We start from the raw sequence: 57,109 nt of genomic DNA on the forward strand, positions 1-57,109 counted from the left end.
AAGCGGATATCCGCACCGTGGTCGACACGGCGCGTCTCCGGCCCGGCACCAACGCCTTTCAGGTCATTCTCCAGACCGTCAGCGCCTGACCAGCCTCCAAATGGCCTGGGTAATTACAACCTGCCGAGCTCAAAGCTCCTCATCAAAGTCGTGCTGCCATCGGCAATACCTTCGATCATCACGGGCATGCGGCTTGCGGCCGCCTATTCCTTCCTGATGCTTGTGGTGTCGAAAATGATCGGCGAGACAGCGGTCTCGGCGACCTGATCGTCAACGCACAATATTGATGTGCATTCATCTGCTCTACATGGGTGTGATCGTGCTCGCCCAGGTGGTTGTTTTGAGCAATTGGGGCTCGTTGACTTGGAACGACGCCTGACATCCTGGAAAACGGCTTCAAATTCGCGACTGACGACCCTTCTAAAGGGTGTCACGGTCAACCCCGATTTTTTTGGCCTGCGACGCCCAGTTTTGACCGGGAATGGCGCGCCCGACACGATTCGAACGGGTGGCCTCCACCTTCGGAGGGCAACGGTCCATCTACGCAGCCAGACGGGGAATGGCCCCTCGACCAAGAGCAGGAATCGGGTTTTGCATGCCGTGGTAACCACTCTGCAGCCGGCCGAGCTGCGCCAGCCTCCCCTCACTTACCCTCCTAAGGTGCGCACCAGGCTAAGGGCGCTGATTGCAGGGGCTTGAAGGTGACCTGTGGGGCAGAGCTTCACCACAAGATGACCGGTGTCCGCCGCAACCAGGTGTCTGCCGTCAGTTGGTCGACAACGAACCGAGCGACATCGGCGCGAGCTATCTTGCCACCGTTGACGCCCGCGAGGTCGGTGACGGCCCTGACGCTGCCACGACTTGGTCCATCGGTGAGCATCGCGGGTCGGACCACGACCCAGTCGAGTGAAGTGGCGCGGATCGCAGCTTCCTGGCGGTTCTTGTCCTTGTAAGCCGGGCCGAGCAACAAAGGCTGGAAGAGCCGATCGAACACGAAGCCGCCGTGGCCGCGACTGTCCCCGACTCCGAGGGCGGAGATGCAGACCAGGCGGCGCACGCCGCCGCGCGTCATCTCCGCGACCAGCGCGCGTGTCGCCTCAGTCAGCAGGTTGACCTCGCGGAAGCCAATGCCGGTACCCAAAGCGCTGACGACGGCATCACAGCCGTCCAATGAGCGCCCGAGGATGTTCTCATTGCAGGCGTCACCCTCGATCAATACTGCTCCCGGCAGATCAGCGCGCGCCATCGAGCGAACCAGCGCCACGACGGAATGACCTTTCACCACAGCGTCGCGGACGATCAGCCGTCCGGTTCCGCCCGTTGCTCCCAAAACAAAAACCTTCATGTTTAACCTCGATCGCTTTTGGTGTTCGCCGCAGTTCACATCGACCGGGCTGTTTCAAACTCTCTCTGCCGGGATGGCGTGGTACATCAGCTGACGGTTGCGCCCTCAGGACGGCCGGCCGCGACGCATTCATTCAAAATCAGATGCGAATTTCTGCGAGCGGGCTCGAAGTCGCATCCCATCGCTGATCCGCGGACCTACGCCTTGGCGGCCTTTTGGGCCGCCGCGAAGACATCGTGGGGGGACGTCGTGCCGGCGACGCGCTCCGTACCCTCGACCCCGAGATCCATCCAGCCCGCGTTGACGGCCTCAAACATCGCTTCGGCCGGTCCGGTCTGGCCCTTCGGAATGCCGAGCCGCTCGAACGATGCCGGCCACTCGGCCCGCGGGACGGCAAAGGCTTTGACGTCGAGCTTCATGACTTCACCCAATTGCGCAGCGACTTCGTCCGAGCTGACCATCGAACCGAGTTCGATGATCCGATGCCCCGACCAAGCCGGCCCGCTCAGAAGCGTTGCGACCTCGGCGCCAATGTCGGTGGTCGCGACCATGGTCGATTTCCGATTTGTCGGGTTGTAGTAGACGGGCAGCGTGCCGCCCTTGGCGACGTGCAAGCCGTAAAGGAAGTTTTCGAAGAACCCGCCGGCGCGCACGAAGGCGATTGGCGATGCCAAGTCATGCAAGCCTTGCTCCAGTAGCGCCAGCGCCGTGATCATCCCCAGCCCGCTGCTTCTGTTCGCCCCCATCGACGAGAGCGCGACGACCCGCGGCGGTGGCGCTTTGGTGAACGCCTCGACATAGTTCGCGATCACGCCCCTGGCTTCCTTGAAGTCGGGCGAGGGAGCCTAGACAGCCGGCAGCATGACAAACGCACCGTCGACGCCCTCAAGCGCGCGCTCGATGGCCACCGTGTCGTTCCAGTCGCCGTCGACCAGTTCGACACCTCGGTCCGCCCAGCTTGCCGCCTTCGCGCGGTCGCGGACCAGAGCGCGCACCGTCCTGCCATGCGCCAGCAAATGCCTTGCCGTCGCGCCGCCCACGTTTCCCGTGACTCCCATGACTAAAAACATGTGTTTACTCCTGATGTGGGGCGGACACCGCCCCTGTTGGTTTCAGCGGATGAGCGGCAGAAGGGCCCGGATACGGGCGTCGCGCGCGTAGAGCCCGCCCCATGTCAGCGCGCCCAGAACCAAGGAAATGAGTTCCGGCGGCGATCCCAGCTCCCCGATGCGGAGATGGGCGCAGATGGCGCCGCCCAGAAAACCGGTCACCAGGATCGCGCCCAGGACGGCGGTGGCCGGCAGGGCGTAAAGGAGGGCGCAGGCGAGGACGATCGGACCCACGATACGGGTCACGTCCATCGCGAACCCTGTCTCCTGCAGCATGCTCGCGATCTGCGTCGGCGCGAAAACCTGAATGGTCCCGTCTGCCGCCAGGGCGACAACGACAACGGCACTCATGATCCGGCCAGCCCAAGGGGCGGGGTTCAAGGTCATGGTTTCCGGCGCCCGATGAAGGTTCATGGTTTCAGACATTTGGCGTCCTCTGAGGCGGTCACTTCTCTTGAGGCCCCTACTTACTGTTTCTCCTGGAGGTGATAAATGCTGATGTATTGAACGCACTGTTCTTTCGTAGAAGAACAATGGCCAGGGGGCGACAATGCAGAACCTCGAACCCATCCTCATCTTCATAACGGTCGCGGACATGGAGAGCTTCACCCGCGCGGCCGATAGCCTGGGCATCCAGAAAGGAAGGGCCTCGACGGCCGTCCGGAAGCTGGAAGACGACCTCGGTGTCCGGCTCCTGCACCGGACGACGCGCAGCATGCAGCTGACGGAGGACGGACGCGCCTTCCGCGCCCGTGCTCGCGATCTGCTGGCTGAAGTCGATGACCTACACGCGATGTTCGCCGGCGACCGCGTGGCGCTTCGAGGGCGTCTACGAGTCGATTTGCCGACCGAGGTGGCGCGCACAACGATCGTGCCTGCGCTGCCGGATTTCCTGGCGGCTCACCCCGCGTTGGAGCTGGAGGTGTCGAGCACGGATCGGCAGGTCGATCTGGTTCAAGAGGGATTCGACTGTGTCTTGCGGCTTGGCCCCATCAAGGACGAGACGCTGGTGGCCCGCCCGCTTGGCAAGCTGCGCATGGTCAATGCTGCCAGTCCCGCTTATCTGGCGCGCCATGGCGTCCCTCGATCGCTGGACGATCTCCAGCGTCAGGACCATCGGACAATTCACTTTTCGACAATGCTGGGCGCAAGGCCCATCGGATGGGAATATCCGGACGCCGACGGCTACGCGACGCTTCAATTGCCTGGTGCATTGCATGTTAATAGCGCCCAGACCTACGAAGCCGCTGCCCTCGCCGGCCTTGGCCTGATTCAGGCCCCACTCATGGGGATAGGCCGATACCTAGAGAGCGGCGCGCTGGTGGAGGTCGTCCCCGAACTTCGTCGCCGGGCGCTAGACGTGTCCCTCGTCGTAGCGCATCGACGAAATCTGTCACGCCGAGTGCGCGCCTTTATGAAATGGACCGAAGATGTGCTGACGCCGTCTTTGGAATAGCGAAACGAACATAACTGTTCTGATATCGAAATAAACATTCCGAAATTATATCTGCCGATCGGCAGTCTGGCGGTCGATGGTGGACGTCGCGTGAAGGTTCGGATGGAACCTCATGCAGCGAGCCTGGGAACCAACCGCTCAATCAATCGCAAAAATCGGGTGTTGCGAGCCCCCACAACAGAATGGTCGTCAGAGGCCGGTCCTGAGCGTTGCGTCTACCACCGAGAGGACGTTTTCAGTTGCGCGGGCAGGATGTGAACTTACCCGGCGAGCATCCAGTATCGGATCTGGAACCGCTTTGGCGGCGGCAAGGCGGTAGTCGCTGCCATCCAAGCGGCCTTGGAACCGGCCTCATCGGCACGCCAGAGCACGCCCAAGCCGCACCCAGCTTTCGCTGAACTGCTTACATAGTGCTTACATTTTTTTTATAGCCAGAATGTAATCGCCAAAAGCGAAGGGCCGCCTTGCGGCGGCCCTGTCATAACGCTCTGATTTCCCTAAGGAAATTTGGAGCGGGCGAAGGGATTCGAACCCTCGACCCCAACCTTGGCAAGGTTGTGCTCTACCCCTGAGCTACACCCGCATCCATCACCGCCAAGCGGTGTGGAGGGTTCATAACGGATCCGGGGGAGATTGCAACCGTGGTCTCGCAAAAATCGGCAGGCGGCGACCGCGCAGGCTTGATCGTGACGGCTTGGCTCTCATGGGGTCGCCTTGAACGTGGCTGCGCAGTGCGCGTCATCGGCGGCCATACACACTCCCGAATAGGGTCTTGCGACCTGTGCGGCGGCGTCCATGATCCGACCATTGCCGATACATCAAGATGTGGCAGGATCGATTTCGCCTTGAGAAAGCAAGATCGAGCGTGGCCTGTGGCCCGCAAGGCTGTTAGAGCGCTCGCGAACCGATGTCGGTTCGATATCGGAGATCTCGATGATACGGCAGGGCGCCGGCGTGCAGGTGATGCCGCTGTGCTGCGTGGGACTGTCAGTCCTCTGTTTCCAGTTCGGGGCCGCGCTGGTGATGCCGCTTTTCGCCCTGGTGGGGCCGCAGGGAGCCTCGACGTTGCGATTGGGGCTTGCGGCCTGCGTGCTGAATGCCGTGGTGCGGCCCTGGCGCGTTCCGCTACGGCAGAGCGCGGCGCTTTGGACCATCGGCTACGGGCTTGGCCTCGCCGGCCTCAACCTGTTCTTCTACCTGGCGCTCCGCACGCTGCCGCTCGGGCTGACCGTGGCGGTCGAATTCCTGGGACCGCTGAGCCTGGCTGTCCTCTCGTCGCGACGCCGGATCGACCTTCTCTGGGCGGCCCTCGCCGGCGGCGGCATGCTGTGTTTGCTGCCGGTCGGCGGCTTCGGGCCGGCGCTCGATCCGGCGGGCCTCGGCTTCGCGATATTGTCGGCCTTGAGCTGGATCGCCTATATCCTGTGCGGTCAGCGGGCCGGCGGTGCCGGTTTCGGATCTCGCACGGTGGCGCTTGGCGTGACGGTGGCAGCCCTGGTCGTGTTGCCCTTCGGACTCGCCCATGCGGGCCGGGACATGCTGCGCGGCGACGTGCTGCCCCTGGCGCTGGCCGTGGCCTTGGTGTCCGGCTGTGTGCCCTATGGGCTCGAAATGGTAGCCCTGAACCGGCTCCCGACCCGCGTCTTCGGCATTCTCATGAGCCTGGAACCGGCGGCCGGCGCGTTGTTCGGCTTTCTGATGCTCGGCCAACACCTGACCGCCCCGCAATTGTCCGCCATCGCGGCCGTGATGGCGGCCTCGGCGGGGTCGAGCCTGACGAGCGGATCGGGTGCCGTGGCGCAATCCTGACGGGACGATCGGACTTATGACGCAGATCTCCAACCCCAGGGGCCTCGCGGCCGAGCTGGTCGATGCCGAGGCGCCGATGCGGCCGGAGCCGCCGGCGGCCACGCACGGCCTGCGTCGATTCAGCCTCGCCGTCAGCCTGGTTCTGGTGGCTTTCAATCTGCGCCCCTTGTTCTCGAGTCTTTCGGTGTTGCTGCCGGAAGTGCGGCAAGCCACCGCCGCCTCTCCGGCCATGGCCAGTCTGCTGACCACGACCCCGGTGCTCTGCCTCGGTCTGTTCGCGGCCGCGGCGCCGCGGGCCGCGCAGCGTTTCGGCGCCGAACGCACGATCCTGGCCCTTCTGCTCGTCCTGGCGGCCGGGACGGCATTGCGGGGCTGGGGCACGCTGCCGGCCTTGCTGATCGGTTCCATCCTGGCCGGAGGCGCCATCGCGGTCGTCAACGTCCTGCTGCCCGGTCTCGTGAAACGCGACTTTCCCGACCGCGTCGCCACCCTGACGGCCTTCTACACGATGGCGCTCTCCGCCGGCGCGGCGGTCGCGGCCGGCGCCACGGTTCCGGTCGAGCGTTGGCTCGGCGTCTCCTGGACGGCCGCCCTCGGGATGTGGAGCCTCCCGGCGCTGGCGGTGGCGCTGCTCTGGCTTCCCCAGGCCCTCGGCCCGAAGCCGGCGTCGCGACCGCGGGCCGAGACGGCCGGATCGTTGCTGAAGCAGCCGCTCGCCTGGCAGGTGACCGGACTGATGGGGCTGCAATCTGCTCTCGCCTATTGCGTGTTCGGCTGGCTCGCGCCGCTGCTGCGCGCCCGCGGGCTCGATGCGACGACCGCCGGCTACGCCGTGTCATTTTCCGTCATCGTGCAGACAGTGGCGTGCCTGGGTGCGCCGGGCCTTGCCACGCGGGGCCGCAACCAGAGCCTCATCTCCGGGCTGCTTGCGGGATCCGCCGTCATCGGCTTCGTGGGTTGCCTGCTCGCACCTCTGTCGACGGTCTGGATCTGGGCCGCGTTCCAGGGCCTGGGACAGGGTGGCCTCATCGCGGTCGCGCTGACCGTGATCGTGCTCCGCTCGCCGGATGCGCTGACGGCGGCGCGCATGTCGAGCATGGCGCAGAGCGTCGGCTATACGATGGCGGCCTTCGGGCCCCTCGCCATGGGGCTGATCTTCACCTCGACGGGACGTCCGGTCGACACGCTCTGGCTCGTGATTCCGCTCGGGCTCGGGGTCGCGCTCGCCGGCTGGGGCGCGGGACGGGACAAAGTGCTTCGGTCTCGATAAACAAGCTCCGCCCCAAACAGGTCCCGCGACCGCGTTCTCCCGCTCTTCAGGACAGCACCGATGCTCGTCGATCTGACCCATGTGTTTCGCGAAAACATGCCAGGCTTCCGCCTGCGGAACGAGAGTGGCGAGCTGGTGGAATTCTCCGCGAGGATCAGGCCCTTCCTCACCCACGCGCAATCCGCGCCGAACTACGACAACAAGGCGTCGTTCGAAATCTCCGAGGTGCAGTTCCAGACGTCGATCGGCACCTATATGGACTCGCCGCGCCATCGCTTTCCCGACAAAGGCGACATCGCCACCCTCGCGCTGCCCCGGCTGGTGCTCGAAGGGGTCGTCATCGACGCCCGGCACGCCGAGCCCTCCCAGGGCCTGACACTCGCCGACGTGACGTTGCCCGAAACCCTCAAAGGCAAGGCCGTACTGGTCAATTTCGGATGGGATCGGTTCTGGGGCCAGGACACCTATTATCAGGTGCCCTATCTTGCGCGGGACGTCCTGGAACGTCTGAGAGCCGAGGGCATCGGATTGTTCGGCGTTGACACCATCAACGCCGACTGCATCACCGATCCTGAGCGGCCAGCCCATAGCTGGCTGCTTGCCGACGATATCCTGATCGTCGAGAATTTGACGGGCTTGCATCTGTTGCACGGCCGGTCGTTTCGCTTCTTCTCGATTCCGATCCCGATCGAAGGGGCCGTCGCGTTTCCGGTGCGCGCCTTCGCCGAGCTGCGCGAGAGCTGATCGACCGCCCGAGCATCAAGGTCGCACCCCGTCCTCCAAACCTTGCCGTCCGCACCTCTCCTCCCTAGAACAAAGTGGAAACACAGGGATGACATGGCGCGACTGGATCTCCGCGGAAAGCTCGCCGTCTTGGCCGATGCCGCGAAATATGACGCTTCCTGCGCGTCGAGCGGCTCGACGAAACGGGGGTCGGCGGGCGAAACCAAGGGGATCGGTTCGATCACCGGCGCCGGAATCTGCCATTCCTACACGCCGGACGGGCGCTGCATCTCGCTCCTGAAGATCCTCCTCACTAACCATTGCGTCTACGATTGCCTCTATTGCGTGAACCGCGTGTCCAGCAATGTCGCGCGGGCGCGGTTTACGCCCGAGGAGGTCGTGACGATCACGCTCGACTTCTACAAGCGCAACTATATCGAAGGGCTGTTCCTGTCGTCCGGCATCATTCGATCGCCGAATTACACGATGGAACAGCTGGTCCAGGTGGCCCGGCTGCTGCGGGAGACCCACCATTACCGCGGCTACATCCACCTCAAGACGATCCCGGATGCGGATCCGTGCCTGATCGAACAGGCCGGCCTCTATGCCGACCGTCTCTCCATCAATGTGGAGTTGCCGCGCGAACAATCGCTGACCAAGCTCGCGCCGCAGAAACAGGCCGGGTCGATCCGCAAGGCTATGGGTGGGCTACGGGTGCGGCTGGAGGAAGCCGAGGACGAGCGCAAGCGGATGCGGCATGCCAGACGCTTCGCGCCCGCCGGCCAAAGCACCCAGATGATCGTGGGGGCCGACGGAGAAAGCGACCGCGACATCATCCGGTCCAGCGTCTCGCTCTACAGCGGCTATAAGCTGAAGCGGGTCTATTACTCGGCCTACAGCCCCATTCCAGGGTCGAGCCAGGATCTGCCGGCCAAAAAGCCGCCGCTGATCCGCGAGCACCGGCTCTATCAGGCCGACTGGCTCTACCGGTTCTATGAATTCAGCGTCGACGATGTGCTGGCGGCTACCACCGACGGCATGCTCGATCTCGACCTCGACCCCAAGCTCGCCTGGGCCCTGAAGCACAGAACCTTGTTTCCCATCGACGTCAACACGGCCCCGCGCGAGCATCTGCTCCGCGTGCCGGGGCTCGGCGTGAAGAGCGTCGACAAGATCCTGCGGGTTCGTCGCCTGGCCGCGCTGCGCTTCGCCGACATGGCCAAGCTGAGCCGGTCGATGAAGACCCTGCAGGATTTCGTCGCCCTGCCGGATTGGCACCCCGGCAAGGCGCTCGACCGGGCCACGCCGGCCGATTTCCTGCCGGCCGCGCAAAAGCAACTCAGCCTGTTCTGAAAGGCCCGAAACCTCTGTTTCGTCATTGCGAGCGGAGCGAAGCAATCCAGCGCCCCGCGCAGAGGATCTGGATTGCCGCGTCGCTTTGCTCCTCGCAATGACGACGGATCCGAGGAGTTTCACGTCATGCCGGTCGTCACGCTCGCCACACCCGATGATTTCGCCGGCTGGCGCGACCAGGCGCGGGCGCTGGCCCAGGCGCGCGTGCCGCTCGATCAGGTGGTGTGGCAGGTGGCCGGCGAGAGCGCGGATCTGCTTGAGGCGGCAGTGACGGAAACTCTTCCACCATCCGACTCCTCGCGTGAATTGCGGGTGCCGCGCCGCTTCGTTGAACTGGCGGAACTCGCGGTCTGCCATCGCGACGCCGACCGGTTCGCGCTGCTCTACCGCATGTTGTGCCGCATCCAGGACATCCCCAAGCTGATGGAGATCGCGACCGACGACGATGTCTATCGGCTCGACCGCATGGCCCGCGCGGTGCGGCGCGACCTGCACAAGATGACGGCCTTCGTGCGCTTCAAGGAGGTCCAAAGCGAGACCGGGCCCGTCTATCTCGCCTGGTTCGAGCCGGACCACCACATCGTCGATCGGGCCACGAGCTTCTTCGTCAATCGCTTCGCCACCATGCGCTGGACCATCATCACGCCGGAGCGCAGCGTGTCGTGGGATCTCCAGGCCCTAACGATGGGGCCCGGCGGCCACCGGCAGGACGTGCCGGAGGAGGATGCGACGGACGACGTCTGGCGCACCTATTACGCCAACATCTTCAACCCGGCGCGTTTGCACATCGACGCCATGAAGCGCGAGATGCCGGTCAAATATTGGAAGAACCTGCCGGAGAGCCGCCTCATCGCGCCCCTCATCCGTTCCGCTGGCCAAAAGGAAGCCGCCATGATCGCCAAAGCCCAGGAGGACGCCCCGAAACGCGCCGCGATCATCAGTCGGCGGTTGGAGGAGGAACGCGACTCCATCGTGATCGACGCGGCCGATCCGCTCGGGCGCCTGCGGCAGGAGGCGGCGGCGTGCCAGCGCTGCCCGCTCTACCAGGACGCGACCCAGACGGTGTTCGGCGAGGGGTTGCCGACGGCCGACCTCGTGTTCGTCGGCGAGCAGCCGGGCGATAAGGAGGATCTCGCCGGTCATCCCTTCGTGGGTCCGGCCGGCGCCATGTTCGACCGGGCGCTCGACGATGCCGGCATCGACCGCCGCCGCGCCTATGTGACCAATGCGGTCAAACACTTCAAATTCGAGCCGCGCGGCAAACGCCGCATCCACAAGAAGCCGGGGATCGCTGAGATCAACGCCTGCCGGCACTGGATCGAGAGCGAGATGGAGGTGCTCAAGCCGCGGCTGACCATCGCGCTCGGCGCCACCGCGATCCGCAGCCTCACCGGCCAGAGCGCCTCGGTCCTAGCCTCACGCGGGCAGGTGCTGAGCTCGTCCTTCGCCGGGCCGGTCTTCGTCACCGTGCATCCCTCGTTCCTGCTGCGCTTGCCGGACGAGCAGTCGCAGAAGATCGAATATGGCCGGTTCGTGGATGATCTGAAGGCCGCGCGGGAGCTCGCGGCCCGGCAGGCGGAGGGCGCGCGACCATAATCTGTTCACCGAAGCGCGGTCGTCTCCTGGCCCGAGAGGTCGCGGCAAGCGCGGCCTCAGAGCACGTACGAGGTCCGCAACGGCGGCTGCTGGTCTATTCGGCCGCGTGCTCGGGCCTACCCTTGCGCTTGGTGCTGGCGAGCTCGTCAAGCTGCTTTTCGCTCATCGACGTCTCCATCTGTTTGGAGGCGCCTCTGAGCTTGTTTCTGGGTGTCTCGCCGCGCTTGGCCGATAGGGCGGCGCCGGCGGCCTTCTGCTGGGCGGCGGATTTGGCGGGCATGGCGATCTCCTCTTGCTGGTGGAGAAACGTCGAAGACCGGCGGGAGGTTCGCTTCGCGCTTGGCCAAGCGGGCGGCGGCGATAGCGCCCACCGCGTTCATGGTTTAACTTACCCTGGCGAGAGCCGTGCAAAGGAAATTCAGGGTGATCAGTCTACCGGCCGACTTGTGGGAGCAAATCGCTCAATCGAGCTGGGCTGCAATCTGTGTTTTCGACACGAGTTTTCGACTGATCGCCTTCAACAAGGCGCACAACGACGAGTTCTTTCGGGTCAACGGGTATTACACCAAGATCGGGGATGTCTTTCCCGATCTCTTCGTGCCCGAGCAGGCGAAGGTCATGCGCGCCCAGATGGCGCGCGCCTTGACGGGCGAGATCTTCAGCGTGGTGGAAGAATTCGGCAATCCGGTGATCGGCCATCCCTGCTGGGAGATATCCTACGCTCCGATCCGTGATGCTGACGGGACGATCGTCGGCGCGTTTCATGTCGCCCTCGACGTGGGTCCACGACTTCGGGCGGAAGCGGCCCTGTCGGCAACCAAGACTCTCGAGGAACAGGTCGCCGCCAGCACCAAGGAGCTACGCGAAAATCGCGCCCGCCTCCACTCGATCTTCGAAACCAGCCTGGGCTTTCAGGCGCTGCTGACGAAGAATGGCGTCCTGATCGACGCCAACGCCGCCTTCCTCGAGGCGATTGGTCAGCCTTTGCGGTCTGTCGTCGGCGCGACGTTCTGGGAGACGCCTTGGTTCTCCAAGACGCCAAGCATTGGGGAGGTCGTCCGCGCTGCGGCCATGAGCGCGGCAGAAGGAGCGATCGTCCGCCAGGAGATCCAGGTCGACCTGCCCGTGGGCGGTCTGCGATGGTTCGACTTCGCCATGCGGCCGATCCGCGACGAGGCCGCCGACGTCGTCGCTTTGGCGGCCGAAGCTGTCGAGACGACGGAACGCCGCCATGCCGAAGAGGCCCTGCGCCAATCGCAGAAGATGGAAGCGGTTGGTCAACTGACTGGTGGCATCGCCCACGACTTCAACAATCTCCTGATGGCGATCAGTGGCAATCTGCAACTGGCGAAGCGCAGGACCGACGACGGCCACCCGGCGCGCCGATATCTCGACAACGCCAGTCTGGCGGTCGACACCGGCGCCAAGCTGACCAGCCAACTCCTGGCTTTTTCAAGGACCCAAAAGCTCGACATCAGTCGAGTGGAACTGGATCCGGTTCTCAGGCACGCCCGGGATCTGGTGAGCACGGCGCTCGGCCCGAACATCGATGTCCAGCTGCGCTTGGATGCGGAAGGGCTCTGGACAATGACCGACGCGGACCAATTGCGGCTGGCGATCTTGAACCTGGCGCTGAACAGCCGGGACGCCATGCCCGAGGGAGGCTCGCTCGTTCTGGCCAGCGGTTCGGGGCGGGGCCGACTGAAGCCCGACGGGCCGGAGGCCGACTATCTTTGGGTTCGTGTCGTCGACACTGGTTGCGGCATGCCCGCCGACGTGGTCAGCAAGGCGTTCGACCCCTTCTTCACCACCAAACCGCGCGGCCAAGGGACAGGCCTTGGCCTGGCTCAGGTCTATGGGTTTGCGTTGCAGTCCAACGGTGACCTGCGCGTTTCAAGCAGCGTCGGCGCCGGCACGACCATCGAGATACTGCTGCCGCGGGTCGAGGCCTTGACCTCGGCGGCGGCCTCGCCGGGAGAGTCCCGGATCGCGCCGCTGAAAGCCGGCGACGGTCGGCTGCTGCTGGTGATCGATGACGATCACAGCGTCCGCTCCGTCATGGTCGACGCCCTCGAGGCGATCGGCTTCAAGGTTGTCGAAGCGGCCAGCGGCGAGGAGGGTCTTCGGCTGCTTGAGCAGATCCGGCCGGACGCCGCCATCATCGACTTTGTCATGCCCGGCATGAACGGCGCCGAGGTCGGCCGGCGTGTGCAGTCGATGCGGCCCGGGCTGCCCATCGTGTTTGTGAGCGGCTATTTCGACACCATCGCGCTCGACGGCATCAGCGGCGCTGTCGTGCTCCGCAAGCCCTTCGATGTGGACGGCTTGAACCGGACCGTCCGTGAATTGATCCACTAGCGCCGGTCCCTCCTTTCGGGGTGGATCGACCCACGCCCGCGATGCAGCCGCGCTTTCGTCCTTCTTCCTCGAACGGACCAAGGATTTCGGATCCCACGCCCGAGCCGCGGTCTTGACACAAATCTGCGAAGCCAGATAAACCGAACGGTATATACACCATTCGGTTTACACATGAGAGATCCGTTAAACGCAAAATTCGCGGCTCTCGCTGATCCGACTCGGCGCGCCATGTTGGCCCGCCTTGCATCGGGCGAACTGACCTTGGCCGATCTTGCGAAGCCATTGGAGATGACGGTTCCCGCAGTCGCGAAGCACTTGGCCGTGCTGGAGCGCGCCGGCTTCGTGACACGCAGCAGACCTAGCAAGTCGGTGGCTCGGCCCGCCAAGCTTCAGGTTGCTGCCCTTTCAGATATCGCGGACTGGATCGAGAAATGTCGAGTGCATTGGGAAGGGAGTTTCGATCGTTTGGCCGCGTATCTGGAGACACCGGAGGCGAAGGGATCCGAGGATGGTTGACCGCGACGCGCCGCCACCCTTGATCATAACCCGGGACTTCAACGCTCCGCGTGAATTGGTCTGGCGAGCATGGACACAACCGGACGCGATCATCCGGTGGCACGGCCCAAAGTTCTATCCAGCCGCCGAAGTTCGCGCGGACGTGCGTGTGGGAGGAGCTTGGCGCGCTTGCCTCAAGTCGGGCAACGCTGAAGATGTGGTCCTCTGGCAGTCGGGACGATATCTCGTCATAACGCCGCCTGAACGCCTGGAATTCACCTTCGCCTGGGAAACTCCGAACCACGAAGATGGCCCCGGCGTCGAAACCCACGTCACCGTTCGCCTTGAAGAATTGTCGAACGGAGGCACTCGGATGCATTTTAGCCAGACCGGGTTTCTGTCGACAAAGAGTGCGGTGAGCCATTCCGCTGGCTGGAATGGCACATTCGACAGACTAGCGAAATTTCTTCTCGACGGCATGGCCAGTCAGCCGCCCGAGATATTGCCGGCTCAAACTCTTACTCGGGTCGGCTCAGCATCGGATGGAGGTCCCGCGTGGGCAAAGTGCGCGTAAGAGGTTTTGCTGTCTCCACCGACGGTTTCGGAGCCGGCCCGGACCAGGGTCTGGAGCATCCGTTGGGCAAAGGAGGCGCGCAACTGCACAACTGGTTCTACCCGACCCGGGCCTTTCGATCGATGATCGGGCAAGACGGCGGGACGGACGACCGCTTCGCCAACGCCGCGATGGAAGGCTTCGGCGCCTTCATTCTCGGCCGCAATATGTTCGGGCCGGCCGGCGACGATTGGGGTGGGCCCGACTGGAAGGGCTGGTGGGGCGAAAATCCGCCGTACCACGCGCCGACCTTCATCCTCACCCATCACGTCCGGGCGCCCATCGAGATGGAGGGCGGGACGACCTTTCATTTCATCACCGATGGGATCGAGTCGGCGCTCGCGCAGGCCAAGGCCGCCGCGGGCGAACTGGACGTGAAGATCGGCGGCGGCGTTTCGACGGTCCGCCAGTACCTTCTCGCACGCGCAATCGACGAGATGCATCTCGCGATGTCGCCGACCTTTCTCGGCCGCGGTGAATCCCTCTTCGAAGGTATCGACCTGCCAGCCCTCGGATATCGTGTGACGGAGGTGGTCCCGACCGAGTTGGCGACCCATCTCGTGCTGACGCGCTGACCCGTGTCGCCGCGGGTGACGCCGAGACGAGGCTGAATATGTGAACGCCGGCCCAATCGACGAGTTCTCGATCGCGCTGTCTGATGGCGGAGACCCCACGATTGGCCCGTGCGGGTCATGGGCAGAAAATTAGAGGCTCGTCGGCAATCATCGCAGCCCTCGGGGCGACTGGTCCCCTTGTCGGCTGGGTGATCGATGCTGCTGTCGGTGCGACTGGATGTTGAAACCGTCCGACTTTGGCACATCCAGCTTCTGGAGCGCCTGTCGCACCGGCCCGGACTCCAGATCCTGGTCGAGCCGGCTTTGGGCCGGCCCGTGCCGCCCGGCATCGGCCGGCTGCTGCGGCTGGAACAGGCTCTGCACGGCTTGTCAGGCACCGGGCTGTTGTCGCCGGTTCCGCGCGCGCGCCTCGATGCGTTCGAACAGCAGGGCGCCGCCACGTCCGACCTCATTCTCGATCTTTGCGGCGGCAGCGACGATACCCGAGGCCGGGTGTGGCGCTTGCTCTACGACGGCGCGCCCGGCGAGGCCGGCCTTCTCAACGCCATCCTGCGCACCGGCTCACCGGTGGCGGAGATCCGCGAAGGGGAGGCAGTGGTCGCAGCGGGGCGGCTTGGAACCGAACGGCAGGGCGTTCTGCTCGCAACCTGCGAGGATGCGCTGGCCCGGACCATCACGCTCATCGAAGGTGCGATCGCGGGCGCCACACTCCGGCTGCCCGAGTGGGATCGCGCGGGTTCGGGAGAAACGCCACGCCTCTCGAATCCCGATCTTGCCTGGATCGCCGCCAGATCCCTGAGCTGGCGCGCGATCCGGCGTCTCCATCGCGTCCTCTATCAGGCGCCGCACTGGCGCGTCGGCTGGCGTCGTGTCGTGGGGCCAGACCTCCTCGACCTGCGGCGGCATCCGGAGGAGGGGTGGCGCGACTTGCCGGACGACCGGCTGCGCTTTTACGCGGATCCGTTTCCCATCGTTCGGAACGGCCAACTCACGCTGTTCGTCGAGGAATATCCGCACGCCACAGGCAAAGGCATCATCTCGGCCGTCGCGTTCGGTCCCGACGGGCCGCTTGGGGTCCCCGAACCGGTGCTCGAACTCCCCTACCATCTCTCCTATCCGTTCGTGTTCGAACAGGACGGCGAGGTCTGGATGGTCCCCGAGAGCTGCGCGGCCGGGACGATCGACCTCTTCCGGGCGACGCGATTTCCGGGCGGCTGGGTCAAGGACCGGACGCTTGTCTGGGGCGTGACGGCCAGCGATGCCACGCTCCACGAGGTGGCCGGGCGCTGGTGGCTGTTCGCGACCGTGAAGGACGGCGGCTCCTATTCGGACGCGCTCCACCTCTGGTCGGCCCCGGACTTCGGGGGACCGTTCACGCCCCATGCGGGCAACCCCGTGTTGATCGACAGCGCCAGCGCCCGGCCGGCCGGGCGCATGGTCGAGCGCGCCGGGGTGCTCTACCGTCCGGTGCAGGATTGCCGCGCGAGCTATGGCGCGGCACTGGGGCTGGCGCGCGTGACCCGCCTCGACGACCAAGGGTTCGACCAGAGCGTGGAGACGGTGCTGACAGCCGGCCCGAAATGGCCGGGGCGCCGCCTGCACACGCTGAACAGCGCCGGCGGGTTCGAGTTCATCGATGGCTCCGGACGGGCGCGGCGCCCGTTATGGCCGCGTCGAAGCCTGGTCACGTCAGGTTGAAGAGCCCGTGCGACCGCGAGGGATCGCAGCCCCACGACCACTTCGCGCAACCCCGCAGCGCGGTCGCAACGGTGTCGCGGAGGTCGATGCCAAATGGCCGCGGCTCCCACGACCGGTTCCGCGAGGCGCGACCTTGCCGAGTGCGGCCGCGCTCGATAGACCGCCTCGCACCCGTAACGATCATCAGGACTGTGATGACGCGATTGCTTGCCATTCCGATGCTGGCCGGCCTGACCACCATCGCAACCGCAACGGCCGGGGAAGCTGGACCGCTGTCGCTGCAAAGCTTCTTTCAGGGTCCGCTCACAGCCAGGGGAACGGTCGAAAACTTGCGTGACGGCACCAAGCGCGATTTCGTCATCGAGATGGTGGCGTCATGGACAGGTCCAAACGGCACTTTGGTCGAGGATGTCGCCTATTCCGACGGCGAGCGCGAGCGCAAGGTGTGGCACTTCGAGAAGGTCGGCGACGGCCGTTTCGTCGGTCGCCGTGAGGATGTCGCCGAGGATGCCGAGGTGACCGAGGACCGCGAAGGCGTCCACATGGTCTACAAGGCGAAGACGCGGGTGCCGCCGGGCCTGAGCCTGAACTTGTCGTTCGACGATCGGCTGACGCCTGTGTCGCCGGGCCACGTGGTGGTGCGGAGCAACGTGACCTATCTGTTTGTCGATGCCGCCAAGATCGACATGGAAATCGTCAAGAAAGTCGCTCCACCGGCGAAACCGTCAGGCAAAGCGCCGTAGTTTCTTCATGGAACTGCGCCACTTTGGGCGCTGCCATCTCATCTCACGGGAGGAATCATGTTGATTCGACAGCGTCGGGGCTGGGACCTGCCAGAGCTTTCGGCCACGCCCGAATCCGTTTTCCTCAATCGCCGATCTGTTTTGGCCGCCGGAGCGGCCTTCGCGGGCGGAGCCCTGGGAGCGGGTGTGCGGTTTCCCTCGGCTCGGGCCGAGGGTGCCTCTCTCTATCCTGCCAAACGCAACGAAGCCTACACGCTCGATCGTCCCCTGACGCCGGAAGCCGACAACACCAACTACAACAATTTCTACGAATACGGCACGTCGAAACACGTCGCGAGCGCCGCCGAGGCCTTGAAGCCAGATCCTTGGACCGTGACGATCGACGGTCTCGTCGAGAAGCCACGTCAGGTCGCTTTCGAGGATCTTCTCAAGGCGTTGCCCCTGGAGGAACGTCTATATCGGCATCGTTGCGTCGAAGCGTGGTCGATGACGGTGCCCTGGACGGGATTTCCGCTGAAGGCCTTCGTGGATTACGCGAAACCCCTCGGCTCCGCCAAATACATGCAGTTGCAGACCTTCATGGATCCCAAGATGGCGCCCGGACAGAAGAGCTTCTTCTATCCCTGGCCCTACATCGAGGGCGTCACCATGGCGGAAGCCACGAACGAGCTCGCCTTCATGGTGACGGGCGCCTATGGCAAGCCGCTGCCAAACGTGATGGGCGCACCGTTGCGGTTGGCGCTGCCGTGGAAATATGGCTTCAAATCGGTGAAATCGATCACCAAGATCTCCTTTGTGGAGGAGCGGCCGAAGACGTTCTGGGCGGCGCTCGGTCCCGATGAATATGGCTTCTGGGCCAATGTGAACCCCGCCGTGCCGCATCCGCGCTGGAGCCAGGCTTCGGAAGCGATCCTGGGCACGGATGATCGAAAGCCGACGCTGCTTTACAACGGCTATGCGGCCCAGGTGGCCTCGCTCTATGACGGCATGAAGGGTGAAAACCTGTTCATGTAGGCTGCCCTTCTTGTCTTCAGGGCGAAGGCAACAAAGGCGGTTGCGATCAGCGGCGCGCGCTCTCGCCGGACGACCTCACGCAGTCACAATTGTCAGCCCGAGGCGGCGGTAGGGTTCGACCACCGCGTCGGGCACATCGCTTTCGACCACGAGCGTATCGGCTGCCTGTATCGGCGCGACCAGAAACGGCGAGGCGGCGCCGAGCTTTTCCTGAGAGGCGAGCACGATCGTCTCGGCGGCCTGGCTGATGAGAAGCCGCTTCAGCGCGGCCTCTTCGGCGTCACCGGTGGTGAGGCCGGCCTCCGGGTGGACGCCCGTAACTCCCAAAAAGAACATGTCGGCCCGAATGCCCGTGATCGCCGTGGTGGCGGAAGCCCCCATGGCGACCACTGAATGTTTGAAGAGGCGGCCGCCGATGATCTCCACCGCCACGCACGGGTGCTTGGCCAGCTCCACGGCCACGCTCGGGCTATGGGTGACCACCGTCGCGCGGAGATCGGCCGGCAGATGGCGGGCGACCTGAACGGCGGTCGTTCCGCCGTCGAGAAATACCACTTGTCCGGAACGCACCATCAGGGCCGCCCGTCGGCCGATCGCCGCCTTGCTGTCCGGCGCGACCTGCGTCCGCTGGGTGAAATCCCCCATGGCCGGCGAGGCCGGAAGAGCGCCCCCGTGCACACGTTGCAGCAGCCCTTCGGCCGCGAGTTCGCGGAGATCCCGACGGATCGTGTCTTCCGATAAGCCGAGCTTCCGGCTGACGGTTTTCGCCACGACGCGCTTCTCGCGCTGCAGGACGTCGAGGAGATAGGCCTTCCGTTCCTGCGTCAGCATCGGTCACTCTCATCATGAAGCTGCTTGACATTGCACGAAACTGCACGAAAAACCTAGTTACATGCACGAGGGTGCACTTAAAATCTTGAATGGAGATCTAGGATGACCATTGCCGATCGCATCGAGGTCGAAAGCGTCACGGTATTGGCGGACGACTGGTCGGTGCTCAAGAAGACGGTCCTGCGCTACCGGCGGCGTGATGGGACATGGCAACGGCTCAGCCGGGAGACCTACGACCGGGGCGATGGCGCCGTCATCCTGCTCTACGACCCGGCACGCCGGACCGTGGTGCTGACCCGGCAGTTTCGTTATCCGGCTCTCGTCAACGGCTGGGACGATCTCCTCATCGAGGCCCCGGCCGGATTGCTCGACCGCATCTCCCCTGAAGCGCGGATCGGCCTTGAAGCCGAGGAAGAGACGGGGTTCCGGGTCCGCGACGTCCGCCGGATATTCGAAGCCTTCATGAGCCCGGGTTCAGTGACCGAGAAGCTGTTCTTCTTCGTGGCGCGCTATGAACCGGTGGATCGCGTCGGCCTCGGAGGCGGCAACGCGGAGGAAGGTGAAGACATCGACGTTCTGGAGCTCAGGATTGAAGATGCCTTGGGCATGATCGAAACCGGAGCCATCCGGGATGGCAAGACCATTCTGCTGCTGCAATATGCTGCTCTGCATCTTTTTCCCGGCGAACCGGCCACCCGATGTCCTAGCCAGTCGCTCATCGGCTGAAATTTGGGCATGCAGGATCATTGACGGGTCTTCCCCTGCCGCTTAGGAGCCGATAACCCATTCACGACGCCGTGACCGCTCCTTCTCGGGCGGCCGCCAGGGACACGCGATGCCGATCCGCGCCGCCATCAATCATGTTACCGATTATCGTTACGACAGGCCCATCAATCTCGGGGCCCAGGTGGTTCGACTAAGGCCGGCGCCACACAGCCGGACAGCGATCCCGAGCTATTCGCTGAAGATCGAGCCGGCGGAACATTTCATCAACTGGCAGCAGGACCCGTGCGGCAATTGGCTGGCCCGGCTCGTGTTTCCCGAGAAGGTCACGCGCTTTCGCATCGAAGTCGATTTGACGGCTGACCTCTCCGTCGTCAACCCGTTCGACTTCTTCATCGATCCGACCGCCGAGACCGTGCCGTTCAGTTACGATGCCGAGTCTCGTGACGAGCTCGGCGCCTATCTGACGCCGGAGCCGGCCGGGCCGAAGCTGCAGGAGTTTCTCGCCTCCATCGGACAGGAACCGGTCCGTACGGTCGATTTCCTCGTGGCGCTGAACATCAAGGTTCAGCAACTCGTCAAATATCTCATCCGCATGGAACCGGGCGTGCAGACGCCCGAGGAGACGCTGACGAACCTGTCGGGGTCCTGCCGCGACTCGGCGTGGCTGCTCGTGCAGATCATGCGCCATCTCGGCCTCGCGGCCCGGTTCGTGTCCGGCTATCTCATCCAGCTCAAGGCCGACATCGATCCGATCGAGGGCCCGCTCGGCACGCGCCACGATTTCACCGACCTGCATGCCTGGGCGGAAGTCTATATTCCGGGCGCCGGTTGGATCGGACTTGACGCAACCTCGGGCCTTCTGTGCGGCGAAGGTCACATCCCGCTGGCGGCAACGCCGCATTACAGCTCCGCGGCCCCGATTTCCGGCCTCCTCGACCCCTGCGAGATCGAATTTCATCATTCGATGACGGTCACGCGGGTTGCCGAAGCGCCGCGCATATCCATGCCTTTCTCGGACGAAGCCTGGCAGGCGCTCGATGCGCTCGGCCATCGTATCGACGAGGATCTCATGGCGGGCAACGTCCGGCTGACGATGGGCGGCGAGCCTACCTTCGTGTCGGTCGACGACTTCGAGGGAGCCGAGTGGAACACCGAAGCCATGGGCCCCACCAAGCGCGCCCTTGGTGACGAACTGATCCGCCGCCTGCGCACGGTCTTCGCGCCGGGCGGCTTCCTGCACTATGGCCAGGGCAAGTGGTATCCGGGCGAGATCCTGCCACGCTGGGCCTTCGCGCTCTACTGGCGCAAGGACGGCCAGCCGATCTGGCGCAACCCGGACCTGATCGCGAGCGAGAAGGCATCCCGCAGCGCGACCGTGCGGGATGCCGAAACCTTCCTGGCGGATCTCGCAGGCCGCCTGGGCGTCGACCCGACCTATACGGCGCCGGCCTTCGAGGATCCTGCCCATTGGATCATGAAGGAGAACCAGCTTCCCGGGAATGTCGATGCCGCGGACGCCAAGGTGGGCACGGTGGAACAGCGTGCCCGCATTGCGCGTGTGTTCGAGCGGGGGCTCGGCACGCCGACCGCCTTCGTGCTGCCGGTGCAGCGCTGGTTCGCGGCCGAGCGCCGTTGGGCGAGCGAGAAATGGGAGACGCGGCGTGGCCGCATCTTCCTGATCGCCGGCGACAGCCCGGCCGGCTTCCGCCTGCCTCTCGACCAGCTCGACTACCTGCCGCCCTCCCGCTTCCCCTATTCGGCGCCGCAGGACCCGCTGGAACCGCGCCGGCCGCTGCCGAGCGCCGACCAGTTCTCCGCCCTGGTGGCCCGCAAGGACGAGCCGGAAACCGCACTGCACGCGGAGGCCGCCAAACACGAGGCCGGCGTGCCGCCGCAGGCCCGGTCCTACGACCCCGAAGTGCGCACAGCGCTGGCGGTCGAGCCGCGCGACGGGCTCCTGTGCATCTTCATGCCGCCGGTCGACACGCTTGAGGATTATCTTGAGCTGATCGCCGCGATCGAGGCAACAGCCGAAAACACGGGTCTGGCGATCCACATCGAGGGCTACCCGCCGCCCTTCGACCCGCGCCTGAACGTCATCAAGGTGACGCCCGATCCCGGCGTGATCGAAGTCAACATTCATCCCTCCGCCTCCTGGAAGGAGGCTGTGCATACGACGCGCGAGCTCTATGCCGAGGCCCGCCTCACGCGCCTTGCAGCCGACAAGTTCATGCAGGACGGCCGCCATACCGGCACGGGTGGCGGCAACCATGTGGTGCTCGGTGGCGAGACGCCGGCCGATTCGCCCTTCCTGCGCCGGCCAGACCTCCTCAAGAGCATGCTGATCTATTGGCAGCGACATCCGGCGCTGTCCTACTTCTTCTCCGGCCTCTACATCGGCCCGACGAGCCAGGCGCCCCGCATGGATGAGGCCCGGCACGATGGCCTCTACGAGATGGAGATCGCGCTCGGCCAGGTGCCGGGCCCCTCCGCCCGCAACATCGCCCCCTGGATGGTCGACCGTCTGCTGCGCAACCTTCTGGTCGACGTCACGGGTAACACGCACCGCGCCGAACTCTGCATCGACAAGCTCTATTCGCCGGATTCGGCGACCGGCCGCCTGGGTCTCCTGGAATTCCGCGGCTTCGAGATGCCTCCGGATGCGCGCATGAGCCTGGCCCAGCAGCTGCTGTTGCGCGGGATCGTGGCGTGGCTCTGGCGCGAACCCATCGACGGGCCGCTCGTGCGCTGGGGCACAACGCTGCACGACAAATTCATGCTGCCGCATTGCATCTGGGCGGACTTCAAGGAGGTGCTCGGAGATCTGCGCCAGGCCGGCTATGCGTTCGATTCGAGCTGGTACGAAGCGCAGTGGGAGTTCCGCTTCCCGTTCTACGGCGCGATCCGCCAGGATGACGTGTCGCTCGAATTGCGCGGCGCGCTGGAACCCTGGCATGTGCTGGGCGAGGAAGGCACGATCGGCGGGACGGCCCGCTATGTGGATTCCTCGGTCGAGCGCGTCGAGGTGAAGCTCAGCGGGGCGACGCCCGGCCGGCATATCGTGGCCTGCAACGGCCGCCGCGTGCCGCTGACCCCGACGCGCGAGCGAGGCGGCTTCGTGGGCGGCGTGCGCTTCAAGGCATGGCAGCCGGTCCGCTCCATGCAGCCGCTGGTGCGCGTCAACGCGCCTCTTACCTTCGACATTATCGACACCTGGAACGGCCGCTCGATGGGCGGCTGCACCTACGGGGTCGCGCACCCCGGCGGCCGCAGCTATGCCACGTTCCCGGTCAACGCGCTCGAGGCGGAGACCCGGCGCCTCGCTCGGTTCCAGAATTTCGGCCACACGGGCGGCTCCGTCTTCGTCCCTCCCGAGGAACAGCCCGGCGAGTTCCCGATGACCCTCGATCTCCGACGCCCGCCCGGCCTTTAGCGGATGTGCCGCTGTGCTCAGGGCTGGGCGGGGACACAGCCGCCCCTTGGGCAGGGCGGCTGTGTCATCAAGATCTCTCGCGCCGATCCCAGGATTTTCCTCTCTCCCTTGGAGAGAGGGGCTCGGGGTGAAGCTTGGAAAGCTTCGGATCGGACGTGTCGGAGACACATTCGTGACCCTCATCTCCGGCTCGTTTCCACAAGGGAGAGGGGAGAAGAGGTTCCTCATGCGCCGATGTGTGGATCCGAAAGGGTAACAAGGCGATCGGCCTCACGCCGTTGCGGCGGGATCTAGCCCGTGACTGCGTCGGGCGACTCCAAAACTCGAAATGACCGTCTTGAGCGTATGATCGAGGCCTACGAGCCTCTGCCCGGCGTCCTCGACGAATGCGTGGATCGGGATGGACGGATTCGTCCCCACTGGCGCCGGTTCTTCGAACTTTTCACAGCCCTGCCATCGGCGGAGCTGATGCGGCGCGTGGCCAGCGCGGACCGGCACATGCGCGACACCGGTGTGACTTATCGCACCTATGGCGATGCCGACGACCGGCCCTGGCCGATCAGTCCCGTGCCCCTGCTGATCGATGCGGCGGAATGGAGCACGATCGCGGCCGGCGTCGCCCAGCGGGCCCGCTTGGCCGAAGCGGTTCTGGCCGACGTTTTCGGGCCGAGCCGTCTCGTCCGCGAGGGGCTGCTGCCGGCGGCAGCCGTGGCCGGCAGCCCGGATTTCCTGCATCCCGCGGTTGGGGTGATGCCGACCGGCCATCGCTTTCTCTCGCTCTACGCGGTCGATCTCGGCCGAGGGCCCGACGGACGCTGGTGGGTGTTGGGCGATCGCACCCAGGCACCGTCGGGTGCCGGTTATGCGCTTGAGAACCGGCTCGCTTTGTCGCGCGCCTTCGCCGACCTTTACGGCAGCATGAACATCGAGCGGCTGGCGCCGTTCTTCCAGGCTTTCCGCGACGGCCTCTCGCAACTCGCCGAACGAGTCGAACCGCGCATCTGTCTCTGGACGCCCGGACCCCTCAGCGAAACCTATTTCGAGCATGCCTATCTGGCGCGCTATCTCGGCTTTCTACTCGTGGAGGGCGGCGACCTCGTCGTGCGGGACGAGCAGGTGCATATCCGCACCGTGGCGGGTCTCAAACGGGCCGACGTGTTGCTGCGCAGGGTCGACGCCGATTATGCCGATCCGCTCGAGCTCAATGGCCGTTCCCGTCTCGGCGTCGCGGGTCTGATGGAGGCTGTGCGGGGCGGGCGTGTCGCCATCGCCAATGCGCTGGGCGCCGGGCTCGTCGAAGGTCGGGCCCTGATGAGTTTCCTGCCTCAACTGGCGCAGCCCACGATCGCGGAAGATCTGCTGCTGCCGAGCCTCGCCACGTTCTGGGGGGGCACCAAGGCCGGCCATGAGGCCGCCGTCGAACGGCTCGACACAATGGTGTCCGGGGCTTTCCGGGAGCGTATTCCCGGCCTGGGACTTGATCGGCCGACCCTGGGTGGCGAATTGTCATCGGAACAGCGTGTCCACTTGCGGCGCCTGATGCAGGATCGCGCCATCGACTATGCCGCCCAGGATGTGGCGCGGCTCTCCACCACCCCGGTTTGGGACGGCACGCGCTTCGTACCCCGGCCCTTCGTGCTGCGGGTCTTTGCTGCCGCGACGGCCGACGGATGGCGGGTCATGCCGGGCGGGTTCTGCCGGGTCGCGAGCCGGGCCGACGCCACCGCGATTTCCATGAGCACCGGCGTCCAGTCGGCCGATGTCTGGGTTCTGGCCGACCAACCGGTCGAGAGCGTGACCCTGTTGCCGAGCAGCGGTACGGTCAGGATCCGGCGCCTCCTCGGCAATTTGCCGAGTCGCGCCGCCGATAACCTATTCTGGCTTGGCCGCTATCTTGAGCGGACCGAGGGGACGTTGCGCATCGTGCGGTGCCTGAGCGGCCGGATGATCGAAGCATGCGGGCGCGGACAGGCTGGAGGGTTGACCCTGGCGCTCGGTAAGCTGGTGGATCTCCTGGTCCGGTGGGGTGCCTTGTCACCAGGACCGCCCGGCGGTGCCGCGCGCCTCCAGAGCGCGGTCTACGATCCCGATCGCTTCGGCTCCGCCCTGGCGCTGGCGCGCGAGGTACGACGCACCGCCTCGACGATCCGCGAGCGCCTGTCTGTCGACACCACCCGGCTGATCCACGACCTTGTGACGCATTTGTCCGTGCCGATGGCCGAGCAGGCGAGAGAGGCTGATCTCTTCGAGGGCGCCGACCGCGCGCTCCAGTTGATCGCCGCCATCTCGGGCCTCGGCCAGGAGAACGTCAATCGCGTGGCGGGTTGGCGCTTCCTTGAAATGGGACGACGCATCGAGCGCGCTGTGGCCACCTGCCGCTTCGCTCGCAGCTTCGCCGGGGAACCGGGCCCGGCCGAGAGCCTGGACGTGTTGCTCGATCTCATCGATTCCCAGATCACCTACCGATCGCGCTACCTGATCGGCGTGGCGCTCGCGCCCATTCGCGACATGGCACTGCTCGATCCTTACAATCCGAGGTCGGTGACGTTCCAGATCGACCGCCTGGCGGAGCATCTGGCGGCGCTCCCGGTTCTGCGTGGCGACGGTTTGATCGAGCGCCCCCACAGTCTGGTCCGACAGGTCGCGACCTTTGTGGCGACCACCGATGCCCACAGTGTCGACGGTGCCGTGATCGATCGGATCGAAGGCGACGTCATGGCGCTCAGCGGCGCTATTGCGGACCGCTATTTCCTCCAAGGCGCTTCGGCGGCACGCGCCGACAAATGGACGGGGCTCGGGTGAGATACGCCGTACGCCACGTTACGACCTACCGCTACGGGTCGTCTGTGACCTTCGCGCATTGCACGCTCACGCTGACACCGCGGAGCGGGCAGGGGCAGGTTGTCGAGGACACAGCATTGACGATCACGCCAAGACCGGTGGCCATGGTACGGCACTGGTCGTTTTTCGGTCATGAGGTGGCGACCGTACAGATCGATACCCCGCACCGTGAATTGCGTATTGAAGCCGCCTCCCGGATCAAGGTCGATCGATGCCCGGTGGAATCCGAGGTCATCGGGTCGATCAAGGAGAACTGGACGGAGACCGCGCAGGCAGCCCGGGCTATGCAGAGCCTTGAAGCGGAAGCCCCGAGCCACTTCCTGTTTGCCAGCGCGCTCGTGCCTCTGGCGGATCCTGTCACGACTTATGTCAGGGAGAGCCTCGCTCCCGGCCGATCAGCCTTTGAGGCCGCCGCCGAGATCATGCGGCGCATCTACACGGATTTTCGCTACGCCCCAGAGGCCACCCAAGTTTCCACGCCGCTCCTCGAGGCCTTCGAGCGGCGCCATGGCGTTTGTCAGGATTACGCGCACATCATGATCGCAGGTCTGCGTGGCGTCGGCCTCGCGGCCCGCTATGTGAGCGGATATATCCGCACGATCCCACCCGAAGGCCAACAGCGGCTCGAAGGCGCGGACGCGACCCATGCCTGGATCGACGTCTGGTGCGGTTCGGAACTTGGATGGGTGGGTTTCGATCCCACCAACGCCATTCTGGCGGGCAACGACCATATCGTGCTGGCCACAGGCCGCGACTATGCCGATGTGGCCCCCGTGGGTGGCGTCCTGCTCGGGACGAGCAACCAGGACATCGTCGTCAATGTCGACGTCGTTCCGCTACCCGATGAAACCGACCCCGAAGCCGAGCCCGCAGAACCTGCCGTGAACGAGGAAGTTTAATAGGGCGCGTAGCCGTATCCATAGCCGCCGCCACCGTAAGCATAGGGTGGCGGAGCGTAGCCATAGCCGCCGTAGGCATAGCCAGGCTCGTAATCGTCACGATCATAGGCGTTCGCAGCGGCTGCACCGGCCGCAAGGCCGATCACGCCAAGTGCCGCACCGGCAATTGCCGGGCCTACGTTCGACCGGCCATAATTCCTGTAGTGATGACCGTAATAGTAGCCGCTATGGCCTTTGCGATAGAGATGTCGCACGGTTGCGGCGGAAGCATCCGTCCCGGTGAGGCCGATCATCATTCCGGCAACCGCAAGGCCGATGACGGCCTTGCTCTGAATCCCACGCATCCGAAGTCTCCAAAGTCGGTAGACGCGCTCGAGCGTCTTTCTGCGAATCATACGCAGAGTGCTAAGGTTTGTTCCGTCAAGCCCTTTCAGGCCCGATCGTCAGGTGCCCGTACGACCCTGCGACTGGGGCGGCAAGGCAATCGGCTGAGGTTTTTGATTCTGCTGCGGAGTCTTGTTCATAATGCTCGTCACGGCTGCGTTTTCAAACAGGCTCGATACGCTCGCTTCCTGTGCGATACGGCCGATGGCTTCGCCGATGAGCGGCGCAATCGACATAACGCGCATATTCTTGGCAACCCGGACGGCCTCGGTCGAGCGGATCGAATCCGTCATCACCAATTCCTTGAGGTTCGATCCGGCGATCCGCGCCACGGCACCGCCCGACAGCACGCCATGCGTGCAATAGGCGTGCACGGCTTCCGCGCCCTGTGCGAGCAGCGCGTCGGCGGCGTTGCACAGCGTGCCGCCAGAGTCGACGATATCGTCAACCAGGATGCAGGTCTTGCCGTCCACATCGCCGATGATGTTCATGACCTCTGATTCGCCGGCGCGCTCACGCCGCTTGTCCACGATGGCGAGCGGGGCGCCGATGCGCTTGGCCAGAGCACGAGCCCGGATGACGCCGCCCACGTCGGGCGACACCACCATCACATTGGTGAGATCCATACGCTCCGTGATGTCACGCACCATCACGGGGGCGGCGAAGAGATTATCGGTCGGGATGTCGAAGAAGCCCTGGATCTGGTCAGCATGGAGGTCGACAGTGAGCACGCGATGGGCGCCAGCATGCGTGATGAGGTTCGCCACGAGCTTGGCCGAGATGGGGGTGCGTGGGCCGGCCTTCCGGTCCTGCCGGGCGTAGCCGAAATACGGCAGTACCGCCGTGATGCGCCGGGCCGAAGCGCGACGCAGCGCATCCGTCATGATCAGCAATTCCATTAAGTGATCATTGGTCGGATAGGACGTCGACTGGATGATGAACGTGTCTTCGCCCCGCACGTTCTCCAGGATCTCGACGAAGATCTCCATGTCGGCGAACCGTCGCACCGAACACTTGGTCAGTGGGACGCCGAGATAGGTGGCGATGGCCTCAGCCAGGGGCCCATTGGAATTGCCGGCCAGGATCTTGATGGTTCCTGCCATGCATTGGCCTCCTGCACTTATCGGATGTGGGGCGTTGCGTCGTCTGCAAGCACACCAAATTGCCGCAACGTCCCGCTCTCTTAATGCGACAGTCCGTCAAAGAGAAGGCCGACTTCACAGGAAGCCGGCCGAATCTGAAACGCATGCGTTGATGTGGTTACCCTCAGGCCTGGGCAACTTGCTTCGCCGGGATGCCGGCGGTGGTCATGTGGGTGGTCAGTTCGCCCGACTGAAACATTTCGCGGACAATATCGCAGCCCCCGACGAACTCGCCCTTGACGTAGAGTTGCGGCACCGTCGGCCAGTTCGTGTAATCTTTAACGCCCTGCCGCATGTCCGCACTTTCGAGCACATTCACGCTCTTGTACGGCACCCCGAGATATTCGAGGATTTGGACGACCTGGCTGGAAAAGCCGCATTGCGGAAACTGTGGGGTGCCCTTCATGAAGAGCACCACGTCGTTCGTCTTCACCTCGTTGTCGATCTGCTCGTGCACGCTGGCCATGTTCGAATCCTTCTGAGTGCGGAGGTCAAGGCTCCGTCCCGCCTTCAAATATAAGGTATGCCGCTGGGCTTCGCTACGCCTTACTCTGCCGCTGTCTGCAACGCCAGGGCATGGAGTACGCCGCCCATGTTGCCTTTAAGGGCCGCATAAACGATCTGATGCTGCTGGATCCGGGTCTTGCCCTTGAAGGACGGTGAGACGACGTTCGCCGCGTAATGGTTGCCGTCCCCCGCCAAGTCGCGGATCTCGACCTGGGCGTCGGGAAGGGCTTCCTTGATCATGCGTTCGATCTCGGTGGCGTCCATGGCCATGGCGTCGTCTCTCCGGTCCCGCTCAAAGCTCGCCGCGCATATAGGCGGGGAGGAAGCCTTCGTGCACGGCCTTGAGGTCTGCGACAACTATGGGGGGCTCGCCCGGGAGGGTCAATGTGGTGCCGCCCGTCAGGCCGAGCTTCAGGGCCGGAACGCCGGCGGCGTTCGCGGCAGCCAAGAAGGCTTGCGCATCGTCGCTTGCGATCGTCACGAGGTAGCGCGCCTGATCCTCGCCGAACAGGAACGCGTGCGGCGGCAGTCCGGTCGGCGCAGCCTCGAGGCTCGCCCCGACCCCCGACGGGAAGGTCATCTCGGCCAGCGCCACCGCGAGACCCCCGTCCGAAAGGTCGTGGACAGCCCACACGCGGCCTGACGTGATGGCCGCGCGGACGAAATCGCCGTTGCGCTTTTCCGTCGCGAGATCGACGGGTGGTGGCGCCCCCTCGCGCCGGCCGCAGACGTCCTGCAGATAGGCCGATCGGCCGAGCCAGCCTGTCGTTTCGCCGAGCAGGAGCACGACATCGCCGGCCCGATCGAAGCCGGATTTGGGCAGTTTCGAGACGTCAGCCACAAGGCCGACGCCCCCGATGGTCGGGGTCGGCAGGATGCCTTTGCCGGTGGTCTCGTTGTAGAGCGAGACATTGCCCGACACGATGGGGAAATCGAGCGCACGCCCAGCCTCGCCGATGCCCTGGAGGCAGCCGACGAGCTCACCCATGGCCTCGGGCTTTTCAGGATTGCCGAAGTTGAGATTGTCGGTCAAGGCCTGGGGCAGGGCGCCCATGGCGGTCAGGTTGCGCCACGCTTCGGCCACGGCCTGCCTGCCGCCCTCGACCGGATCGGCCGCGCAATAGCGCGGCGTGACATCGCAGGTGAGCGCCAGGCCCTTAGGGCCGTCGCCGATCCGCACCACAGCGGCATCGGCGCCTGGCCCCGAGACCGTGTTGCCGCCGATCAGGTGGTCATATTGCTCCCATACCCAGCGCTTCGAGCAGCCGTCGGGGGAGCCGATCAGCCTCGTTAGGGCTTCCGTGTTGGAGACAGGCGGCACGACATTGGTGGCCGCGATCACGGGATGCTTCGGCGCCGCGACATGCGGGCGGTCGTAGAGCGGGGCCTCGTCGCCGAGTTCCTTGATGGGCAGATCGGCCTTGACCTCGCCGCCATGTTTGATGACGAAGCGCAGCGTGTCGGTGGTCTTCCCGATGACCGCGAAATCGAGCTCCCACTTGCGGAACACGGCTTCGGCGGCCTCGCGCTTGTCGGGGTGCAGCACCATGAGCATGCGCTCCTGGCTTTCCGACAACATCATCTCGTAGGCGCTCATGCCGGTCTCGCGGCACGGGACCGCGTCGAGGTCGAGTTCGATGCCGAGATTGCCTTTGGCGCCCATCTCGACCGCCGAGGACGTCAACCCGGCCGCGCCCATGTCCTGGATGGCGATGACGGCGCCGGTCTGCATCAGCTCCAGGCAGGCTTCGAGCAGCAGTTTCTCCGCGAAAGGGTCGCCGACCTGCACGGTGGGGCGCTTGCTCAGCGCGTCCTTGTCGAAGGCCGCCGACGCCATGGCGGCGCCACCGATGCCGTCGCGGCCGGTCTTCGAGCCGAGATAGACGATCGGATTGCCGATGCCGGTCGCGATCGAGGTGAAGATGGCATCGGTCTTGGCAATGCCGACCGCCATGGCGTTGACCAGGATGTTTCCGTCGTAGCTCGGGTCGAAGCCGACTTGGCCACCGACCGTCGGAACACCGAAGGAATTGCCATAGCCGCCGATGCCGGCCACGACGCCCGAGACGAGATGGCGGGTCTTGGGGTGATCGGGCGACCCGAAGCGCAGTGCGTTGAGGCAGGCCACCGGCCGCGCCCCCATGGTGAAGACGTCGCGCAGGATGCCGCCGACCCCTGTTGCCGCGCCCTGGTAGGGCTCGATGAAGGAGGGGTGGTTGTGGCTCTCCATCTTGAAGATGCAGGCCAGCCCGTTGCCGATATCGATCACGCCCGCGTTCTCGCCTGGCCCGTGGATCACGTGCGGGCCTTTCGTCGGCAATCCGCGCAGATGCAGCCGCGACGACTTGTACGAACAATGTTCGTTCCACATGGCGGAGACGATGCCGAGTTCGGTCCAGGTCGGCGTGCGGCCGACCAGCGCCACGAACCGCTCCCATTCTTGTGGCTTGAGGCCATGCGCCGCGACGATTTCGGGCGTGATGACGGGATCGGGACGGGTCAAGGGCGCGCTCGAAGATGCGGGGAACGATTAACGTGCGGCTTAGCGGCCGGGCTCCGGCAAGGCAAGCCGGTTTGCCGGACCTGCGCGGTGCAGGCCGGCCTTCAGATTTGATGCCGCCGGGCCGGGAGCGCGGCGCGAAAGCCTCTCCGGACAATCCTGGGCAGGCGGCCGTCGATGGCTGCGAGACCGCAACCGATGAACAGCATGCCAAGCGCCGAACGCCCTGTCGCGACTTCGCCCAGGAAGAGGACGCCCAAAAGCGATGCGCTGATCGGCAACAGGAAGGTCACGAGGAGCAGGTTCGTGGCTCCGGCGACTGCCAGGATCCGGAAGTAGAGAATATAGGCAAGCGCGGTGCTCAGAAGCGCGATCCCCATCAAGGCTGCCCAGGTCGCGGGGCTTGGGACCGGCAAGGTCCAAGGGCGATCGACGACGAGCGCAAGCGGAAGCAGGATCGCGGTGCTGGCCGTGATCTGGCCCGTGGCGACCTTGATCGGCGGCACATGCCGGAAACGTCGGCCGTAGACCCCCGCGAAGGCATAGACGAGCGCAGCGAGAAGGCAGGCCAATTCACCGGCCAGATCGCCGCCGCCGAGTCCCGCAAGAACGCCAGGGCCGATCAACACGGTCACGCCCAGGAAACCGAAGACCACACCGGCGATCTTTCCCCGCGTCATCTTTTCGTCGGTTGTGAGGCAATGGGCTACGACTACGCCGAACACGGGCGTCGTGGCATTGAGCACCGCCGCCAACCCGCTCGAAATGCGGGTTTCACCGAAAACGATCAGGGTGAACGGGATGACGTTGTTGAGAAGCCCCATGCCCAGGAAGGCAAGCCAAAGCCTCGGCTCCGCGGGCATTCGCTCACCGCGCGCCAAGATAACGAGGTGCAACGCGAGTGCCGCCAGTCCCACCCGTCCCAGAACCACCGTGAAGGGCGGCAATTCGGTCACCAAAACCTTAAAGAAGAAAAACGAGCCACCCCACAGTCCCGATAAGGCCAGGAGCAGCGCCCATTCGCGCCCGCCCATCGCTGCCCCTGCCGCTCGATTCGCCATGCATGCCTCCATGGTTCAGTCTTAGGCGGGACCGCGCGAGCCAGCGTCCCGTTTCTTGCGCGGTCATCCGCAAACCCCGCAGTCATGAGTGACTCGCGCGCTCGGGCTTTTAACGTAGCGCGTGCGGCCCCATAACAGGCCTGTGTCTCAGACTCTCTCAATTCCCCTCGTTTTCGACCGCGCCCTGGTGCGCCGCCGGCTCGTGCGTGCCCTCCGGCAATCTGCGCCCGATTTTCTGTTCGAACGTGCCCGAGACGACCTCGTCGACCGGCTGCTGCCCGTACAGCGTCGGTTTGCATCGATCCTCGATGCCGGCTCACCTCGTCCCGAGGCTGCCCTGGCGATTAAACAGCTCTATCCGGATGCCCTCGTGGTTCGAGCCGCACCTGTGGTCGAGGCCGTTGCGGCGGGTCCATGGTCGGGCATTGTCGCCGAGCCGGAGGCGATCCCGTTCGCGACCGAGCGTTTCGATCTTGCCGTGTCGGTCATGGCTCTGCACAGCGTGAACGACCTACCGGGAGCGCTTGTCCAGATCCGCCGCAGTCTGAAGCCGGATGGGTTGTTCCTTGCGGCCCTCCTGGGCGGCCAGACCCTCCAGGAGTTGCGCGCCATCCTGGCCGAAGCCGAGGCCGAATTGTTCGGCGGCGCAAGCCCGCGTGTCGCGCCGTTCACGGATCTCCGCGACCTCGGCCACCTGATGCAGCGCACGGGCTTCGCCCTGCCGGTCACCGATCTCGACCGCGTCACGGTGCGCTACGGGTCGCTCTTCGGCCTCTTGGCCGACCTGCGCCTGATGGGATTGACCAATGCCTTGCTGGCGCGAACGCGCCGGCCGACGAGCCGGCGCTTCTTCCTGCGCGCGGCCGAGATTTACGCGCAACGCCATGCCGACCCTGACGGCCGCCTGCGCGCGACCTTCGACATCGTCTGGCTGTCGGGCTGGGCGCCGCACGAGAGCCAGCAGAAGCCGCTGCGGCCGGGCTCGGCCAAGATGCGTCTGGCCGACGCGCTCGGGGTACAGGAAGGCCGATTCGAACCCAAGGAACCCTGACGGCGAGCACTTGCAGCCTGCGGCGCAATCGGAGATATCCTGACGCGAAAATCACTCTCCCGCGCGTGACAATTCGTCGGTGGATGGTAACCGATGTTCAAATCGAGCCGCCGCGACATTGTGCTTCAGATTGGGGCAGTCCTCATGACCGGTGCGATCTCGGCGGTGCCAGAAGCCGCAGCCAAGCCGAACACAGCCGCTGCGGCCGGCTTCAGATCCGATCCCGTGCCGCGGTTCAATGTTCTGCAGGCGTCAGGTCGGCTCGACGGCGTCCACGGGGTCGTTGCCATGCTGGGCGGCGACGTTGTGTTCGAGCGGTATTTTCCTGGGCAGGATTGGGCTTGGGGACGCGATCTGGGACATGTGGCGTTCGGGCCGGATACGCTGCATGACCTCCGTTCGGTGACCAAAAGCATCGTCGGGCTGCTTTACGGTATCGCTCTTGCCGACAAGCGCGTTCCGCCCATCGATGATGCGATCCTTGACCACTTTCCCGAATACGTGGACCTGAGGATGGATCGAAACCGCTCACGCATCACGATCCGCCATGCGCTGACGATGACGCTCGGCATGAAGTGGGACGAAAGCCTCCCCTATACCGATCCCGCCAACAGCGAGATCGCCATGGAGCGGGCGACTGACCGGTATCGCTTTATTCTCGACCGTCCGATCCTTGGTCAACCTGGGCGAGGATGGATCTACAGCGGGGGTGCAGTTGCGCTGATCGGTAAGCTGATCGAAAAGGGCACGGGCCAGAGCCTGCCTGACTTCGCCGAAAAAGCACTGTTTGCCCCGCTTGGAATCAGCGGCATGGAATGGGCGCGAGGCTCCGACGGTGAAGCCTCCGCCGCATCAGGATTGCGGCTGGCACCGCGATCGGTCGCCCGGATCGGGAGGATGATCCTGTCGGGCGGGATGTGGGATAACCGGTCGGTTTTGCCGAAGCCCTGGCTGGACCAAAGTTTCCAACCAGCCGCGCTGGTCGATATCGGCTGGCCCGGAATGCATTACGGGCATTTGTGGTACCTTGGGGAAGCCCTGATCCACGGCACCACGGGAAGCTACGGCGAACCCTTTGTGGCTGCGTTCGGGAATGGGGGACAGCGCTTGTTCGTTTTTCCGAGCCTTGATTTCGTTCTGTCCATAACAACCGGTAATTACGACAGTCCCGAACAATGGCGGGCGCCGGCGGCGATCTTGTCCGATGTCTTTCTGCCGAGCCTGACGAATGAGTGAATGGACCTGTCAGGTTCGCAATGGCGTCTGCCGACCTGATTGGGCAAAGACGCCCCTAAGCTCTGCAGTGACCTACTGACGGGCAAAAGGAGCCGCGCGATGGAATTTCATGTGTGGCTGGGGTTCGTGGCGGCGGCCGCGCTGCTCGGGGTCGTTCCGGGACCCGGCGTCCTGAGCATCATCGGCTATGCCGTCGGTTCAGGGCGTAGGGTCGCGTTGGCCTCGGTGGCCGGGATGGCGGTGGGCAACGCCAGCGCGATGTCCTTGTCGCTCGCCGGCGTCGGTGCCCTGCTGGCCGCGTCCGCCTTGGCGTTCTCGATCATGAAATGGGCGGGAGCGGTCTATCTCGTCGGCCTGGGTGTGATCACGATCGTCCGCAGTCGAAGCGGCGCCTTCGGTGGGGTCGCGGCTTCGGCACCGATCACCGCACGCGCGGCCTTCATGGGGAACGTCGCGGTCGGGACCTTCCACCCGAAGACGATCGTGTTCTTCGTGGCCTTCGTGCCGCAGTTCATCAGCCCGGATGGAGATTATATCAGCCAGGCTGCGCTTCTGGTCGTGACCTTCGTCGGCGTTGTCGGCGTGACGGACACGATTTACGCCGTGGCTGCCTCCCAGGCCTCGCACCTGCTACGCGGCCCTCGGATGTCGACGTGGTCCCGGCGGGCCGGGGGAGGAGCGCTGATCGCGGCCGGAGTGGCGACCGCCGCGGCGCGCAATTGAGAGCCTAGGTGGGTCGCGCCGCCCCGCGAAGCTCCACCGGCGCATAGTGGAGCGAAACGCTGTCGGCCGTCACGATCGACCCGGTGCTTTCAGCCAGCAGCGAGGCGATCTCGGCATCGCCCCAGCCCTTGCCGCGCAATTGATCGATTTCGTCCGACACCATGGCGATAAACTGCGCCATGGTGAAGTTTTCCGGCGGACGGCCGAGGGCGGTGCGGAGTGCCGTATTGGCCTCCGCGACCTGATCCACCGTGAAAACCACTTCGGCGTCGTCGACCACCATGCGGCTCCGGCTCAGTTCAGCGTCTCTGCCGCGACCTTCGGGCCACCGCGCGAGACACCGACCTTGGCAGGCCTCAGCACGCGGTCACCGATCGCATAGCCGGTCTCCATCACCTGGACGACCGTCCCGGACGGGACGCTCTCGTCCGGCATCTCGAACAGCGCTTCGTGCATGTTGGGATCGAATTTCTTGCCCTGCGGGTCCAGCGGCTTGATGCCGAAGCGGGCAAGCCGCGAGAGGAAATCCTTTTCCGTGAGTTCGACGCCTTCCAACAGCGTCTTCAACGGGCCGGCCGCGCCAACCGCCTCAGCCGGCACGCTGCTGACCGCGCGCCGCAAATTATCGACGACATTCAGCATCTCGCGCGCGAAGTTCGAAACGCCGTAGATCTTGGCGTCGGTCACTTCCTTTTCGGTTCGGCGGCGCATGTTCTCCATATCGGCCATCAGCCGCAACGCCCTGTCCTTCAAGGTCGCATTCTCGGCGTTGAGGTTTTCAAGGACCACGAAGGGATCGGGCTGGGACGCGTCCTGCGTGCCGCCTGCGGTGTTGGCGGCATCCGGGGTCACGGCTTGGTCGTCATTCTGGTCCGGCATGAGCTTTCGCGAGTTGGTGGTTACGTTGCTGCGGCATATCAGCGGTGGACCGTCAAAAATCAAGGCGCCTTTGCGGCTGGGCCGGCGGCCTGGCCGGGGGCGCTCGTCTCGGAACTGGCAAAGACCGTGGTCAGACGCTTGCGGATCGCCTCCTGGCGTGCCGCGTCGGTGATCTTCGCATGGGTCAGGTCCGTCACATAGAATGTATCGACAGCCTTCTCGCCATAGGTCACCACATGGGCCGACACGATATTGAGGCTGAGCGTCGCGATCTCGTTCGTCAGGTCATACAGGAGGCCCGGCCGGTCCATGCCACGGACCTGGAGCATCGTGTGCCGGTTCGAAGCGCTATTGTCGATGATGATGCGGGTTTCCAGCTGGAAGGTCGCATCGCGGCCTTTCGGGGCGCCGCCCTTGGCGGCGATCAGGCTGCCCAGGCGGATCTCGCCGAGCAGCACGCGGCGGATGCTCTTGATGATACGATCGGCGCGCCGTGCCTCGTCTTCGTCGTGGTCGAATGCCCGTGATACGGTGATGGAATCGAGGGCCAGGCCATCGGTCGTCGTGAAAATCTGCGCATCGACGATGTTGGCGCCCGCGACGGCACAGCAACCCGCGACCACGGACATCAGGCGCGGGTGATCGGGCGCCACGATGGTGAATTCGGTTGTCGACCGGAACGGATCGGTCGTCATTTCCCAAGTGAGCGGCGCGGCTTCGCTCGCAACCGAGCGCAGAAGCTCGGCATGCCGGATCTTGCGATCGAGATCGACGCGCAGCCAGTAGGGCGGGTAGTGGCGGTTCATGTAAGCGTCGCGCTCGGCGGCCGGCCAGGCCGCGAGACGGGGACGGAGTTCGTCCTGCGCCATGCGAACGCGCTTCTTGAGATCGATGGTCGACTGGCTGCCCGACAAGGCCGCCTCGGCCTGCATGTAGAGGGAGCGGAGCAACTGCCCTTTCCAGCCGTTCCAGACGCCGGGGCCGACGGCCTTGATGTCGCAAATGGTCAGGATCAGCAGGCAGCGCAGCCGCTCGACCGACCCGACGACATCGACGAACGTGTCGATCGTGCGCCGGTCGGCGAGATCGCGAGTCTGCGCGACATTGGACATCAGGAGATGGTTCTCGACGAGCCAGCAGGCGAGGTCGCGTTCGCTGTCCGTCAGGCCGAGACGCTTGGACAGCCGTCGCGTCATCGCGGCGCCCGCCTTGGAATGGTCCTCGTCCCGACCTTTGGCGACATCGTGAAGAAACACCGCGACGTAGAGTGCCTTACGGTTGGCGACCTTGGGCATGAGGTCGTTGGCCAGCGGATGCTGTTCCACCGCCCGTCCGGCGTCGATCTCGGCCAGGATGCCGACCGCCCGCAGCAGGTGTTCGTCCACCGTATAATGGTGGTACATGTTGAACTGCATCAGCGCGACGATGCGACCGAATTCCGGAATGAAGCGGCCCAACACGCCCGCCTCGTTCATGCGGCGCAGCACGGTCTCGGGGGCGTTGCGGGAGGTCAGGATCTCCATGAAGAGGCGGTTGGCCTCGGGATCCGCTCGCAGCTTCGCGTCCACAAGCTTGAGCGAGAGCGTCACGAGGCGCGTTGCGTCCGGGTGGATCGCGAGCCCGTAATGGTCGGCCACCCAGAAGAGCCGGATGAGGTTGAGCGGGTCGCGGATGAATGCGTCGCGCCGCGCCACCGTCACCCGGTCGAGCTCGACCGCGAAGTCGCGCGTGCCTGCGATTGTGCGGGGACGCCGCAGCAGGCTGCCCATGAAGCGGTCGAGCACGGCCGGCGGCTTGGCCTCCCGCTCCTCGAGCGCGGCGCAGACGATGGCCGTGAGATCTCCCACCGTCTTGGCGATCAGGAAATAATGCTTCATGAAACGTTCGACGGCCGAGAGACCGCCGCGGTTCTTATAGCCGAGCCGTTCGGCGATGAGCCGCTGATAGTCGAAGGACAGTCGCTCCTCCGCCCGCCCCGCCGCGATATGCAACTGGCAGCGTACCCGCCACAGGAATTCTTCGCAGCGGTGGAAGGCGCCGAACTCCTGCGGTGTGAACAGCCCAGCGCCGACGAGCTCCGCCTGATGGCTCACGCGGAAGACATATTTGGCGATCCAGAACAGCGTGTTGAGATCGCGCAGCCCGCCCTTGCCCTCCTTCACGTTGGGCTCGACGAGATAGCGCGAGGCGCCCGCCTTGGCGATGCGGGTTTCCCGCTCGGCGAGTTTCGCGGCCACAAATTCACGCGCCGTCTTGGCCACGATCTCCTTATCGAAGCGGGCCCGGAGCTCCTCGAATAGGGTCTGATCACCCCGCAGGAAGCGCGCTTCCAAGAGCGACGTGCGGATCGTCATGTCGGCCTTGCCCTGCCGCATGCATTCGTCGACCGAACGTGTGGCATGGCCGACCTTCAATTTGAGGTCCCACAGGATGTACAGAATGGCCTCGACCACGCTCTCGCCCCAGGGCGTCTGCTTGTAGGGAAGCAGAAACAGCAGGTCGATGTCCGATCCGGGCGCCAAGGTTCCCCGGCCATAGCCCCCGACCGCGACGACCGCCAGGCGCTCGGCCGCGCTCGGCTTCCGCATCGGAAAGACATACAGCAGGACGTAGTCGTGAATGGCCGCGATGATCTCGTCCTGAAGGCGGGCGAGGCTCTCGGCGCAGGCGAGGCCGCGGCGATTGTGCAGGAATGTTTCGACGATACGAGCCCGGCCTGTGGTGAGGGTCGTGCGGAACAGGTCGACCGCCGCGCGCCGGAATGCGTCGGGGTCGCCGTGCTGCGCTTTGAGGGCCGCGATGTCCGCATCGAGCTGGTCGCGGTCGAGCAGGGCGCGCGGACCCACGACTTTCTCGCGCGGCATCGTCAGAGCGGCAACCTGCATGATGAGTCCCGTCACATCCTTTGCCGACCGGCACAGCGGGCCTGCTTGGCAACCCAAGCATGACCCATCACCCTAATGTAGGGATCTTAACGCCGTGTGCGGGAAGATCGTCTCAAACCTCGGCCAGATCGAGCACGTCGGCCATACTATAAAGCCCGGGCTTGCGACCGCGTGCCCAGAGCGCCGCTCGAACAGCCCCTCGCGCGAAAATGGTGCGGTCCTCGGCGCGATGCGAGAGCTCCAGCCGTTCGCCCGCTGCGGCAAACACCACCGTGTGATCGCCCACCACGCTGCCGCCCCGGAGTGCCGCGAAGCCGATGTCGCCGGGCCGGCGGGGACCGGTATGGCCGTCGCGGACCCGGACCGATCTCTCGTCGAGAGGCACGTTCCGCCCGGCGGCGGCGGCTTCGCCGAGCAGAAGCGCGGTCCCGGAGGGGGCATCCACCTTCATGCGATGATGCATTTCGAGAATTTCGATATCGACATTCTCGCCGAGCGTCTTGGCCACGCGCCTCACCAATCCGGCCAGCAAATTGACGCCGAGACTCATATTGCCGGACCGGACAACGGGCGCGTGCCAGGAGGCGGCCTCCAGGCGCGCCAGATCATCAGGGCCGAACCCGGTGGTGCCGATCACATGCGCGATCCTGGCTTGCGCCGCGAGGCTCGCGAAATTGACGCTGGAGGTGGGGCTCGTGAAGTCGATCACGCCGTCGGTCGCCACGAAGGCGGCCAGCACATCGCTCGTCACGGGGACGCCCATCGGCGGAAGCCCGGCCAGCGTACCCGCATCCTGACCGAGGAGGGGCGAATCGGCCCGCGCCAAAGCGCCCGAGAGCGTGACGCCCTCCGATTCGGCGATGGTCCGGATCAGCATGCGACCCATCCGGCCGGCCGCCCCTGTCACGACGAGCCGCATGTCATTGGTCCCCGCGGTGTTGCTCATGCGTCTCGTCCCAAAAGGCCACCTCCGTTCACGACTCCATCTTCAGCAGTCCGTCGTGCGGCCGCCTCGGCATGGGAGGTGAGGGAGGACGATCTCGATGTCGATCCCGACGTGGACCTCTAACGCGCGCCCGCGTCGACCGGCAAGGCCGCCTCTTCGGGTGTCCTGGCCTCGATCGCGAGGGCGTGAAGGCCGGCGCGCAGCTCTTCGGCCGCGAGCGCATTGATCATGCGGTGTCGGTCCACACGGCTCTTTCCGACGAAGGACGCCGACACCACCTTGACCCTGAAGTGCGTTTCGCCCTCTTGTCGCCATCCCGCATGGCCAGCGTGGTGATGCGATTCGTCAACCACTTCGAGAGATATTGGCCGAAGCCCTTCGGTGAGAATCGCGGATAGTCGGGATCTAGCCGTCATGGTGGTGGTCTCCTCGCATGGCTTGCGCCGGCATGGCTGCCGGTTTTTGTTCATCGGAGCTTCGGGTCTTGCGGCCAAGCCCGTCGTCTCCATAATGGATGGTAATGAATCTCAATTCTCGCCTTTTCGACGGCATCCGCGCCTCTTCCAGCAAGAAGAAGGTTGCGCCGGCCAAGGAGCCGACGCATCCACCCTGCGCTCATCCCGGCTGTCCCAAGCCCGGGAATCATCGTGCTCCCATGGGGCGCGACCGGGAGGGGCAGTTCTTCTGCTTCTGCGTCGACCACGTGCGCGAGTACAACGCGACCTACAATTATTTCGACGGGATGAGCGACGAAGCCGTCGCCAAATACCAGAAGGAAGCGCTCGTCGGTCACCGGCCGACCTGGGACATGGGCGTGAAGAACGGCAGCGGCACACGCGAGGCGGGCGCCGCCCCGCGGGGCGGCGAGGACGCGCTCGGCCTGCATCGGCAGCGTTTCCATCGCGGTGTTCCGGCCTCCGCCCAGCCGCCGCGCTACAGTGCCGCGACCATGAAGTCGCTCTATGCGCTTGAGCTCGACGACACCGCGACGACGGAGATCGTCAAGGTACGCTACAAAGAACTTGTGAAACGCCATCATCCGGATGCCAATGGCGGCGATCGGTCCTCCGAGGAGCGATTGCGCGAGATCATCCGCGCCTATAATTACCTGAAGACCGTAAAGCTCGCGGACGGCCCAGCGGCGGCCCCGGCGGCTCGACGAAAGACCTGACTCACTCAACAGAACCCTCGCGCCTGCCGCCCGTGGTCCGGGACAAGCTGGCAGGCCGGGACGGAGGACTGATGCCCGACGCGCCTACGAAAATCGCCGGTCTGCCCGACCGCTTTGTCTCGGTGCGCGACACCTTCGGGTTCGACTCGGACATGAAGGTTCCGGGCTTCTCGGTCGCCGACGAGCACGTTCCGCCCACCGATCCGGATTATCTGTTCGACCGGGACACCACGCTGGCCATTCTGGCCGGCTTCGCCAAGAACCGCCGCGTGATGATCACCGGCTACCATGGCACCGGCAAGTCGACCCATATCGAGCAGGTGGCGGCGCGGCTGAACTGGCCCTGCATCCGCATCAACCTCGACAGCCACGTGTCGCGCATCGATCTCGTCGGCAAGGATGCGATCGTGCTGCAGGATGGCAAGCAGGTCACCGAGTTCCGCGACGGGATGTTGCCGTGGGCACTGCAGAACAATGTGGCGCTTTGTTTCGACGAATATGACGCGGGCCGGCCCGACGTGATGTTCGTGATCCAGCGCGTGCTTGAGGTGTCGGGGCGGCTGACGCTGCTCGATCAGAAACGGGTCATTACGCCCCATCCGGCCTTCCGCATGTTCGCGACCGCCAATACGGTCGGTCTCGGAGACACATCGGGCCTTTATCACGGCACGCAGCAGATCAACCAGGGTCAGATGGACCGATGGTCGATCGTCGCCACGCTGAACTATCTCCCGCACGACCGTGAGGTCGATATCGTCCAGGCCAAGGTGCGGCATTACAGCGGCAAGGAAGGTCGCGACACGATCAACAAGATGGTGCGGGTCGCCGATCTCACCCGCAACGCCTTCATGTCGGGCGACCTCTCGACCGTGATGAGCCCGCGCACCGTGATCACCTGGGCCGAGAATGCCGAGATCTTCGGCAATGTGGGCTTTGCGTTCCGGCTCACGTTCCTGAACAAGTGCGATGAACTGGAGCGCACGCTGGTGGCCGAGTTCTACCAACGCTGCTTCGGCCAGGAATTGCCGGAAAGCGCCGTCAACGTGGCGTTGAGCTAAGAGCGGAGAAGCGGAGGCGGCGGTGACGCTGGCGGACGATCGAAGAGCGGCCAAGACGCTGAAGTCGGATGAGACAGAGCGTCTCGTCGCCTATGAGGACGATCCATACACCTGGGCGTTGCAGCAAGCCGAATTCCTCCTGAAGGGCCGGCTTGACCTCATCGACGCCGCCAAACTCGCCGACGAGATCGCCGCCTTGGCTCATGACCTCGCCGATAAGCTCCGGTCGGATCTGAGCCGAGTGTTGCAACATCTGCTCAAGTGGGACCACCAGCCGCAAATGCGGACCCGCAGTTGGGCTCTCAGCATCGAGGAACATCGACGGCGCGTGACACAACATCTCGCGGGAGGTTCTGGGCTGCGATCAATCTTGCCGGGGCTCTTGGCCGAGGCATATGTGGACGGCAGGCGCCATGCATTGGACGAGACCGGCTTGCCGCGCGCGGCTCTTCCCACGACCTGCCCCTACACCTGGGATGAGATCATGTCCCGCCCCATCGACTGGCCGGAGCCTTTATGAGCGGACCCACCAACCGCAAGCCCGGTGCCCCGGCCGAGGCCCCGCAGGAACCCTTCAAGCGCGCGGTGGCCGGCTGCATGCGGGCGATGGCGCGCACGCCGCAACTCGAAGTCACCTATGCGGCCGAGCGGCCCGGTGTCACCGGTCATGGCGAGAGTGCACGGGCGCGCTTGCCCGAGCCCCCGCGCAAGCTGTCGCCGCACGAGGCCGCCATCGTGCGCGGCCACTCCGACTCGCTGGCCCTGAAGCTCGCCTGCCATGACGGCAACATTCACCGCCGCCTCGTGCCGGACGCGCTTGGGGCGCGGGCGCTGTTCGAGGCTGTCGAGCAGGTCCGGGTCGAGTCGATCGGGTCGCGCCGCATGGCCGGCGTCGCCACCAATCTCAGCGCGATGCTAGAAGACCGTTATCATCGCGGCAATTACGCCGAGATCACCGACCGAGCCGATGCGCCGCTCGAAGATGCCGTGGCCCTGATGGTGCGCGAGCGGCTGACGGGGCTGAAGCCGCCGGCCGCCGCCCAGAAGATCGTCGACCTCTGGCGCCCCTGGGTCGAGAAAAAGGCGGGATCCGACCTCGACGCTCTCGAAACGATGGTCGAGGACCAGCGCGCCTTCGGACGCTCGATCCACAAGCTTCTGCAAAACCTCGACATGGCCGATCCGTCGTCGCTCGACCGCGACGAGGAGGAGGATCAAGAGTCGGAGGACCAGCCGCAGGACAACCCCGACAACGCCGAGGGCGAAGGCGAAGAGGTCGAAACCGGCGAATCCATGGATATGGAGGGCGCCGACCAAGCCGCCGACGAGATGGACGCGGGCGAGATGGACACGGCCGACTCCCCCACCGGCGAGGCGCCCGACGACGAGGACGATGGCCAGGCCGACGAGGCCGCCGAGGGCAGGCGTCCGCAGCCCGGCCCACCCGAGAAGGCCGGGACCGACTACAAAGCCTTCAGCACCAAGTTCGACGAGACCGTGCAGGCCGAAGACCTGTGCGAGCCGGAGGAGTTGGAACGGTTGCGCTCCTATCTCGACAAGCAATTGTCGAACCTGTCGAGCGTGGTCGGCCGTCTCGCAAATCGGCTGCAGCGTCGTCTCATGGCCCAGCAGAGCCGTGCCTGGGAGTTCGATCTCGAAGAGGGCATGCTCGACCCGGCCCGTCTCGTGCGCGTCGTCATCGATTCGCAGCAGCCGCTCTCGTTCAAGCGGGAAAAGGACACCGATTTCCGTGATACGGTGGTGACCCTGCTGCTCGACAATTCGGGATCGATGCGGGGCAGACCCATCACGGTCGCGGCGACCTGTGCCGATATCCTGGCCCGGACGCTGGAACGCTGCGGCGTCAAGGTCGAGATCCTGGGCTTCACGACCCGCGCCTGGAAGGGCGGCCAGGCCCGCGAGGCATGGCTGCAGTCCGGCAAGCCGCCGACCCCTGGTCGCCTCAACGACCTGCGGCACATCATCTACAAATCCGCCGACGCGCCCTGGCGCCGCGCCCGCCGCAATCTCGGTCTCATGATGCGCGAGGGGCTGCTCAAGGAGAATATCGACGGCGAGGCGCTCGACTGGGCGCACAAGCGCCTGCTCGGCCGCACGGAACAACGTCGTATTCTCATGATGATTTCCGATGGTGCGCCGGTCGACGACTCGACCCTCTCGGTCAATCCGGGCAATTATCTGGAGCGGCACCTCCGGTCGATCATCGAGGAGATCGAGACCCGATCGCCGATCGAGCTGATCGCCATCGGCATTGGCCACGATGTGACCCGCTACTACCGCCGTGCCGTGACGATCGTCGATGCGGAAGAACTCGGGGGCGCCATGACCGAGAAGCTCGCCGAGCTCTTCGACGAGAAGATGCCCACAGGTGCACCCGGCCGACGCCGGGCCGCGTGAACGCCGAAACTGGTTGATCTCGGGACGGGACTGGCGATGATGTCGCCGCCCAAACCACTTTGATTGTCAAAGGAAACGGCAGCGGCCCGGCGGGAACGGAAACAATGGACGAATCGGCCGAAGGCTTCTGGCGCTCCATCGGCATCGTGGCAGCCACGCTGGCTGTGGTTAGTTGGCTTCTCCTGGCCTGGATCTACACTCAGTCCAGCTCCGACGAGCAGGCGCTACGCCAGCAATTGTCGACCATCCAGGCGGATCGCGACGCCGTGACGGGGGAGCTCAACCGGGAGCGTGAGGCCACCGGGGCCCTGGCCGACATCGCGGGCAAACGCGAAGCGGCGGAAAGCGACGCCAAGCGCGCCCAGTCGGCGGCCCAACAGTCCGCCAAAGCCCGCGATGCGGCGGAAGCGCAGCTGGCGGATCTTCGCAGCCAAGCCAAGGCTGCCGCCGATGAGGAAGCCCGTATCAAGAAGTCGATCGCCGATCTGTCGACCCAGCGCGATCGGGTTGCTGGGGAACTCGAGACGGCCCGGCAGCAGAACGACACGTTGAAGCAGGCCTTCGCCAAGGCCTCCGATCAATTGGCCCAGCAGAACAGCCAGTTGGCCGACCTGAACGACAAGGTCCAGAAGGCTCGTGCCGAGACCGTGGCCGAGGACGCCGCCCAGGCCGATCTCAATGCGCGCGTGGCGCAAGCCCAGGAGGACCTCAAGGCCGTGCTTGGCCGGCGGTCTGACGCGGAACAATCGATCGCGCAACTGACGGCGCAAAACACTCAGCTGCGCCAGGCGCAGGCCGACCTCAGCCAGAAGACGGAAGAAGCCCGCAAGCAGCTGGCAGCGACGACGGCGGGATTGGAGGCCGCCACTCGGCAGGCTGCCGATGCCAAGGCGGCGCTCGCGACCTTGAAGACTCAGATCGACAAGGCCGAGCAAGACCGGCAGGCCGCGTCACAGCAGGCGGCTGACTTGCAGACGAAGAATGCTGCGGCGTCTGGCGATCTGACCACCACGAACCGGCAGGTGGCGGAGGCCAAGGCGGCGTTGGAAAGCCTGAAGGCCCAGCAGGACACGGCCGCAAAGGACAAAGCGGCGCTCACCCAGGAGGTGGCAGAGCTGCAACGGCAGAAGTCCGCGGCCGCGGCGACCCTCGCGGCCGCACAGGCCGAGACCGCAAAGGCGCGGGCGGACCTCGCCAGCCTCGATCGTCAGATCGCCGATCGAAAGGCCGCCGAGCCGTCGGCCCCGGCCGTGCCGGCCCCAGCCCCGTGATAGCACAGTGAGCATTGACGCAGGCGTGCAACGAGATGTCATGACGGCCCGGCTTGTCACCGGCTTTCGCAAAAGCTGGTGGCCGAAGCTGCATCGGCGCGGCTTGTTTTTGCTGGGCGGGCTTGCGACTGGCGCGGCAGCCGTCGCGATGGCGATCTTGGCCGACAAGGCGCAGGCGATCTTTTTCTCCGCGTCAAGACACTGGGCTGCCTTCCCGTTTGTTGCCACCCCGGCCGGCTTCGCCTTGGCGGTCTGGCTGACGCGTCGTTTCGCGCCCGGTGCGCAGGGGAGTGGCATTCCGCAGGTCATTGCGGCGCATCATGTCAGGGATCCCCAGTCGCGCGCGCCGCTCGTTTCGATACGGATGGGGCTCGCCAAGATCGGGCTATTGACGTTGGGGCTGCTCTCCGGCGCCTCGGCGGGGCGCGAGGGCCCCACCGTCCAGGTCGGGGCCGCCATCATGGCGGCGCTCGGACGTCTGGAGCCGCACCGCCAGCCCGGCCTGCTCATCGCGGGCTCGGCGGCGGGCGTCGCGGCGGCCTTCAATGCACCGTTGGCCGGCATTGTCTTCGGCATCGAGGAGATGAGCCGCTCCTTCGAGGTGCGGACGAGCGGTCTCGTGGTCGGCACCGTGATCGCGGCGGGCCTGACCTCGCTCGCGATACTGGGGGACTACACCTATTTCGGCACGACAGCCGTCACTCTGCCGTTCGGGCGACTGTGGCTCATGATTCCGGTCGCGGCGGTGATCTGCGGTCTGCTCGGCGGCCTGTTCTCTCGTATTCTGATTGCCTTCGCGCAAGGGTTGCGCGGCGGACCCGGCTTTTGGATCCGGCGATGGCCGGTGGGTTTCGCGGCGCTATGCGGTCTCCTGGTCGCTTTCTGCGGCGTGGCATCGGACGGAACCATTTTCGGCACGGGGTATGAGCAGTCCAAGGAGATCCTTTCGGGTGCCGACCTGCCTTGGCTGTTCGGTCCGGTGAAGCTCATCGCCACCGCCCTGTCCTCGATCAGCGGCATTCCGGGCGGCATCTTCTCGCCTTCGCTGGCCGTGGGCGCTGGCCTTGGCTACGACCTCCATGCCCTCGTGCCTGGATTTCCGGTCGAGGTGCTGGCGATTTTGTGCATGGCAGCCTATCTGGCCGGCGTCGTCCAGGCCCCGATGACATCCTTCGTCATCGTCGGCGAGATGACCGCCAACCATGCGCTCGTCTTTCCCATCATGCTCAGCGCAGTCATCGGTTTCGCGGCCTCACGCCTGGTCTGCCCTGAGGGGGTGTATCATGTGCTGTCCCGGCAGTTCCTGCCGCGCGATCCGGTAAGCGCTGACACCGCCATGCAGGAAGCTCACGATGAGCGGGTGGACGTGGAGGCCGAGGGCTGACGCGGTTAGCCGGCCTTCATTCTGGTCCAGGGCGTAATCGCATCACGCGGCAGCACAGGCATTTTCTCGTAGTCGCCCATCTGTTCACAGAAGATGTGCTCAGCGATCCGCAAGCCCGTCGGCTGGTCAAGGCTGCCCGCGGCAACCGACATGCGTGAGCCGTCGATAGCCTCTATAAACAACTGAGATCCACACTTGCCGCAGAAACCGCGTCGCGACAGTGGCGAGGAGCGATAGTGCTTCGGTTTGCCGGCCAGAAGCAGCAAATCTCCGGCTTTGTATTCGGTCCAGGCCGTGGTCCCGCTGCGCTGGCAGAATACGCAGTGACAGACGATGACGTCTCGGAGAGGGCCCCGTATCTCAAACCGGATCGAGCCGCAAAGGCAGCTTCCAGTGGCGCGGATTTGAGAATGCGGTTCTTTCATATCGATCTCCATTGACCCACAGACTATTAGTTCCTAACTTCTAGAACAATAGTCTTATGGAGGGATCTATGCCTCTTTCCCTTACACGCTGGCTCTTGTCCGAATGGCGCTTGCATCAGGAACGCCAACTCGTGCGCCGATTGCTTCTGCTCGACGATCATCTGCTGAAGGATCTCGGCCTGCGGCGCGAGCAGCTGCAGCCGGACGGTATCCATCAGGTCGATGTTGCCCCTGCGACAGCGGTGTGGCGCGCTCGGCATCAGACGCGGGCCGGAATGACGCGCACTTCGTTGCAGGGGTGTGGCTGAGGATGGACGAGGCTCTGCCGTTCGACGTTGCGGCGCGTTGCCTGGCTGAACTCGGTCACCCGCATCGCTTGCAGATTTTCGAACATCTGGTCAGGGCGGGCGAGACGGGCTGCGCTGTCGGCGAAGTTCAAGCGCATCTGGGCATTCCGAAATCCAGCCTCTCGCATCACATTGCGCAGCTTGTCGGCGTCGGTCTCGTGACACAGTCCAGGGAAGGGAGAATTCTCCGCTGCCGGGTCGAACGGCACCGCGCCCGTTTGATGAAAGCCTTCATCGACAGGTGTTGCGAAGGCTTGCCAGGTTGAGCGCTCCACGTCGGCGGCGAAGGACATCAGCGCGGTAAGCCGGCAAGGTGGGCCAGATCTGCAGCGCGCGGGCTGTTCTTCGGCGCGCCGCCATGGCACAATAGGGCGTCGGCTTTCCTTGCGACGGGTGCTGGATTTCCGCGAGAGGGCGCCCGGCTGGCCGATCGTCTGGCTCCCGCACGGGGCTGCCACCGGCAAGACACAAGATCTGGACGTGTGAATGGCTACCGATCTGATCCGTTACGATCTTCTGGTGCAGGACGCCTTGCGGGGCGTCGTGCGCAATGTGCTGGCCGAAGCCGCGCGCAATGGCCTGCAGGGCGACCACCATTTCTTCATCACGTTCAAGACCAATACGCCCGGCCTGCGCCTGTCGAACCGCATGCGGGAGCGCTACCCTGACGAGATGACCGTGATCCTGCAGCATCAGTTCTGGGACCTTGCTGTCACAGATCACGGGTTCGAGGTCGGCCTTTCGTTCAACAACAATCCCGAGCGCCTGCTGGTCCCCTTCGCGGCGATCACGAGCTTCGTCGATCCGTCAGTACAGTTCGGCCTGAAGTTCGACGTGGCGACCACGGAGGAGACCGCCTCCGAGGACGCACCACCGCCCGCGCCGGCTCCGGTCGCGGCCCCGAAGGCACTGCCGGGGCGCCGCAATCTGGCGGCGGTCGACACGGGAAAGAAGACCGGAAAATCGACCGGGTCCGATGGGGTGGTGACCTTGAAGCCCCACGACATCAAGCCGGCCACCCCGCCGGTGGCAGCAGCGCCGGCCAAGAAGTCCTCTCCCGCCAAGGCGGACGACAGCGCTGCCAAAAAGCCGAGCGACGGCGAGGAGGCCAAGATCCTGTCGATCGATGCCTTCCGCAAAAAACCCTGACGGCTGGGCATCGGCATGGCGGATGTGATCAATCTCCGGCAGGTGCGAAAGAACAGGCTGCGCACCGAGAAGGCCGCCGCGGCCGACGCCAACCGCGTCGCCTTCGGTCGCACGAAGGCCGAGAAGAAGGCCACGGCCCTGCAGAATAGCCAAACCGAGCGCCTGCTCGAGGGTCACCGAAGGGAGACGCCGAGCGGCGATGCGTGACGCGCGCCGGCCGCGTGCCGCCTCCGCGATCAGCAAGCGATCCATGTTGATCGCCGGTCACCCGACCAGCATCTCCCTGGAGGAGGTGTTCTGGGAAGGTCTCAAGCTCGTGGCGCGGGATCGCGGCCTTTCGGTTGCGGCGCTCGTGACCGAGATCGACGAATCGCGGGAGGCCGCCAACCTCTCCTCGGCCATTCGGGTCTTCCTGTTCAATCGCTACAAGGATCTGGTCGCGAAAACCGAAGATCGGATCGAGGCTGGGTGATGCCCACTTCCCAGGGAAGACCCGTCGAGCGCTGAGGAGATCCTCACCGTGTGCCGCGACTGCGCGTACATATCTTACGTCGGACCCTCGTTCCGGGGTGGCAGATCCGAAGCCGGCATCGGTGTGCTCCGAACTCCGGTGGCGAAATTCCCTAGTCCCGGACTTTGGCGCGCTTTACGGCGCGGCAAAAGCGACCGTCAGTAGCGCCCTTCGGCTGTCGGATCCGGAGTATTCGGTCCACTTCCCGGCGGCACGAGGGCCTGGGGCGATGTCTGGAGTTCGACTGGCCGCGTGGGCCGGACCAGCGGGCGGGTTGGTGGCACCGGCGCGACCGGTTGTTGAGACAAGAGCTTTGCCAGCGGATCCTGGCTTGGGGCAGGTGCAGGCCGGGTCGGTGGCAGGACGGTCCTGGCGGCCTTCTCGGCTTGCGCCGCATCGCGGGCGGCGCGCTGCTCCTCCTCGATCGCCTTCAGACGGCGGGCAAAGAAGGCCCGCTCCCGCAGATCGTCCTGCATCAGCTGAATGCGCTCTTGGTCGCGCGCGATGGCCCGTGCCGCGAGGCCATTGACGAAGGCGCCGGCATCGACCTCTCGCGTCGGCGTCGTCAATGGGCCGCGCCACGTGACCGTGACCTGCGGCGGGTCGCCTTTCCAGTCTTTCGGCAGATCGACCGTCGTCAACGTGGTGCGCAAGGTGAATTGCAGACTGCGCAGGTCGAATGCAACCTCGCTGCTGGTTGTCGCCAGAGGGCCCTGACTCTGCAAACCGACCGCCCGGAGGGTTCCGGCCGCGATGGTGGCGGGTGCCGTGACGGTTCCGAGATCGAGGGAGTTCCGGTCGAGCGCCTTGGCAAGGGCATCGCGGATCGCGTCATTGTCGATGGTCGCGCCCTCGGCGTCATAGGCATGCGCGGTGCTGGTGAGGGCCTGCGGATCGAAATGAGGGAGCGTGGCCGCCACATTGAGGGCGCCGTCCCCCGCAAGGCTTGAGACGAGCCCGTCAAGGCTCGTGCCACTGCCCGCGACGCTGAACGAGCCCGACAACTTCCCGCTGAGACTCGGCAGGGCGAGCACGAGATTCGCCACTTGCAGCTGCCCCGACAGCGACGCGATGGGCCCATCCCGGCGCAGGGTGAGCGTCCCGCTCGCCTTGCCGCCCAGCATGTCGCCCGACAGATCGGCAAAGCCCAGGCTGCTGGGCGTCAGGCGAAGCTCAAGCGCGGCATTGCGCAGGGCAAGCCCTTCGGAGAGGCCGAGATTGTGAATCTGCAACGCCACCCGGGCTTTCGGCAACGTCTCGACGGCCGGGGCGAAGCGGGCGCTCGTCAGCCAGCGGCCGGGATCGGGCGGGGCGTTCGAACCGGGCGCGAGCAGCAGTCCGGTGAGCCCTGCAAGCGGCACGCTGTCGAGCGTGAGTGACCCGGTCAAGCCGCCCGCGTCCGGAGCCGACTCAAGTGAGCCCGAAAACTCCGTTCCGTTGAAGTGTCCGGCGAGCTTGCTGACCGTTGCCTTGTCGCCGGTCCAGGCGAGATCGGCTTCGGCATTCCACGGCCATAGCGCCGACGCGGGTGGGCTCGTCATCGCGAGCGCCTTCAGCAGAAGCGCGGCATTGCGTCCGGACGCCTTCAAGTGGCCGGTGCCGGTGACACCGTCCAGGGCACCGTCGAACACCAGGCTCGCATCGGTTGCACTTGTCGAAAGATGGGTGTCGAAGCCGGAGTCGAGCGTCCCACGGGCCGTGAGTTCGACATGGCCGGGGCCGAGAAGTCCAGGCGCGGTGTCGTCCAGTCCCGCCTGGCGCAGCAGCGGCCCCATATCGGGTGCGTCGAGGACCACCAGCGTGTTGAGGGCGGAGGCTGCGAACAGCCGCGCCGGTTCGGGTGTGATCGTGGCGGAAATCCGCGTGGCCGCCGCTGTGCCTTTCGCGGTGGCCAGGGTCGGCACGAACCGGCCATCCGAGCCGATCGCCCCCTCGCAGCTGAAGTCGAGGCCGAGTGGCGACAGCAGGCCGCTGCGGGCCAGGAGGGTGTCCGTGGCGCCGTTCGGCATGATCTGATGGAGCAATGCGGCGAGGGGGGATGTATTGGCGGCTCTGATCTGCCCCCGCGTCTTGATCCGCTTCTCCGCGTCGAGCGACCCCGTGGCCGTGACGCTCGCGCCGTCGAGGCCGGTCACCGAAAACGTGTCCAAGGTCACGGCGGTCCCGACTTTCGTGAGATGGAGCGCGATCGGCCCGGTTTGCAACGCCCCCAACCCCGTATGGGACAATTTGACGGACTGTGCCGCGACGCCCAAGGAGAGATCGAGCGGCGCCGTGAGCGTCGAAAGCTCATCGAGCGCGGGAAAATGTTCGGTGTCGAGCGCATCGGCCCGAACATCGGCGAACAGGCGCGCGCGCTCATCCCCCACGCCGCGCGTCATGGCCACCGCGCCCGTCACGGTCGAGCCATCCACCGTGACGGTCATGTCGTGGGCCGCGAAACCGGTCTTCGATAGATCCACGGGGCCTGAAAGTGCGACGGTGTGGATCGGGACGTTGCGGCCGATCCAGTCGGCGGCCTCGGGCGCCAGGGGCGCGAGCCAGTCGGCGCTGGCCGACAGATCGCGGGTTGCCGCGTCGATCTGGCCCTTGAACACGGCCGCCGCCCCTGTCTCCATGGTTCCATCGAGGGCGAGATGGAGGCCGTCGGGGCCGCTGATCGAAAACCGGCCCCGCGTGGGCAGGCCGGGTATCAAGTCGAGCGTCGTCGTGGCGTCCGTCAGGGTCAGGTCGCCGCTTGTCACGGCATCGATCCCAGTGTCGAGGGACAGCCGCATCGGCAACGGCGAGCCGCTGCTGGCGAACATGGTCTGGAGGGCCGCGATCCATTGCTCCGGCTTCGGCCGCCGTGTGTCGGGCGCCACAGCGGGTGCCACCGCGAGGTGATCGAGATCGAGTTGCCGGGCCCTGAGTTTGAGGGCCGCAGAGGGCGCAGCCCCGAGATCGACCAGGAGTGCGCCGTTGGCCACGAGCGCCCGGGCGTCCGCGCCAGCCCGCAGTTCCAGCGCCGTGGAACTCAGCCCTCTACCGTCCGCCTTGAAGTCGCCCGCGGTGGCCTGCCACGGCACGGGTGCGGCGCCATCGGCGACATGCAGGCTGCCGCTGATGGCCACATTGCCCTGAAACGCCAGGGCCGCGGTCCCGGCCTTGGGACCCGGTCCCGGGTCGACCGTAGCGATGCCGTCGATATCGACATGGCTCAGCGGCTTCAGATCGTCGGCGATGAGCTTCAGGCGGAGCCGCCGCCCCGAATAGGCGCCGGTGTTGAGGCGGAACCGGAAGGTGCCCTGGCTGTTCTTCGCTTGACCGGCCAATCGTATAGGGCCGAACAGCGTTTCTGCCTCACCCTGGGCATTGATGCCCGTGAGGCTCGCGCGCTCACCGCCGTCCTCGTCCCGGATCAAGACGGATCCGTCGCGCAGCGTAACATGCCGGAACATGAATTTTTGCGGGTTCGCCACGTCCCACGACGAGGCGACGAGCGATCCGTCGGCACGGGCCGTGAGTTCGATGCGGGGCGCCACGAGGGTCGCATCGACGAATTCGACAGACCCCTGCAGCAGGCTGTTGATCGACAGTTCGGCATCGAGACCTGCGGCCGACACCCAAGGGTCGTGTCGGGTCGCACCTTGGATCGAGACCTTGCCGGCCCGGAACAACGGTCGTGGCAGCAGCTTCACGTCGATGGGCCCGGCGATCGTCACCTGGGCCCCGGTGGTCTGCGAAAGTTTGGCGGCCAGCCAGTCGCGCTGCTTGTTCCAATCGACCAGATAGGGACCGACGAGAAGAGCCGACAGCACGAGGATCAGGGCGATCGCGAAGATTGTCAGGCTTTCACGCAAGGTCGCGCAGGATCCCTCTGGGCCGAAGTGCGTCCATCATAGCGGAGTTTCGCGCGTGCCGCCCATGAACTTGCTGATAAGCCTACCGCTCCCGCGGCCGCCGCGTGGGCCAGCACGAGTGGTTTGTGACGAAACGCGCGACGATCGGGTCGAGGCGCACGGCCTCAGTAGATCACCACGCTCCGGATCGACTTGCCCTCGTGCATGAGGTCGAAGCCTTGGTTGATGTCCTCGAGCGGCATCGTGTGGGTGATCAGGTCGTCGATGTTGATCTTGCCCTCCATGTACCAGTCGACGATCTTGGGCACGTCGGTGCGGCCGCGCGCGCCGCCGAAGGCCGAGCCCCGCCAGTTGCGCCCGGTGACAAGCTGGAACGGCCGTGTCGCGATCTCGGTGCCGGACGGCGCCACGCCGATGATGATCGAAGTACCCCAGCCGCGATGACAGCATTCGAGCGCCTGGCGCATCGTGTGCACGTTGCCGATACATTCGAACGAGAAATCGGCGCCCCCACCCGTCAGATCGACGATCGCCTGCACGACCTTGTCGCGCCCGACCGCGTCCGGGTTGACGAAATCCGTCATGCCGAATGTCTTGGCCATCTCGGCCTTGGCGGGGTTGAGGTCGACCCCGATGATCTTGTCGGCCCCGACCATCCGGGCGCCCTGGATGACGTTGAGCCCGATGCCGCCGAGGCCGAACACCACCACATTGGCGCCCGGCCACACCTTGGCCGTGTAGACGACGGCCCCGATGCCGGTCGTCACGCCGCAGCCGATGTAGCAGATCTTGTCGAAGGGCGCGTCCTCGCGCACCTTCGCGACCGCGATCTCGGGCAGCACGGTGAAGTTCGAGAAGGTCGAGCAGCCCATGTAGTGAAAGATCTCGCCGCCATCGCACGAGAAGCGGCTGGTGCCGTCCGGCATCAGGCCCTGGCCTTGCGTGGCGCGGATCGCGGTGCAGAGGTTGGTGCGCTGCGAGAGGCAGCTTTTGCACTGCCGGCATTCCGGCGTGTAGAGCGGGATCACGTGGTCGCCGACCTTCACGGACGTGACGCCCGGCCCGACCTCGCGCACGATGCCGGCGCCCTCGTGGCCCAGGACCGCCGGGAACTTGCCTTCCGAATCGAGCCCCGACAGCGTGTAGGCATCCGTGTGGCAGATGCCCGTCGCCTTGTTCTCGACCAGCACCTCCCCGGCCTTCGGGCCGCCGATCTCGATCGTCTCGATCGTCAGAGGCTTGTTGGCCTCCCAGGCAACCGCAGCACGGGTCTTCATCAAATCCCCCCTGTCGAATGGTGTCTCTTCCCGTCGCGCCCTCAAAGCATGTTTCGATCATCAGATCAAAGGTTCAGCGTGAACCATAGTGACCTCGCGCAGGGCCGCAACAATCGGGTGTGCCACTTTCTTTACACGCGCCTTCTAAACGTACCGGACTCCTGCCGTTGTCCGGACCCGCCGTTCTAGAAAGGCCAATCGCGCCTATGCTGCTCGCACCAAAGCCTGCCAATGAGCGTGACCGCCTCCAGGCATTGCTGACGCTCCAGGTCCTCGACACGGCGTCCGAAGACGAGTTCGAAGCGCTGGTTCGGGCCGCCTCGGTCGTGTGCGGAACGCCGATCTCGTTGCTCACCCTGATTGATTCCGAACGCCTTTGGTTTAAGGCAAAGATCGGCTTTGCCGGCCGCACCGAGGCCCCGCGGGAGACCAGTTTTTGCGCGCACGCGATCCTGCGAGACGGGATCTTCGAAATTCCGGACACCTCTCTCGACCCCCGCTTCGCCGACAACCCCGTGGTCGAGAACGATCCCAAGATCAGGTTCTACGCGGGCGCGCCGATCCGTCTGAGCAGCGGCCATCAGGTTGGGGTCGTCTGCGTCGTCGACCAACAACCCCGCAAGCTCGACGACAACCAGCGGGAGGTCCTGCGCTGCCTCGCGATTACGGCCGCGAAAATGCTCGAATGCCGCCGCGCCTTCATCGCGCAAAATCAGATCGCCGCGACCTTGCAGACGACCTTGCGCGAACTGGCCGTCAGCAAGGATCAATTGCGTCACCTCTACGAGGCGACACCGGCGATGATGCATTCCATCGACGCCGAAGGCCGGCTGTTGATGGTCAGCGACGCGTGGCTCGCCAAGCTCGGTCATGCGCGCGATGAGGTGATCGGACGATTGTCGACTGACTTTCTGACGGAAGCGTCCCGGGACTATGCCCGCGCGGTTGTCCTGCCCGCCTTCTTCAAGACCGGCCAATGCGAGCGGATCGAATACCAGATGGTCGGCCGCGACGGCGCTCTATTCGACGTTCTCGTCTCCGCCATTGCGGAGCGCGACGGCGCGGGCCAAACACTCCGGAGCCTGGCCGTGATCGAGGACGTCACGGCACGTCGAAGGGCGGAGCGCGACCTGCGGGCCAGCGAAGCTCGCTATCGCATGTTGGCGGACTCGACAAACGACGTCATCACCCAACTCGATCTCAAGCTCGACCGGCGCTACGTGTCGCCAGCCTGCCGCGGCATGCTGGGCTACGAGCCCGACGAGATGTTGCGCATCACACTTGCGGCGCAGATCCATCCTGACGATGAGCTGCAGGCGCGCAAGACCATGGAACTCCTGATCGCGGGATCCTTACCGGGCGATCGGGCCATGACGACGAGCCGCCTGCGCCACAAGCAAGGCCATTGGGTGTGGCTCGAAGCCGGCATGACTCTCGTCCGCGATCCGGATACGGGAGCGCCGCTTCACCTGATCTGCTCATTGCGGGACATCAGCGAGCGACGTCGCGTCGCCCAGGATCTTGAACAGGCGCGCCTGGCGGCGGAACGCGCCGCGTGGAGCAAGGCCGAATTTCTGGCCAACATGAGCCACGAACTCCGCACGCCGCTGACCGGTATTCTCGGGATTCACGATCTGATGCGAAGCGATCCCACGCTCGCGCCCCATCATCGACGATCCCTCGGCCTCGCTTGCGAAGCTGGCCAGTCGCTGATGGCGATCATCAACGACGTGCTCGACTTCTCGAAGATCGAGGCCGGGCAATTGACGATCGAAACCGTCCCGTTCGACCTGGCGAGTCTGGTCGAGGCCTGTCGCGACTTCGTGAACGAAGACGCGCAGCAAAAGGGTCTGCGGCTCGAGGCGCGCGTGACCGGAGGCACGGCGGCGCTGCTTGGCGATCCGATCAGGCTCCGGCAGATCCTCCTGAACCTGCTCACCAACGCGGTCAAATTCACTGAGCGCGGCAGCGTGATCGTCGAGGGCCGCTATCGGCCCGAGACCGCCAGGCTTCGGTTGAGTGTGTCGGATACAGGGATCGGCATCGGGCCAGGCC

The 57,109-nt window shown here is 65.1% G+C and carries 51 protein-coding genes, 1 tRNA gene and 2 pseudogenes (1 of these 54 cut by a window edge); 33 read left to right on the forward strand and 21 right to left on the reverse strand.

What is annotated here, in order from left to right; translation table 11 throughout:
- Positions 1-267, forward strand: a pseudogene (locus M8523_RS10595) (ABC transporter permease subunit); the annotation flags it as partial.
- 454 nt (positions 268-721) lie between these two features.
- Here M8523_RS10595 and M8523_RS10600 read toward each other — a convergent pair.
- The 4 genes from M8523_RS10600 to M8523_RS10615 form a co-directional block, all read right to left on the reverse strand.
- Positions 722-1,345 carry an NAD(P)-dependent oxidoreductase gene (locus M8523_RS10600; RefSeq protein WP_282584835.1) on the reverse strand — a complete coding sequence of 208 codons (624 nt, stop codon included), beginning with the start codon at positions 1,343-1,345 and terminating at the stop codon, positions 722-724.
- A gap of 197 nt (positions 1,346-1,542) precedes the next feature.
- Positions 1,543-2,157 carry a Rossmann-fold NAD(P)-binding domain-containing protein gene (locus M8523_RS10605; RefSeq protein WP_282584836.1) on the reverse strand — a complete coding sequence of 205 codons (615 nt, stop codon included), beginning with the start codon at positions 2,155-2,157 and terminating at the stop codon, positions 1,543-1,545.
- 33 nt (positions 2,158-2,190) lie between these two features.
- Entirely contained in the window at positions 2,191-2,415 is a 225-nt protein-coding gene (locus M8523_RS10610; RefSeq protein ID WP_282584837.1) for an SDR family oxidoreductase, read from the reverse strand.
- A gap of 42 nt (positions 2,416-2,457) precedes the next feature.
- Positions 2,458-2,880 (reverse strand): DoxX family protein, encoded by a 423-nt coding sequence (locus tag M8523_RS10615; RefSeq protein WP_282584838.1) that lies wholly within the window; start codon positions 2,878-2,880, stop codon positions 2,458-2,460.
- A gap of 124 nt (positions 2,881-3,004) precedes the next feature.
- Between M8523_RS10615 and M8523_RS10620 the strand changes: the two genes are divergently transcribed.
- The gene (locus tag M8523_RS10620) at positions 3,005-3,910 is read left to right on the forward strand and encodes a LysR family transcriptional regulator (protein ID WP_282584839.1); all 906 of its coding nucleotides are present in this window, start codon (positions 3,005-3,007) and stop codon (positions 3,908-3,910) included.
- Positions 3,911-4,418: 508 nt separating this feature from the next.
- Here M8523_RS10620 and M8523_RS10625 read toward each other — a convergent pair.
- Positions 4,419-4,493, reverse strand: a tRNA-Gly gene (locus M8523_RS10625).
- A gap of 350 nt (positions 4,494-4,843) precedes the next feature.
- On the opposite strand from M8523_RS10625, the gene M8523_RS10630 reads away from it, so the two are divergent.
- From M8523_RS10630 to M8523_RS10650, 5 genes are all read left to right on the forward strand, one after another.
- On the forward strand, positions 4,844-5,719 hold the full coding sequence (locus M8523_RS10630) for an EamA family transporter (RefSeq protein WP_282584840.1): 876 nt from the start codon (positions 4,844-4,846) through the stop codon (positions 5,717-5,719).
- Between the two features lie 16 nt (positions 5,720-5,735).
- Entirely contained in the window at positions 5,736-6,989 is a 1,254-nt protein-coding gene (locus M8523_RS10635) for a CynX/NimT family MFS transporter (protein WP_282584841.1), read from the forward strand.
- Positions 6,990-7,049: 60 nt separating this feature from the next.
- A complete protein-coding gene (locus tag M8523_RS10640; RefSeq protein ID WP_282584842.1) occupies positions 7,050-7,733 on the forward strand; it encodes a cyclase family protein in 684 nt (227 codons plus the stop codon).
- A gap of 93 nt (positions 7,734-7,826) precedes the next feature.
- Positions 7,827-9,065 (forward strand): putative DNA modification/repair radical SAM protein, encoded by a 1,239-nt coding sequence (locus M8523_RS10645; protein WP_282584843.1) that lies wholly within the window; start codon positions 7,827-7,829, stop codon positions 9,063-9,065.
- 126 nt (positions 9,066-9,191) lie between these two features.
- The gene (locus M8523_RS10650; protein ID WP_282584844.1) at positions 9,192-10,661 is read left to right on the forward strand and encodes a UdgX family uracil-DNA binding protein; all 1,470 of its coding nucleotides are present in this window, start codon (positions 9,192-9,194) and stop codon (positions 10,659-10,661) included.
- A 94-nt stretch (positions 10,662-10,755) separates the two neighbouring features.
- Here M8523_RS10650 and M8523_RS10655 read toward each other — a convergent pair whose 3' ends face one another.
- Positions 10,756-10,941, reverse strand: coding sequence for a DUF3008 family protein (locus M8523_RS10655; protein WP_282584845.1), 186 nt, complete (start codon positions 10,939-10,941; stop codon positions 10,756-10,758).
- 143 nt (positions 10,942-11,084) lie between these two features.
- On the opposite strand from M8523_RS10655, the gene M8523_RS10660 reads away from it, so the two are divergent.
- The 7 genes from M8523_RS10660 to msrP all read left to right on the forward strand — a co-directional run bounded on the left by M8523_RS10660 (position 11,085) and on the right by msrP (position 18,157).
- Positions 11,085-13,019, forward strand: coding sequence for a hybrid sensor histidine kinase/response regulator (locus M8523_RS10660; protein WP_282584846.1), 1,935 nt, complete (start codon positions 11,085-11,087; stop codon positions 13,017-13,019).
- Between the two features lie 171 nt (positions 13,020-13,190).
- Positions 13,191-13,535, forward strand: coding sequence for an ArsR/SmtB family transcription factor (locus tag M8523_RS10665; protein ID WP_282584847.1), 345 nt, complete (start codon positions 13,191-13,193; stop codon positions 13,533-13,535).
- Entirely contained in the window at positions 13,528-14,088 is a 561-nt protein-coding gene (locus tag M8523_RS10670; RefSeq protein ID WP_282584848.1) for an SRPBCC family protein, read from the forward strand. Before M8523_RS10665 ends, M8523_RS10670 begins: the two co-directional genes overlap by 8 nt.
- Positions 14,070-14,702 carry a dihydrofolate reductase family protein gene (locus tag M8523_RS10675; RefSeq protein WP_282584849.1) on the forward strand — a complete coding sequence of 211 codons (633 nt, stop codon included), beginning with the start codon at positions 14,070-14,072 and terminating at the stop codon, positions 14,700-14,702. The genes M8523_RS10670 and M8523_RS10675 overlap by 19 nt, the downstream gene beginning before the upstream one ends.
- Positions 14,703-14,909: 207 nt before the next feature.
- On the forward strand, positions 14,910-16,400 hold the full coding sequence (locus M8523_RS10680; RefSeq protein WP_345894240.1) for a glucosamine inositolphosphorylceramide transferase family protein: 1,491 nt from the start codon (positions 14,910-14,912) through the stop codon (positions 16,398-16,400).
- A 194-nt stretch (positions 16,401-16,594) separates the two neighbouring features.
- On the forward strand, positions 16,595-17,143 hold the full coding sequence (locus tag M8523_RS10685) for a DUF3833 family protein (protein ID WP_282584851.1): 549 nt from the start codon (positions 16,595-16,597) through the stop codon (positions 17,141-17,143).
- Positions 17,144-17,200: 57 nt separating this feature from the next.
- On the forward strand, positions 17,201-18,157 hold the full coding sequence (gene msrP, locus M8523_RS10690; RefSeq protein WP_282584852.1) for a protein-methionine-sulfoxide reductase catalytic subunit MsrP: 957 nt from the start codon (positions 17,201-17,203) through the stop codon (positions 18,155-18,157).
- 75 nt (positions 18,158-18,232) lie between these two features.
- Here the strand turns inward: msrP and M8523_RS10695 are convergent, their stop codons facing one another.
- Entirely contained in the window at positions 18,233-18,988 is a 756-nt protein-coding gene (locus M8523_RS10695; protein ID WP_282584853.1) for a DeoR/GlpR family DNA-binding transcription regulator, read from the reverse strand.
- A gap of 102 nt (positions 18,989-19,090) precedes the next feature.
- Between M8523_RS10695 and M8523_RS10700 the strand changes: the two genes are divergently transcribed.
- From M8523_RS10700 to M8523_RS10715, 4 genes are all read left to right on the forward strand, one after another.
- Positions 19,091-19,714 carry an NUDIX hydrolase gene (locus M8523_RS10700; protein ID WP_282584854.1) on the forward strand — a complete coding sequence of 208 codons (624 nt, stop codon included), beginning with the start codon at positions 19,091-19,093 and terminating at the stop codon, positions 19,712-19,714.
- 109 nt (positions 19,715-19,823) lie between these two features.
- The gene (locus tag M8523_RS10705; protein ID WP_282584855.1) at positions 19,824-23,147 is read left to right on the forward strand and encodes a transglutaminase family protein; all 3,324 of its coding nucleotides are present in this window, start codon (positions 19,824-19,826) and stop codon (positions 23,145-23,147) included.
- A 345-nt stretch (positions 23,148-23,492) separates the two neighbouring features.
- Positions 23,493-25,949, forward strand: a complete 2,457-nt coding sequence (locus tag M8523_RS10710) for a circularly permuted type 2 ATP-grasp protein (protein ID WP_282584856.1) — start codon at positions 23,493-23,495, stop codon at positions 25,947-25,949.
- Positions 25,946-26,887: a transglutaminase family protein gene (locus M8523_RS10715; protein ID WP_282584857.1), complete on the forward strand. Its 942-nt coding sequence runs from the start codon at positions 25,946-25,948 to the stop codon at positions 26,885-26,887. Before M8523_RS10710 ends, M8523_RS10715 begins: the two co-directional genes overlap by 4 nt.
- Here M8523_RS10715 and M8523_RS10720 read toward each other — a convergent pair.
- The 6 genes and pseudogenes from M8523_RS10720 to M8523_RS10745 all read right to left on the reverse strand — a co-directional run bounded on the left by M8523_RS10720 (position 26,884) and on the right by M8523_RS10745 (position 32,481).
- Positions 26,884-27,231 carry a hypothetical protein gene (locus M8523_RS10720; protein ID WP_282584858.1) on the reverse strand — a complete coding sequence of 116 codons (348 nt, stop codon included), beginning with the start codon at positions 27,229-27,231 and terminating at the stop codon, positions 26,884-26,886. The two genes, M8523_RS10715 and M8523_RS10720, sit on opposite strands and share 4 nt — an antisense overlap.
- 201 nt (positions 27,232-27,432) lie before the next feature.
- A pseudogene (locus M8523_RS10725) lies at positions 27,433-28,374 on the reverse strand (ribose-phosphate pyrophosphokinase); the annotation flags it as partial.
- Positions 28,375-28,537: 163 nt separating this feature from the next.
- Positions 28,538-28,879 (reverse strand): Grx4 family monothiol glutaredoxin, encoded by a 342-nt coding sequence (gene grxD, locus M8523_RS10730; RefSeq protein WP_282584859.1) that lies wholly within the window; start codon positions 28,877-28,879, stop codon positions 28,538-28,540.
- An 80-nt stretch (positions 28,880-28,959) separates the two neighbouring features.
- The gene (locus M8523_RS10735; protein ID WP_282584860.1) at positions 28,960-29,190 is read right to left on the reverse strand and encodes a BolA family protein; all 231 of its coding nucleotides are present in this window, start codon (positions 29,188-29,190) and stop codon (positions 28,960-28,962) included.
- 22 nt (positions 29,191-29,212) lie between these two features.
- Complete coding sequence (gene purL / locus M8523_RS10740; protein ID WP_282584861.1) at positions 29,213-31,423, reverse strand: phosphoribosylformylglycinamidine synthase subunit PurL; 2,211 nt, start codon at positions 31,421-31,423, stop codon at positions 29,213-29,215.
- 101 nt (positions 31,424-31,524) lie between these two features.
- Positions 31,525-32,481 carry a DMT family transporter gene (locus tag M8523_RS10745; RefSeq protein ID WP_282584862.1) on the reverse strand — a complete coding sequence of 319 codons (957 nt, stop codon included), beginning with the start codon at positions 32,479-32,481 and terminating at the stop codon, positions 31,525-31,527.
- 142 nt (positions 32,482-32,623) lie between these two features.
- Between M8523_RS10745 and M8523_RS10750 the strand changes: the two genes are divergently transcribed.
- The 3 genes from M8523_RS10750 (at position 32,624) to M8523_RS10760 (ending at position 35,491) form a co-directional block, all read left to right on the forward strand.
- A complete protein-coding gene (locus M8523_RS10750) occupies positions 32,624-33,532 on the forward strand; it encodes a methyltransferase domain-containing protein (RefSeq protein ID WP_282584863.1) in 909 nt (302 codons plus the stop codon).
- A 93-nt stretch (positions 33,533-33,625) separates the two neighbouring features.
- A complete protein-coding gene (locus M8523_RS10755) occupies positions 33,626-34,768 on the forward strand; it encodes a serine hydrolase domain-containing protein (protein WP_282584864.1) in 1,143 nt (380 codons plus the stop codon).
- Between the two features lie 99 nt (positions 34,769-34,867).
- Positions 34,868-35,491, forward strand: a complete 624-nt coding sequence (locus M8523_RS10760) for a LysE family translocator (protein ID WP_282584865.1) — start codon at positions 34,868-34,870, stop codon at positions 35,489-35,491.
- 4 nt (positions 35,492-35,495) lie between these two features.
- On the opposite strand, the gene M8523_RS10765 is transcribed toward M8523_RS10760, so the two are convergent.
- The 5 genes from M8523_RS10765 to M8523_RS10785 form a co-directional block, all read right to left on the reverse strand.
- Positions 35,496-35,774: a hypothetical protein gene (locus M8523_RS10765; protein ID WP_282584866.1), complete on the reverse strand. Its 279-nt coding sequence runs from the start codon at positions 35,772-35,774 to the stop codon at positions 35,496-35,498.
- Positions 35,775-35,785: 11 nt separating this feature from the next.
- The gene (gene grpE, locus M8523_RS10770; RefSeq protein ID WP_282584867.1) at positions 35,786-36,370 is read right to left on the reverse strand and encodes a nucleotide exchange factor GrpE; all 585 of its coding nucleotides are present in this window, start codon (positions 36,368-36,370) and stop codon (positions 35,786-35,788) included.
- 59 nt (positions 36,371-36,429) lie between these two features.
- On the reverse strand, positions 36,430-39,234 hold the full coding sequence (locus tag M8523_RS10775) for a [protein-PII] uridylyltransferase (RefSeq protein ID WP_428350368.1): 2,805 nt from the start codon (positions 39,232-39,234) through the stop codon (positions 36,430-36,432).
- A 133-nt stretch (positions 39,235-39,367) separates the two neighbouring features.
- Complete coding sequence (gene dapB / locus M8523_RS10780) at positions 39,368-40,174, reverse strand: 4-hydroxy-tetrahydrodipicolinate reductase (protein WP_282585095.1); 807 nt, start codon at positions 40,172-40,174, stop codon at positions 39,368-39,370.
- A 146-nt stretch (positions 40,175-40,320) separates the two neighbouring features.
- Complete coding sequence (locus M8523_RS10785; RefSeq protein ID WP_282584869.1) at positions 40,321-40,617, reverse strand: BolA family protein; 297 nt, start codon at positions 40,615-40,617, stop codon at positions 40,321-40,323.
- Positions 40,618-40,721: 104 nt separating this feature from the next.
- Between M8523_RS10785 and M8523_RS10790 the strand changes: the two genes are divergently transcribed.
- From M8523_RS10790 to M8523_RS10815, 6 genes are all read left to right on the forward strand, one after another.
- On the forward strand, positions 40,722-41,372 hold the full coding sequence (locus M8523_RS10790) for a J domain-containing protein (RefSeq protein WP_282584870.1): 651 nt from the start codon (positions 40,722-40,724) through the stop codon (positions 41,370-41,372).
- Positions 41,373-41,443: 71 nt separating this feature from the next.
- Positions 41,444-42,430, forward strand: a complete 987-nt coding sequence (gene cobS / locus M8523_RS10795) for a cobaltochelatase subunit CobS (protein ID WP_282584871.1) — start codon at positions 41,444-41,446, stop codon at positions 42,428-42,430.
- Positions 42,431-42,452: 22 nt separating this feature from the next.
- Entirely contained in the window at positions 42,453-42,950 is a 498-nt protein-coding gene (locus M8523_RS10800) for a DUF29 domain-containing protein (RefSeq protein WP_282584872.1), read from the forward strand.
- Positions 42,947-44,848, forward strand: a complete 1,902-nt coding sequence (cobT, locus tag M8523_RS10805; protein WP_282584873.1) for a cobaltochelatase subunit CobT — start codon at positions 42,947-42,949, stop codon at positions 44,846-44,848. Before M8523_RS10800 ends, cobT begins: the two co-directional genes overlap by 4 nt.
- A 104-nt stretch (positions 44,849-44,952) precedes the next feature.
- The gene (locus tag M8523_RS10810) at positions 44,953-46,119 is read left to right on the forward strand and encodes a coiled-coil domain-containing protein (protein ID WP_282584874.1); all 1,167 of its coding nucleotides are present in this window, start codon (positions 44,953-44,955) and stop codon (positions 46,117-46,119) included.
- A 40-nt stretch (positions 46,120-46,159) separates the two neighbouring features.
- Positions 46,160-47,503, forward strand: coding sequence for a chloride channel protein (locus M8523_RS10815; protein WP_282584875.1), 1,344 nt, complete (start codon positions 46,160-46,162; stop codon positions 47,501-47,503).
- A gap of 5 nt (positions 47,504-47,508) precedes the next feature.
- Here the strand turns inward: M8523_RS10815 and M8523_RS10820 are convergent, their stop codons facing one another.
- Positions 47,509-47,928: a GFA family protein gene (locus tag M8523_RS10820; protein WP_282584876.1), complete on the reverse strand. Its 420-nt coding sequence runs from the start codon at positions 47,926-47,928 to the stop codon at positions 47,509-47,511.
- Between the two features lie 68 nt (positions 47,929-47,996).
- On the opposite strand from M8523_RS10820, the gene M8523_RS10825 reads away from it, so the two are divergent.
- The 5 genes from M8523_RS10825 (at position 47,997) to M8523_RS10845 (ending at position 49,896) form a co-directional block, all read left to right on the forward strand.
- On the forward strand, positions 47,997-48,236 hold the full coding sequence (locus M8523_RS10825; RefSeq protein WP_282584877.1) for a YjiS-like domain-containing protein: 240 nt from the start codon (positions 47,997-47,999) through the stop codon (positions 48,234-48,236).
- A 2-nt stretch (positions 48,237-48,238) separates the two neighbouring features.
- The gene (locus tag M8523_RS10830; RefSeq protein WP_282584878.1) at positions 48,239-48,541 is read left to right on the forward strand and encodes an ArsR/SmtB family transcription factor; all 303 of its coding nucleotides are present in this window, start codon (positions 48,239-48,241) and stop codon (positions 48,539-48,541) included.
- A gap of 220 nt (positions 48,542-48,761) precedes the next feature.
- Positions 48,762-49,424 (forward strand): SspB family protein, encoded by a 663-nt coding sequence (locus tag M8523_RS10835; RefSeq protein ID WP_282584879.1) that lies wholly within the window; start codon positions 48,762-48,764, stop codon positions 49,422-49,424.
- A 15-nt stretch (positions 49,425-49,439) separates the two neighbouring features.
- Entirely contained in the window at positions 49,440-49,631 is a 192-nt protein-coding gene (locus M8523_RS10840; protein WP_282584880.1) for a DUF4169 family protein, read from the forward strand.
- Positions 49,624-49,896 (forward strand): ribbon-helix-helix domain-containing protein, encoded by a 273-nt coding sequence (locus M8523_RS10845; RefSeq protein ID WP_282584881.1) that lies wholly within the window; start codon positions 49,624-49,626, stop codon positions 49,894-49,896. Before M8523_RS10840 ends, M8523_RS10845 begins: the two co-directional genes overlap by 8 nt.
- A gap of 197 nt (positions 49,897-50,093) precedes the next feature.
- On the opposite strand, the gene M8523_RS10850 is transcribed toward M8523_RS10845, so the two are convergent.
- The gene (locus tag M8523_RS10850) at positions 50,094-53,777 is read right to left on the reverse strand and encodes an AsmA family protein (protein ID WP_282584882.1); all 3,684 of its coding nucleotides are present in this window, start codon (positions 53,775-53,777) and stop codon (positions 50,094-50,096) included.
- A gap of 164 nt (positions 53,778-53,941) precedes the next feature.
- Positions 53,942-55,054: an S-(hydroxymethyl)glutathione dehydrogenase/class III alcohol dehydrogenase gene (locus M8523_RS10855; protein ID WP_282584883.1), complete on the reverse strand. Its 1,113-nt coding sequence runs from the start codon at positions 55,052-55,054 to the stop codon at positions 53,942-53,944.
- A 206-nt stretch (positions 55,055-55,260) separates the two neighbouring features.
- Between M8523_RS10855 and M8523_RS10860 the strand changes: the two genes are divergently transcribed.
- Positions 55,261-57,109, forward strand: partial view of a PAS domain S-box protein gene (locus M8523_RS10860; protein WP_282584884.1) — the 5' portion only. 983 nt of this gene lie beyond the right edge of the window; only the first 1,849 of its 2,832 coding nucleotides appear in the window; the start codon lies at positions 55,261-55,263; its stop codon lies off the right edge, out of view.

It is taken from the genome of Lichenifustis flavocetrariae (assembly GCF_026130545.1).
Lineage (GTDB): Bacteria > Pseudomonadota > Alphaproteobacteria > Rhizobiales > Beijerinckiaceae > Lichenihabitans > Lichenihabitans flavocetrariae.

Bases quoted from the DNA above. Each gene is read 5' to 3' on its own strand.
- M8523_RS10775 (WP_428350368.1), bottom strand. From the start codon at position 39,234: ATGCCGCGCGAGAAAGTCGTGGGTCCGCGCGCCCTGCTCGACCGCGAC.
- M8523_RS10815 (WP_282584875.1), top strand. From the start codon at position 46,160: ATGACGGCCCGGCTTGTCACCGGCTTTCGCAAAAGCTGGTGGCCGAAG.
- M8523_RS10635 (WP_282584841.1), top strand. From the start codon at position 5,736: ATGACGCAGATCTCCAACCCCAGGGGCCTCGCGGCCGAGCTGGTCGAT.
- grpE (WP_282584867.1), bottom strand. From the start codon at position 36,370: ATGCCGGACCAGAATGACGACCAAGCCGTGACCCCGGATGCCGCCAAC.
- cobS (WP_282584871.1), top strand. From the start codon at position 41,444: ATGCCCGACGCGCCTACGAAAATCGCCGGTCTGCCCGACCGCTTTGTC.
- M8523_RS10700 (WP_282584854.1), top strand. From the start codon at position 19,091: ATGACCATTGCCGATCGCATCGAGGTCGAAAGCGTCACGGTATTGGCG.
- M8523_RS10735 (WP_282584860.1), bottom strand. From the start codon at position 29,190: ATGGCCATGGACGCCACCGAGATCGAACGCATGATCAAGGAAGCCCTT.
- M8523_RS10810 (WP_282584874.1), top strand. From the start codon at position 44,953: ATGGACGAATCGGCCGAAGGCTTCTGGCGCTCCATCGGCATCGTGGCA.
- dapB (WP_282585095.1), bottom strand. From the start codon at position 40,174: ATGCGGCTCGTCGTGACAGGGGCGGCCGGCCGGATGGGTCGCATGCTG.
- M8523_RS10720 (WP_282584858.1), bottom strand. From the start codon at position 27,231: ATGCGTGGGATTCAGAGCAAGGCCGTCATCGGCCTTGCGGTTGCCGGA.
- M8523_RS10695 (WP_282584853.1), bottom strand. From the start codon at position 18,988: ATGCTGACGCAGGAACGGAAGGCCTATCTCCTCGACGTCCTGCAGCGC.
- M8523_RS10650 (WP_282584844.1), top strand. From the start codon at position 9,192: ATGCCGGTCGTCACGCTCGCCACACCCGATGATTTCGCCGGCTGGCGC.
- M8523_RS10830 (WP_282584878.1), top strand. From the start codon at position 48,239: ATGGACGAGGCTCTGCCGTTCGACGTTGCGGCGCGTTGCCTGGCTGAA.
- M8523_RS10615 (WP_282584838.1), bottom strand. From the start codon at position 2,880: ATGTCTGAAACCATGAACCTTCATCGGGCGCCGGAAACCATGACCTTG.
- M8523_RS10685 (WP_282584851.1), top strand. From the start codon at position 16,595: ATGACGCGATTGCTTGCCATTCCGATGCTGGCCGGCCTGACCACCATC.
- M8523_RS10630 (WP_282584840.1), top strand. From the start codon at position 4,844: ATGATACGGCAGGGCGCCGGCGTGCAGGTGATGCCGCTGTGCTGCGTG.
- M8523_RS10745 (WP_282584862.1), bottom strand. From the start codon at position 32,481: ATGGCGAATCGAGCGGCAGGGGCAGCGATGGGCGGGCGCGAATGGGCG.
- M8523_RS10665 (WP_282584847.1), top strand. From the start codon at position 13,191: ATGAGAGATCCGTTAAACGCAAAATTCGCGGCTCTCGCTGATCCGACT.
- M8523_RS10600 (WP_282584835.1), bottom strand. From the start codon at position 1,345: ATGAAGGTTTTTGTTTTGGGAGCAACGGGCGGAACCGGACGGCTGATC.
- M8523_RS10755 (WP_282584864.1), top strand. From the start codon at position 33,626: ATGTTCAAATCGAGCCGCCGCGACATTGTGCTTCAGATTGGGGCAGTC.
- M8523_RS10825 (WP_282584877.1), top strand. From the start codon at position 47,997: ATGCCTCTTTCCCTTACACGCTGGCTCTTGTCCGAATGGCGCTTGCAT.
- M8523_RS10790 (WP_282584870.1), top strand. From the start codon at position 40,722: ATGAATCTCAATTCTCGCCTTTTCGACGGCATCCGCGCCTCTTCCAGC.
- M8523_RS10705 (WP_282584855.1), top strand. From the start codon at position 19,824: ATGCCGATCCGCGCCGCCATCAATCATGTTACCGATTATCGTTACGAC.
- M8523_RS10655 (WP_282584845.1), bottom strand. From the start codon at position 10,941: ATGCCCGCCAAATCCGCCGCCCAGCAGAAGGCCGCCGGCGCCGCCCTA.
- M8523_RS10610 (WP_282584837.1), bottom strand. From the start codon at position 2,415: ATGTTTTTAGTCATGGGAGTCACGGGAAACGTGGGCGGCGCGACGGCA.
- M8523_RS10835 (WP_282584879.1), top strand. From the start codon at position 48,762: ATGGCTACCGATCTGATCCGTTACGATCTTCTGGTGCAGGACGCCTTG.
- grxD (WP_282584859.1), bottom strand. From the start codon at position 28,879: ATGGCCAGCGTGCACGAGCAGATCGACAACGAGGTGAAGACGAACGAC.
- M8523_RS10670 (WP_282584848.1), top strand. From the start codon at position 13,528: ATGGTTGACCGCGACGCGCCGCCACCCTTGATCATAACCCGGGACTTC.
- M8523_RS10760 (WP_282584865.1), top strand. From the start codon at position 34,868: ATGGAATTTCATGTGTGGCTGGGGTTCGTGGCGGCGGCCGCGCTGCTC.
- M8523_RS10710 (WP_282584856.1), top strand. From the start codon at position 23,493: ATGATCGAGGCCTACGAGCCTCTGCCCGGCGTCCTCGACGAATGCGTG.
- M8523_RS10845 (WP_282584881.1), top strand. From the start codon at position 49,624: ATGCGTGACGCGCGCCGGCCGCGTGCCGCCTCCGCGATCAGCAAGCGA.
- M8523_RS10620 (WP_282584839.1), top strand. From the start codon at position 3,005: ATGCAGAACCTCGAACCCATCCTCATCTTCATAACGGTCGCGGACATG.
- M8523_RS10645 (WP_282584843.1), top strand. From the start codon at position 7,827: ATGGCGCGACTGGATCTCCGCGGAAAGCTCGCCGTCTTGGCCGATGCC.
- M8523_RS10765 (WP_282584866.1), bottom strand. From the start codon at position 35,774: ATGGTGGTCGACGACGCCGAAGTGGTTTTCACGGTGGATCAGGTCGCG.
- M8523_RS10855 (WP_282584883.1), bottom strand. From the start codon at position 55,054: ATGAAGACCCGTGCTGCGGTTGCCTGGGAGGCCAACAAGCCTCTGACG.
- M8523_RS10840 (WP_282584880.1), top strand. From the start codon at position 49,440: ATGGCGGATGTGATCAATCTCCGGCAGGTGCGAAAGAACAGGCTGCGC.
- M8523_RS10640 (WP_282584842.1), top strand. From the start codon at position 7,050: ATGCTCGTCGATCTGACCCATGTGTTTCGCGAAAACATGCCAGGCTTC.
- msrP (WP_282584852.1), top strand. From the start codon at position 17,201: ATGTTGATTCGACAGCGTCGGGGCTGGGACCTGCCAGAGCTTTCGGCC.
- M8523_RS10785 (WP_282584869.1), bottom strand. From the start codon at position 40,617: ATGACGGCTAGATCCCGACTATCCGCGATTCTCACCGAAGGGCTTCGG.
- cobT (WP_282584873.1), top strand. From the start codon at position 42,947: ATGAGCGGACCCACCAACCGCAAGCCCGGTGCCCCGGCCGAGGCCCCG.
- M8523_RS10820 (WP_282584876.1), bottom strand. From the start codon at position 47,928: ATGAAAGAACCGCATTCTCAAATCCGCGCCACTGGAAGCTGCCTTTGC.